Source organism: Streptomyces sp. NPDC045470, assembly GCF_040646595.1.
GTDB lineage: Bacteria > Actinomycetota > Actinomycetes > Streptomycetales > Streptomycetaceae > Streptomyces.
Genome location: NZ_JBEZAN010000002.1, coordinates 686,870 through 743,416, shown reverse-complemented (window position 1 = coordinate 743,416; position 56,547 = coordinate 686,870). Strand labels below are relative to the sequence as shown.

Here is a 56,547-nt window from a genome sequence, read left to right as displayed (position 1 = left end):
CCCGGCCCGGATGTCGGAAGCCGAGGAACGGCGCTGGGTCACGGTGATGCTGGACAAGCTCGCCGCGCAGGAGAGCCGGCGCAAACTCGGCGACAGCGAGCTGGCCGAGCGCGCGGAGCGCCTGTCGGAGCAGTTCCTGGGCGGCCGCGCCCGGCCCGCCACGGTGCGCTGGGTGACCAACCAGAACACCCGCTGGGGCTCCTGCACCCCCGCCGAGGGCAGTATCCGCCTCTCGCACCGGCTCCAGGGAATGCCGGAGTACGTCGTCGACTACGTCCTCCTGCACGAGCTGGCGCATCTTCTCGTCCCCGGTCATGGGCAGCGTTTCTGGCAGCTCCTGGAGTCATACCCGCGTACGGAGCGGGCGCGCGGCTATCTCGAAGGGGTGGTCGCGGCGGAGCGGCTGCCGCATCTGCCCGCGGCCCGTACGGAATAGGGCCGGTTCCGCCCGGTTCGCTCCGTGGCCGGCATCGCCCGCTGTCGGCGGCAGCGGTTAGCCTGGCGCGACGTCATCAGAGCGCGAAGCGGGAGCGGGGGACGGTCGTTACGTATGGCCAGGGAATTCCAGCGGGGCCACAAGGCCAGGATCAGTGACCTGACGGCCGGGACGGATCTGTACGTAGGGGTGCGGATCGCGGGTGCCGGCCTGACCTTCGACATCAGCTGCTTCGGCCTCGACGCGGACGAGCGGCTCTCCGACGACCGGTATTTCGTCTTCTTCAACCAGCCGGCCTCCCCCGAGGGGGCGGTTCAGTTGCTGGGCGCCCAGGCGGGCGACACCGAGTCCTTCCGGGTCACGCTCGACCGGATTCCGCAGCACATCCAGAAGCTGTCCTTCACCGCCACGCTCGACGGCGCGGGCCAGATGTCCCAGATCGGCCCCGGCTACCTGCGCATCGTCGCGGGCGGCGAGGAGGTCGCCCGCTACGCGTTCAACGGTGCCGAGTTCAGCACCGAGCGTGCGGTGATGCTCGGCGACTTCTACCTGAAGGACGTGTGGCGCTTCGCCGCGGTCGGGCAGGGCTTCGACGGCGGCCTGGAGGCGCTGTTGAAGAACTTCGGCGGCGAGGTCGCGGAGGAGGAGCCCGCGCCCGAGCCCGAGCCGGCGCCGCAGGGCGGCGTGCCGGGCTTCGCGCCGCCCGCCGCTTCCGAGCCTGCGCCGGGTTTCGCGCCGCCCGCCGTCTCCGAGCCCGCGCCGGGCTCCGCCGCCCCGGCAGCACCAGGGCAGCCCGCGCCGCCGCAGGTCCCGGCCCAGGCGCAACCGCCGCAGGCCCCGCCGCCCCAGCAGCCGGCGCCGCAGGTGCACACCGCTCCGACGATCGCGGCTCCGATGGCGCCGCCCGGCGCACCGCCCGGTCAGTTCCCCGGGCAGCAGCCCCCGTACGGCCAGCCCCCGCACCAGCAGGCCCCGCCGCCGTACGGCCAGCCGGGCCAGGCAGCCCCCCAAGCCCCGCCGCAAGCCCCGCCCCAGGCCCCGTACGGCCAGCCGGGCGATCCGTTCCCCGGGCAGCAGGCCCCGGCCCCGTACGGAGCCCCCCAGGGCCCGCCCGCCCCGTACGGCCGGCCGCAGATCCAGAGTGGCGGCCCCGGCCTCGGCGTCGTCCTGGAGAAGTACCGCGAAGCGCCCACGGGGCAGCGGTGGACCCCGCAGAACGAGAAGCTGATCCGCGCCGACCTCGGCATCGACGGACAGCCGGTGCTCGCCCGCCAGGGCAGCATGGTCCTCTACCAGGGCAAGGTCGACTTCACCTACAAGGGCGCCGGTATCCGGGGCCGCATCGTGGGCAACGCCACCGGCCAGGAGATGCAGCTGATGCGCTGCACGGGCCAGGGCCAGGTCTTCTTCGCGGACAACAGCGCCCATGTGCACCCCATCGAGCTCCAGGGCGACGCGATCTGCGTGTCGGCCGAGAGCGTGCTCGCCTTCGACGAGTCGCTCCAGTACGAGACCCGCCGCATCGAAGGGCACGGCATCCCGGGCGGCGCGCTGTTCACCATGCAGTTCCAGGGCAGCGGCACGGTCGTCGTCAAGACCCAGGGCACCCCGGTGGTCCTCCCGGTCACCCCGACGACCTTCGCGGACGCCAACGCCGTCGTCGCCTGGTCGGCCGCCTCACAGGTGATCATTTCCAGCCAGGTGAGCCTGCGCCGCAGCGCGTACCCGGGACATTCCGGCGAGACCGTGAACCTCCAGTTCCGCGGCGCGCCCGGAAACTTCATCGTCGTCCAGCCCTACGAGGTCTGAGGGAGCCCGCCATGCACGAACAGCACGTCCCGGGCCACGCCCCGACCGCACCCGTCGCCCGCATGGAGAACCACGGCAGCGCCATGGTGAAGATCGCCATGCAGAGCGGCCAGGACATCTTCGCCCGCACCGGCTCGATGGTCGCCTACGAAGGCTTCGTCCAGTACGAGCCCAACCCGCCCGCGGTCCGCCAGATGGCCTCCCAATGGCTGACCGGCGAGGGCGCGCCTTTGATGAAGTGCTCCGGCGACGGCCTGCTCTACCTCGCCGACTACGGCGCGGATGTCGTCTGCATCAACCTCGACGGTGACTCGATCTCCGTCAACGGCACCAACCTCCTGGCCTTCGACGCCCACCTCCAGTGGGGCGTGCAGCGCGTGAAGGGCATGGCGAAGTTCGCCGGACAGGGGCTTTTCAACGTCGGCATCTCGGGCACCGGCTGGATCGCGCTGACCTCCCGCGGCACCCCGATCGTGGTGGACTGCGGCCGCGGCGAGGACGAGACCTACGTCGACCCGGACGCGCTCGTCGCCTGGTCGACGAACCTGAAGATGAAGGGCAAGCGCAGCTTCAAGGCGTCCTCGATGATCGGGCGCGGCAGCGGCGAGGCGTACCAGCTCGGCTTCTCCGGCCAGGGCTTCGTCGTCGTACAGCCCAGTGAGGACAGCACCGACCGGCTCCGGGCCCGGGGCTGAGGGGGAGGACGTCAAGCCATCATGCAGAGTCCGCTTTTCGCCTACACCGAGGCGCAGACCCAGGACCGGTACACCCTGCAGAACCCGCAACTGCTGCGGGTAGCCCTGCAGGGACACGAGGACCTGCTCGCCCGTAAGGGCAGCATGGTCGCCTACCAGGGGCTGCTGGAGTTCGACGGGAACTACCGGACTCCGGGGCAGCAGCACGCCCACGCCGCCTCCGGTGAGGGACTGGACCTGATGCGCGTCTCCGGGCAGGGCACCGTCTACCTGGCCAACCTCGCGCAGTACGTGCACGTCATGGACGTCGACCACGACGGCCTGACCGTGGACAGCAGCTACGTGCTGGCGTTGGACTCCGGCCTCCACTGGGAGGTCGTCTCGGTGGACAGCCAGTACGGGATCTCGGGCACCGGCAAGTACCAGCTCAACATCTCCGGCCGCGGCAAGGTCGTGCTGATGACCTCGGGCCAGCCGCTGATGATGCAGGTCACCCCGGACAAGTACGTCAACGCCGACGCGGACGCGGTGGTCGCCTGGTCCGCCTCGCTGCGGGTGCAGATGCAGGCACAGACGCACTCCTCGGGCGTGTGGCGGCGCCGTGGGAACACCGGTGAGGGCTGGGAGCTGAGCTTCCTGGGGCAGGGGTACGCGCTCGTCCAGCCGAGCGAGCTGCTGCCGCCGCAGAACGCGGCCATCGGGTCCGGCCTGGCCGCCCAGTTCGGCATGGGGCAGCAGGGGGCCCACGGCCAGAATCAGGGGAACATCTTCACCAACTGAGACGCGCCGACCCGCGCACCGGAACGGCCGCCCGCGCCCCCGTACGTATCCGTACGAGAGCGCGCGGGCGGCCGCCACGCGTCCTACAGAAGCGCGCGGGTGCGCTCCACGAGGCGGACGACCGAGTCGTCCGCCACCGCCGCCACCTCGTCGTACGGGAACCAGCGGAGGTCCAGCGACTCGTCGCTGATCACCGCCTCGGCGCCCTCGGGCGCCAGCGCCGCGTACTGCACGTCCAGATGCCACGCGCACGGCGTCAGATGCCGGTCCAGGCGCACCGGCCCGCCCAGCAGCGTCAGCCCGGACGCGATCCCGGACTCCTCGCGGGCCTCGCGCAGCGCCGCGTCCGCGAGCGTGGCGTCCTCGGGCTCGCAGTGCCCGCCCATCTGGAGCCACATCTGGAGCTTGCGGTGCAGCGTCAGCAGCACCCGCCCGCGCGCCGGGTCGACGACCAGGGCACTGGCCGTGATGTGCCCGTCCTTGCAGGGCTTGCCCATGCCGTCGGGGTGGGCCGCCAGATGGTCCAGGTAGGAGAGCCGCAGCCGCTCCTGCTCAGGTGACGGCGCGGGCCACTCCTTGAGGACCCGCGCCGCGTCGTCGTGCAGGCTCACTTCTCGCCGTCGCCCTTGTCGCCTTCGGCCCCGGGCTTGCCGCCCTTCTCAGAGCCGCCCTGGCCACCGCCCTCGCCGGTCTCCTTGGACAGGTCCGGCTTGCCGGCGCCGCCCGCGGCCTCACCGAGCATCTTGTCCAGCTCGGAGAAGTCCAGCTGCTCGTGGTGGACGAAGCCGTCCGGATCGTCCAGGTCGGCGGCCGTCGGCAGCATGTCCGGGTGCTCCCAGAGCGCGTCCCGGCCGTCCAGACCGCGCGCGTCCGTCAGCAGGGCCCACAGCCGCGAGGCGTCCCGCAGGCGCCGCGGACGCAGCTCCAGGCCGATGAGGGTGGCGAAGGTCTGCTCGGCCGGGCCGCCGGTCGCCCGGCGCCGGCGCAGCGTCTCGCGCAGCGCGTCGGCCGACGGCAGGTGCGGGGAGGCGGCGGCGTGCACCACCGCGTCCACCCAGCCCTCGACGAGGGCCAGCGCCGTCTCCAGACGGGCCAGCGCCGCCTTCTGCTCCGGGGTGTCCTCGGGCTGGAACATGCCCTGCTGAAGGGCGTTCTGCAGCTCCTCGGGGTGCTGCGGGTCGAGCTGGCCGACCACGTCCTCCAGCTTGGTCGTGTCGACCTTGATGCCGCGGGCGTACCCCTCGACCGCGCCGAACAGGTGCGAGCGCAGCCACGGCACATGGGCGAAGAGCCGCTGGTGGGCGGCCTCGCGCAGGGCCAGGTAGAGCCGCACCTCCTCCTCGGGCACGCCGAGACCGGAGCCGAAGTTGGCGATGTTGCCCGGCAGCAGCGCGGCCTTGCCGGCCGGCCCCAGGGGCAGCCCGACGTCCGTGGAGCCGACGACCTCACCGGCCAGGACACCCAGCGCCTGCCCGATCTGCGTGCCGAACATGGCACCGCCCATGGAGCGCATCATGCCGAGCAGCGGGCCCGCCATGGCCTGCATCTCCTCGGGCAGGACGTCGCCCATGGCCGCGCCGACGCGCTCCGCGACCGGGTCCACCAGGTCCTTCCACACCGGCAGGGTCTCCTCGACCCACTCGGCGCGGCTCCACGACAACACCGTGCTCGCGCCCGACGGCAGCGACGTCACGCCGTCCAGCCACAGGTCGGCGAGGCGCACGGCCTCTTCGAGGGCCGCCCGCTCACCAGGGGAGACGCTGGCGTCCTTGCTGCCGTCCTCGGCGCCCTGCGCGACGGTCTGCCGCGCGATGTCCTTGGCCATGTCCCAGTTCACCGGACCGCCCTCGTACGAGAGCATCTGGCCCAGCTTCTGGAAGGCGGCGCCAAGATCGCCAGGGTTCATCTCGCCACCAGGACCGCCCATGCCGCCGAAGAGCGCCGCGAACGGGTTGTCCGCGCCGCCGCTCCCGCCGCCGAATCCGAACGGGTTCGCGGGGCCCTGGCTACCTCCCTGGCCGCCCTTCTTCTTGCCGTTGTCGCCGTCCTCCGGCTCCTCCGGCGGAAGGCCGAATCCAAATGGGGTGTCACTCACGGGTTTCCTCGGCTCGTAGGGCCGCCGGCCCGGGGCCGGCGGCGGCTGCCCGACATTCTCTTCCAGCCTAGACACCCGCCCCGCTTCGGGGCTCGGTGCTTCGCCGTCCCGGCGCCTGCGGCAGGATGGACGCCACCTGGTACGTACGCGTCAGTACGCCTACGCACTGAAGACAACCGCTGGAGACGCCCGGTGAGTTCCCCAGATCCGACCGTTCGCGCAGCGCGAAACGCCGCTGCCGAGACCGAGCACGCAGGAAAACAGGCGGACGGCGCGCCCGCCCGGCCGCTGCGCCGCCCCGTCGTCGCGGTCACCGGCGCCGCCTCCGGCGTGGGTGCCCTGCTGACCCAGGCGCTGACCGAGTCCGACGAGGTCAAGCGGGTCGTGGCCATCGACGAGCGGCGCGGCGAGACCACCGGGGCGCACTGGCACGTCCTGGACGTCCGGGACCCGGCCATCGCCGACAAGCTGCGCGGCGCCGATGTCGTCGTGCACCTCGCCGTCGATCTCGACCTGGAGACCGACGCGGCCGCCCGTACGGCGTACAACGTGCGGGGTACGCAGACGGTCCTCACGGCCGCGGCGGCCGCCGGTGTGCACCGGGTCGTGCTCTGCACCTCCGCCATGGTCTACGGCGCGCTCCCGGACAACGACGTGCCGCTGGCCGAGGACGCCGAGCTGCGGGCCACCGCCGACGCCACCGGGGTCGGCGACCTCCTGGAGATCGAGCGCCTGGCACACCGCGCGCCCCGCGCGCACCCCGGCCTGAACGTCACCGTCCTGCGCCCCACCGTCCTGGTGGGCGGCACGGACACCGCGCTGACCCGCTACTTCGAGTCGCCGCGGCTGCTGGTCGTCGCCGGTTCCCGCCCCGCCTGGCAGTTCTGCCACGTGGAGGACCTGGTCAGCGCCCTGCGGTACGCCGCGCTGGAGAAGGTCGAGGGCGAGCTGGCGGTGGGTTGCGACGGCTGGCTGGAGCAGGAGGAGGTCGAGGAACTGTCCGGCATCCGGCGCATGGAGCTGCCGTCCTCGGTGGCGCTCGGCGCCGCCGCCCGGCTGCACCGCATCGGCCTCACGCCGTCGCCCGCCGGGGACCTGGCCTACACGATGCACCCGTGGGTGGTCAGCGGCAGTCGCCTGCACGAGGCGGGCTGGCGCCCACGGTGGACGAACGAAGAGGTGCTGGGCGAGCTGCTGGAGGAGGTCGCGGGCCGGCACACGGTCGCGGGTCGCCGCCTGGGCCGCAAGGACGCCACCGCGGCCGGAGCGGCCGGCGCGACGGTCGCCCTCCTGGGCACCGCGGCACTGGTCCGCCGCGCCCGTAAGGCCCGTCGGCGCATCTGAGGGGCTGGGCGCGCTTCGTCACGGGCGTGGGGGAGGGACCTTCGTACGCCTGCGACGGCCGCGGAGAGGCCGCTGCACGGCTGACCGGGCGCTGGGCGCCTCCCCGGTGCGGAGCGCCACACCGGTCCGTGACGGCCGCGGGGAAGCCCCGTACGGCCGTGGGAGGCCCTCCACGGCAGTGGGGGAGCCCCGCGCCGTCCGTATCGATGTCGGCTCCCGGCCCCGTGTCGCCCCCCCATACGGCCCCGGCCCCGCGCCTGTAGGAGCCTCCAACCCGCCTCTTCGCAGGACCGGCGGAAAGCCCATACCCCGCCCCGCCGCCCCGTACGGCACGATGGAGCCATGCCAGGCACGTATGACCACCCGGGCGAGCAGGGTGCGGCGGACGCGATCCGCCTCCTCGCGGTCCGTGACACCCCGCTGTCCTTGGACGAGGTCTTCGCGGCCGTCGGCGATCCCGCCGCCGGCGGCACGGCCCTGTTCGTCGGTACGGTCCGTTCGCACGACGGCGGCGCCGACGTCGACGCCCTCGGTTACTCGGCGCACCCGAGCGCCGAGGCCGAACTGCGCCGCGTCGCCGAGAAGGTGGCCGCCGACTTCCCCGTACGCGCGATGGCCGCGGTGCACCGCGTGGGCGAGCTGGCCGTCGGCGACCTGGCGGTCGTCGTGGCGGTCTCCTGCCCGCACCGTGCGGAGGCGTTCGCGGCCTGCCGACGGCTGATCGACGACCTCAAGCACGAGGTGCCGATCTGGAAGAACCAGCGTTTTTCGGACGGTACCCAGGAGTGGGTCGGCGCCTGCTGACGGCCGGTTTCCGGCGGTGGCGTCCGTTCCGGGCGGCGTCGGTGAAGCCTTTGCGCGCGCTCCAGTTGCGTAACCCGCCCCCTGGCGTAAGCGTTGACCTGGCAGATGGTTAATCTGCTTATTCGTCGTTGCGGTTGTTACAAGGGGTCGGGAGGCCGCTATGGGAGCGCTCCTCTGGTTGCTGATTCCGGTTCTCGCCGTCATCGCCGCCGTCGTGTGGAGCAGTTGGGCATCGCGCAACCGCAGGACCGGGGACGTCGCGGAACTGGCGGGCTACGCGCGGTTCCGGGAGGCGATGGAGAAGCCCGAGAAGGCACATTCCGGTACTGACGCGGCATGAGCGTGACGGGCTGAGCCGTGGGCGTGGCCGGGGCCGTGGCCGCCGTACGCGGACGCAAGCGGCCGCCATGGCTCCGGTTCCCCGCCGGCCTCGCGCCGCCCCGCCCACGACGGCTCCGGTCGGCCGCGTCCCGCGCCCCGCTCCGCCCGCCCCCGGACGGACGGCCCCGGGGACCGGGTGTCGGAGGCGTCCCGTACTGTCGTTCCATGCCACGCCGCACCGCGACGCTGCTCGCTTCTCTCGTGATGCTGATTGCGCTGATCTGCGCCGGGATGGTGATTCCCGTTCCGTATTCCGAGATGTACCCGGGGCCCACGACCAACACCCTGGGCGAGGACGAGGGCGAGCCGGTGCTGCAGATATCCGGCCACAAGACGTATCCGACCTCCGGCCATCTGGACATGGTCACCGTCCGGGTCACCGGCGCCGAATACCGCATGAACCTCTTCGCCGCGGTCGTCGGCTGGCTCAAGCACGACAGTCTCGTGGTGCCCCACAAGACGCTCTACCCGGAGGGCCAGACGGCGGAGCAGTCCGACCAGCAGAACGCCGAGGAGTTCACCCAGTCCCTGGAGAGCGCCAAGGTCGCCGCGTTCAAGCAGCTGGACATCCCGGTGGGCTCCCAGACGGTCGTGGCATCCGTCGTCAAGGACGCCCCCGCCGACGGCAAGCTGCACGCCGGTGACGTGATCAAGGCCGTGGACGGTACGCCGGTCAAGGCCAACACGGACGTCGCCAAGCTGGTCACCGAGCACAAGCCGGGTGAGCAGGCCGTCTTCACGGTCATCCCGGCCAAGGAGGCGGCCGCGGCCCAGAAGAAGGGCAAGCGGCCCGAAGGCCCCACCAAGGACGTCGCCGTCACGACCGCGAAGGCGAAGGACGGCCGGGCCGTCGTGGGCATCCAGGCCGGTATCGACTACACGTTCCCGTTCAACGTCGACATCAAGCTGCCCGACGTCAGCGGCCCCAGCGCCGGGCTGATGTTCGCCCTGGGGATCATCGACAAGCTCACGCCCGAGGACATGACCGGCGGGAAGTTCGTGGCCGGTACGGGCACGATCGACGCCGAGGGCAAGGTCGGCCCGATCGGCGGCATCGCGATGAAGGTGGTCGGCGCGCGCAACAAGGGCGCCGAGTACTTCCTCACGCCCAAGGACAACTGCGCGTCCGTCGTCGACGACCACCCGGACGGCCTGCGTCTGGTCAAGGTGGACACCATCCAGGACGCGCTGAAGTCCCTGGAGAAGATCCGCAAGGGGGACACGGCAGGCCTGCCGAGCTGCCCCGCGAACAAGTAGGCGGCCCGCGCGGCCCCCGGGGCCCGGCAGCCGCTGCCGCGCCCGCAGGGGTCCGTGGAGGCCCCGTAGGAGGCCCGTCGGCGCCGCGCCACGGCGGCCCGGGCCGGAGCACCCGCACCGGCCCCGGACGGGCCGCGACGTCAGCTCTCGAAGGTGGCGGACAGCGCGTCCGCCAGCCCCGGCACGAGCTGCGAGCCGGTCAGCACCTCGGACGTGGCGTCCTTCTCCCGCAGCCGCAGCGCCGACTCCCGCGTGCCGTCGCGCAGCACCGCCACCGTCATCCGCACCTCCTGGCGGTCCGGGTGGCCGGCGACCCACTTCGCGAGCTGGGCCTCGTCCATACCCTCCGGCACGGAGTCCTCCGCGGACGGCGGCAGCATCAGCCGCTCCACGGTCATCGCGCAGCCGGCCACCGCGTCCGGCCAGCCGATGGTGGCCAGGAACTCGTCCAGCGGGGCGCCGGCCGGGATCTCGTCCTGCTCGACCGGGGTCAGCGAGGCGGTGGTGGAGTCGTCGATACCGAGCTGTTCGGCGAGCGAGGGTTCCTGCTCCCGAAGCTGGGCGGTGTCCACGAGGGCGAAGAGACGGGCGGGCTGGTCCCAGCCGAGCCCGGCGGCGTACTCGTCGATTTCGAGTACGGCACGGGTCAGCGGGCTGGCGGCAAGGGGGGTGCCGTCGACGGGAAGGTTGTTCATGCTCAATATCGTGCCCTGCCGACCCCGGAAAACGGGAACCGAGTAAAGCCTTAGTAAGTTGCAACAGTGGGTCCTACTATCGCCGGGCCTGCTCAACACGACAGCGAACTTCGAGGTGCGCACCTTGGCTTTCCAGATGCCGGACCGCGGCGGAGGCCCGACAGGGCCACGGATCAGAGTCGGCCGACCGTCCCGGCGGATCCGGACCCTGCTCATGACACTGGGCGTGCTGGCCGTGCTGGCCATGCTCTTCGTCATGTTCTCCGGGTTCTGGACCGACTGGCTCTGGTACCGGTCGGTCAACTTCACCTCGGTCTTCACCACCACGCTGTGGACGAAGATCGGACTGTTTGCCGCCTTCGGCGTCCTGATGGCCGCCGCGGTCGGTGTCAACATCTGGCTGGCGCACCGGCTGCGGCCGCCGCTGAGCGCGATGTCCATGGAGCAGCAGAGCCTGGACCGTTACCGGATGGGCATCGCCCCGTACAAGAAGTGGGCGCTGCTGGCGGTCACCGCGGTGGTGGGCCTGATCGCCGGTGCCTCGGCCTCCGGCCAGTGGCGCACGTGGCTCCAGTGGGTGAACGGCGTCCCGTTCGGCCAGAAGGACCCCCAGTTCGGCAAGGACGTCGCGTTCTACGCCTTCGACCTGCCCTGGTACCGCTTCCTGCTCAGCTTCGGCTTCGCCTGCGCGGTGCTGTGCCTGATCGCCGCGGCGCTCACGCACTACCTGTACGGCGGGCTGCGCGTCACGAGCCCCGGCTCGCGCGCGACGGCCGCCGCCACCGGCCACCTCTCCGTGGTGCTGGGCATCTTCGTGTCGCTCAAGGCCATCGCGTACTGGCTCGACCGGTACGGCCTGGCGGTGAAGTCCAGCGGGCTGAAGTCCGCCGACGGCTGGACCGGCCTGCGCTATGTGGACGCCAACGCCTATCTGCCCGCCAAGACGATCCTGTTCTTCATCGCGGCGATCTGCGCGGTGCTCTTCTTCGCGACGCTGTGGCGCCGTACCTGGCAGCTGCCGGTCATCGGTTTCGGCCTGATGGTGCTCTCCGCGGTCCTCATCGGCGGCCTGTATCCGGCCATCGTGCAGAAGTTCCAGGTCCAGCCGAACGAGCAGGCCAAGGAAGCGCCGTACATCAAGCAGAACATCAAGGCGACCCGCGACGCGTACGACATCAACGGTGTCGACGTGCAGGGCTACAACGGCAACTACAAGCCGAAGGACGACACGGACCGGCAGAAGCTGCGGGACGCCGCCGACACCACGGCGAGCGTGCGGCTGCTCGACCCGAACGTGGTCTCCCCGTCCTTCCAGCAGCGCCAGCAGGTCCGCAGCTACTACCAGTTCCCGTCGACGCTCGACGTCGACCGGTACAAGGACAAGGACGGCAAGGACCAGGACACCGTCATCGGTCTGCGTGAGCTGAACCTCAACGGTGTCTCCGAGCGGAACTGGATCAACGACCACTTCAAGTACACCCACGGGTTCGGCGCGGTGGCGGCCAAGGGCACCACGTTCGCCGAGGGCGGCGAGCCGGCCTACACCGAGAGCGAACTGCCCTCGAAGGGCCAGTTCGGGCCGTACGAGCAGCGGGTGTACTACGGCGAGAAGACCACCCAGTACTCGATCGTGGGCGGGCCGCAGAAGGAGCTGGACTACTCCTCCGACAAGAGCGGGGAGAAGAGTTACAGCTACACGGGCAAGAGCGGGGTGAACCTCGCCAACCCGGTCAACCGAGCCGCCTACGCGGTCGCGTTCGGCGAGCCGCAGATCCTCTACTCGGGCGCCATCGGCGAGGGGTCGCGGATTCTGTACAACCGCACGCCCAAGGAGCGCGTGGAGGCGGTCGCCCCCTGGCTGACCATCGACGGCGACGCCTACCCGGCGGTCATCGACGGCCGGATCAAGTGGATCGTCGACGCCTACACGACGAGCAACGGCTACCCGTACGCCTCGCGCACCACGCTCGGCGACACCACCGCCGACTCGCTCACCGACGGTCAGCGGGCGGTCGTCGCCCAGCAGAATCAGGTCAACTACATCCGCAACTCGGTCAAGGCCACGGTCGACGCCTACGACGGCTCGGTCAAGCTCTACGAGTGGGACACCAAGGACCCGGTCCTGAAGACCTGGATGAAGTCGTTCCCCGGGACGGTCGAGAAGAAGAGTTCCATCAGCAAGTCCCTGATGGAGCACATGCGCTACCCGCAGGACCTGTTCAAGGTGCAGCGCCAGCTTCTGACGACGTACCACGTCACCGACCCGAACACCTTCTACACGGGCAGCGAGCGCTGGCAGGTCCCGAACGACCCGACGAACAAGTCGGGCAACTCGGTGCCGCCGTACTACCAGAGCCTGAAGATGCCGGACCAGAAGGCCCAGACCTTCGCGCTCACCACGACGTTCACCCCCATCAAGCGGGACAACCTGGGGGCGTTCATGGCGGTCGACGCCAATGCCACCAGTGGTGACTACGGCAAGATCAGAGTGCTGAAACTGCCGTCCCAGACACCGGTGCCGGGACCGCAGCAGGTCCAGTCGAAGTTCAACTCCGATCCCAAAATCGCCAACGAGCTGAACATCCTGAAGAAACTCGGTGACTCCGAGATCGAGTACGGCAACCTGCTGACGGTCCCGATGAACGGCGGCCTGTTGTACGTGGAGCCGGTCTACCTGCGCGGCGCGGGCACCAACTACCCGCTGCTGAAGAAGGTGCTGGTCAGCTACGGCGAGAACGACCCCGTGCTGGGCAACAACCTGGCCGAGGCGCTCGATGTCGTGTTCGGCAAGAAGCCGCCGGGCTCCGGCACGGAGCAGCCGCCGTCCGACGGCGGTGACACGGGGCAGCAGCCGCCCGCCGACCAGACGGTGCAACAGGCCCTCGACGACGCCGTGAAGGCGTACGAGGAGGGCGAGAAGGCCCGCAAGGAAGGCGACTGGGCCGGCTACGGCGAGGCGCAGAAGAAGCTGAAGGCGGCCCTGGACCGGGCGGCCGAGGCGGAGAAGAAGTCCGCACAGAAGGGTGACGCCGGCAAGAACGGCGGTACCGGCGGAGGCTGATTCCGCGGCCCGGCCCCGGGCGCCGCCCCGTGGGCCGGGCACCCCCCTCCGCCGTGGTACCTTGGTTACACAACGGCGCGGGGTGGAGCAGCTCGGTAGCTCGCTGGGCTCATAACCCAGAGGTCGCAGGTTCAAATCCTGTCCCCGCTACTGAAGAACGAAGGCCCGGATCCTTGGGATCCGGGCCTTCGTCATGTGTGGCGCGACACGCCCGGACGGGCGCGCCTTTTCCCGCTGTGAACGGAAGTGGAGGAGAACGGAGTTTGGCATGTCTCTGTATCGGGAAGTCGACAAAACGCTGTAGTGACCTCACTGGCTGCGGTATACCAGGTGTACGCGGGTTGCGGGTGGTGCGACGATGGCCCTCATGGGGGACAAGGCAAGGTTGTTGGAGACAGGCCGGTTTGTGCACGCGCCCGACGACGGGCGCGAATCCGGGACACCGGACGGACGGGACACCGTGCTTCCGGACCAGCGTGATGCCGACATGCCGCTGGACGTGATCGAGGCCGACGCCGCCGCAGAGGCGTCCGAAGCCGTGACCGAAGCCCACCACCGCCGGGCCGCCGAAGCCGGCGACACCGCGGCCATGAGCGTGCTGGGCGCGATGCTGCTGCGCCGCGGCGACCTGGACGGCGCCGAACCGCACCTGCGCTCCGCCACCGCGGCGGGCGACCGCGCGGCCGCCAACAACCTGGGCGTCCTGCTGCACCAGCGCGGGTACGCGGACGAGGCGGCGGGCTGGTGGCGGGTCGCCGCCGTCGCCGGATCCGCCGCGGCCGCCCACGCGCTCGGCCGCTTCTACCGGGAGCGCGGCGACGAGCCCGCCGCCGAGTACTGGCTGCGCCAGGCCGCCGAGTCGGGGCACTGCCTCGGCGCGTACGCCCTCGCCGACCTTCTGGAGCACCGCGGCGACGTGGGCGCAGAGCGCTGGTTCCGGGCCGCCGCCGAGCGGGGGCACCGCGAAGCCGCGTACCGTCTCGCCCGCCTGCTGGACGACCGCGCCAACGCCTTGGGCGGCGACGGCATCCCGGACGCCGAGGCCGAGCAGTGGTACCGCCAGGCCGCCGCACGCGGGCACCGTCGCGCCGCACTGCACCTGGGCACGCTCCTGGAGGAGCGCGGGGACACCCAGGAGGCCGGCCGCTGGTACCTGACCGCCGCCAAGGGCGGTGAGGCGCGGGCCGCCTGCGCCCTCGGCTTCCTGCTGCGTGACGCGGGTGACGAGGAGAGCGCCGCCGAGTGGTGGCGCCGCGCCGCCCAGGACGGCGACGGCAACGCCGCCAACGCGCTGGGCGCGCTGCACGCCGACCGCGGCGAGACGCAGACCGCCGAACGCTGGTACCGCGCCGCACTGGACGCGGGCGATGTGAACGGCGCGTACAACATCGGCCTGCTCTGCGCCGAACAGGGCCGGGAGGGCCGTGGCGAGCAGTGGTACCGCCGTGCCGCCTACGCCGGACACCGCGAGGCCGCCAACGCGCTCGCCATCATGCTGCTCCAGCGCGGCGACTCGGCAGGCGCCGAGCCGTGGTTCTCCAAGGCCGCCGAGGCGGGCAGCGTGGACGCCGCCTTCAACCTCGGCATCCTGTACGCGGAGCGCGGCGCGGAGCGGATGGCGCACGAGTGGTACGAGCGCGCCGCGGCGGCCGGCCACACCGAGGCGGCCCTCCAGGTCGCCATCGTCCAACTGCGCGACGGCGACACGGAGGACGCCGAGCGGAGCCTGCGCCGTGCGGCGGAGGGCGGCAGCGCCGAGGCCGCGTTCCGCCTCGCCGACCTGCTGGACCGCCGCGACGGCGGCGCCGTCGAACGGCGGCAGGACGACGAGTGCACCCGGTGGTACGAGCACGCCGCGCGGCAGGGGCACCGGCGCGCCCAGGTTCGGGTTGGCATGTTCGCGGCGGCGCGGGGCGATGTGGTCGAGGCCGCGCGCTGGTACCGCGCCGCGGCCGAGGCGGGCAGCCGCAACGGCGCCTTCAACCTCGGCCTGCTGCTGGCCCGGGAGGGCAGCCTGCCCGAGGCCGCCCTGTGGTGGACCCGCGCCGCCGAGGACGGACACGGGCGCGCCGCCCTGCGTCTGGCCCTGCTCGCCGCCCGGCGCGGCGCACTCGCCGAGGGGCACCGATGGTGCCGGCGGGCCGTGGAACTGGGACCGCCGGAGGTCGCGGAGCGCGCGGCACGGCTGCGCGAGGCGCTCCAGGAGGAGCTGACGGCGTGACGCGCGTCGTACGGGGTGGCGCGGACCCGCCCCGTACGGCCCCGCGGGCGCCGCTGGCCCCAAGGCGACGGAACGTGATTTGCGCTGGTCGGCGCGGTGCGGTTACAGTAGACACACAACGGCGCGGGGTGGAGCAGCTCGGTAGCTCGCTGGGCTCATAACCCAGAGGTCGCAGGTTCAAATCCTGTCCCCGCTACTGAAAAGACGAAGGCCCGGATTCCCAGGAATCCGGGCCTTCGTCGTATGGGTGTCCGGAGCGTCATTCGCCGGTGCGTTCGCCCTTCGGGCCCCGGCCGCGCTCGGTGCGCGGGCCTCGGCTGCGTCGGCCCTCCTCGTTCTGGAGGATCGCGTTGGCTTCCTCGTCGGCCTGCTGATCGTTGTTACCGCTGTTCTCGGCGTCCTTGCGGAGCCGGGCGCGGCGCTTGTCGTAGTCCTTGCTGCCGGGCTCGGGCACGGTGACCACCTCCTGGGCCCTGGGTGCCCCGGCAGGCCGGGCGAAAACGCCCGTACCGGGGTGTGCCGGAGGCGTCGGGGGAGGGGCTGGCATGCCGAAGAGCCCGCGTCGGCCGGTGCGGGCTCTTTTCGTGGGCGGGTCGGCGGCGGTGGCACGGCCGACGCCCGGGTCAGCCGTGGGAGTGGCAGTTCGGGCAGATGCCCCGGTACGTCACCGACACCTCGGAGACCTGGAAGCCGAAGCGTTCCGGCACCGGCAGGGCCGCGAGCGGGTCGCTGTCCAGGTGTACGTCCCTTATGGTCCCGCACCGCGAGCACACCAGGTGCTGGTGGTCGTGGTGGGCGTTGGGGTCGTACCGCTTGGCGCGCCCGTCCGTGCTGACCTCCAGCACCTCGCCGAGCGAGACCAGCTCACCGAGCGTGTTGTACACGGTCGCGCGGGAGATCTCCGGCAGCCGCTCGGTCGCCCGCGCGTGCACTTCGTCGGCGGTGTAGTGGACGTGGTCCCCGTCGAGGACCTCGGCGACGACGCGTCGCTGCGCGGTCAGCCGCCAGCCGCGTCCCCGGAGTCGTTCCAGCAGGTCACTCATGCCAATCACCTATCAGTCAGATAAGGCAAGGGTAGCAGTGGCTCGTCCATCACCGGATCCGGTACGGGTTTCGGGTTCTTCTTGACTTAGACATTGTCCAATGTAGGATCGGTTTCGGCGCAAGCCAAGGGCAGGTTCATGACTCAGGAGGCGCACGTGTCGGTACAGAGCAGCACCGGACCGCTGACCACGGAGGCCGGGGCACCGGTCGCGGACAACCAGAACAGCGAGACGGCCGGCATCGGCGGCCCCGGACTCATCCAGGACCAGCTCCTGATGGAGAAGCTCGCGCACTTCAACCGCGAGCGCATCCCGGAGCGCGTGGTGCACGCCCGCGGCGCCGGCGCCTACGGCACGTTCACGCTGACCGCGGACGTCTCGCGGTACACCCGCGCCAAGTTCCTCTCCGAGGTCGGCAAGCAGACCGAGACGTTCCTGCGGTTCTCCACGGTCGCCGGCAACCTCGGCTCCGCCGACGCGGTGCGCGACCCGCGCGGCTTCGCGCTGAAGTTCTACACCGAAGAGGGCAACTACGACCTCGTCGGCAACAACACGCCGGTGTTCTTCATCAAGGACGCCATCAAGTTCCCCGACTTCATCCACACCCAGAAGCGCGACCCGTACACCGGCTCGCAGGAGGCGGACAACGTCTGGGACTTCTGGGGCCTGTCGCCCGAGTCCACCCACCAGGTGACCTGGCTCTTCGGTGACCGCGGCATCCCGGCGTCCTACCGCCACATGGACGGCTTCGGCTCGCACACCTACCAGTGGAACAACGAGGCCGGCGAGGTCTTCTGGGTCAAGTACCACTTCAAGACCGACCAGGGCATCAAGTGCCTGACCCAGCCGGAGGCCGACAAGCTCGCCGGTGAGGACCCGGACAGCCACCAGCGCGACCTGCGCGAGGCCATCGAGCGGGGCGAGTTCCCGAGCTGGACCGTCCAGGTGCAGATCATGCCGGCCGCCGACGCGGCGACGTACCGCTTCAACCCGTTCGACCTGACCAAGGTCTGGCCGCACGCGGACTACCCGCCGATCGAGATCGGCAAGCTGGAGCTCAACCGCAACCCGGAGAACGTCTTCGCCGAGGTCGAGCAGTCGATCTTCTCCCCGCACCACTTCGTGCCGGGCATCGGCCCGTCCCCCGACAAGATGCTCCAGGGCCGGCTGTTCGCGTACGGCGACGCGCACCGCTACCGCGTCGGCATCAACGCCGACCACCTGCCGGTCAACCGCCCGCACGCCACCGAGGCCCGCTCGCACGGCCGCGACGGCGCGCTCTACGACGGCCGGCACGGCGGCGCGAAGAACTACGAGCCGAACAGCTTCGGCGGCCCGGTGGAGACCGGCCGGGCGATGTGGCAGCCGATCGCGGTGAGCGGCACGACCGGTGAGTCGGAGGCTCCCTCGCACGCCGAGGACAACGACTTCGTGCAGGCCGGCAACCTGTACCGCCTGATGACGGAGGAGGAGAAGGAGCGTCTGGTCGGCAACCTGGCCGGCTTCATCTCCAAGGTCTCGCGCGACGACATAGCCCAGCGCGCGATCGAGAACTTCCGCAAGGCGGACCCCGACTACGGCAAGCGGCTGGAGGCCGCGGTCCAGGCCCTGCGCGGCTGACCCTTCCCTTGCCGTAACACCGAAGAGGCCGGACGCCAATGGGCTCCGGCCTCTTCGCGTGCGCGCGGGGAGTGTGCGGCCGCGTTCCGGCCGCACGGCCGAAGTACGCCCGCGCCGTGACACCGGCACAAGCCGTGACATCGGCACAAGCCGTGACACCGGGCGCAAGCCGTCACGCCGGCGCAAGGGCCGGTCACGCCGACGCGAGGCCGCTCATGTCGGCACGAGGCTGCTCACGCCGGTTCGAGGCCCTTCATGCCGGTACGGGGCTGACCCGCTCCTCGCGCGGCTCCGGGACCGAGGCCCGGCACCGGATGATGTCGCGGACCGACACGATCCCCACCGGCTCCAGGTCGTCGAGCACGATGAGATGCCGGAAGCCGCCGTGCACCATGGCGGCGGCGGCCTCGTCGAGCGTCCACTCCGGAGCGGCGAAGACCACGTCCGAGGTCGTGTGGGCCTGCGCGGTCTCCCGGTCCGGGTCCTCTCCCGCGCCCAGGGAGTTGAGGATGTCGCGCTCGGTGAGGATGCCGAGCCCGCTGGTGTCGGTGTCCAGGACGACGGCCGCGCCGATGCGCCGCGCCGCCATCAGACGGGCTGCCTGGCGCAGGGTGTGGGCGGGCCCGATGGTGAGGACCACCGTGCTCATGGCGTTGCGCACGTACATGGGCATGGAATGGAGCCACCTCCCTTGTCGCTTGTGGAGTGCACCTTGCGAATCGATTCACAAGTTCACAAGCTTCGGTGTTCTCATGTTCACATGCGCCTGGGGGTGCAACAAGGGGCGCGGAACGGACGGTTTCCGTTCTCACGCCCCCGGGTGCCGGTTCGTATACGAGTTCAGGACGGACGGGGCCTCAGCGGCGCTCGTCGCCGATGTAGCTGAGCAGCTCCTCGTGCAGCAGGCCGTTGGAGGCCGCGGCGTTTCCGCTGTGCGGCCCCGGCACACCGTCCAGGCCGGTGAACCGGCCGCCCGCCTCCTGCACGACGACGGCGCAGGCCGCCATGTCCCACAGCGACAGCTCCGGCTCCGCGCAGATGTCGACCGAGCCCTCGGCGACCATCATGTACGGCCAGAAGTCGCCGTAGCCACGGGTGCGCCAGCAGTCCCGGGACAGTTCGAGGAACCCCGGCAGGCGGCCCTGCTCCTCCCAGCCGGTGAGGGAGGAGTACCCGAACGAAGCGTCCTGGAGGCGGCTCACCCGCGAAGCCTGGAGCCGGGTGGCGGAGGTCAGGCTGCGGCCGGTGTACGCGCCGAGGCCCTCCGCGGCCCACCAGCGGCGGTTGAGGGCGGGCGCGGAGACGACGCCGACCACCGGGCGGTCGCCGCCCTCGCCGCGCTCCATCAGGGCGATGAGCGTGGCCCAGACCGGCACCCCGCGCACATAGTTCTTGGTGCCGTCGATGGGATCGATGATCCAGCGGCGCGGGCCCGAGCCCTCGCTGCCGAACTCCTCGCCCAGGACGGCGTCGCGCGGACGGGCGCGCTGCAGATGACCACGGATCAGTTCCTCGGCCGCCTTGTCGGCCTCGCTCACCGGAGTCATGTCCGGTTTGGTCTCGACCTTGAGGTCGAGTGCCTTGAACCGCTCCATGGTCGCGGCGTCGGCGGCGTCCGCCAGGACGTGGCCGAGGCGGAGGTCATCGTGATAGTCGGGCATGTGCGAACAGTATCGACTGGTCTCCGGCGTGAGCCACATGACGCCGGTTGCCCGGCGCGTACGGACCCTTGACAGCCCCTGGCGGCGAGTCAATTCTGTGCGGCACACCGGCCATCTGGGCCGGCGGCCTGGGAGGCGACGATGCCTACAGCGCGTGAGTCCCTGCTGGACGCCGCCTACGCGGCGCTCGCGGCCAGGCCGTGGGCGGGCGTCCGGATGGTCGATGTCGCGGCCGAGGCCGGGGTGTCCCGGCAGACCCTCTACAACGAGTTCGGCAGCAAGGAGGGCCTGGCCAGGGCCTTGGTGCGGCGGGAGACGGAGGGCTACATCGCCGGGGTCACCCGGGCCCTGGCGCAACCGGGCGCCGGGCCGGGAGGGGCGGGCGGCGACGTGGAGGCCCGGGTGGTGGCCGCGGCCGCGTGGACCGTACGGGCCGCACGGACCAACCCGCTCGTACGGGCGGCGCTCACGGGCTGCTGGAGCGAGCGCCTGCCGGCACCGGCGGGCGGAATACCGGGACGGCGCGGACCGTACCCCGGCGGCGCGAGCAGCCAGCCGGGGGCGCGCGCGGACGGGCTCCCGCCGGGGCCGACCGACCTGGTGAGCCGGTTCAGCGACTGCGCGATGGCGGCGCTGGAGGCCGACTGGCCCAAGGAGAACCTCCCCGAGCTGGGCACCGCCTGCGCCACCGCGGCCCGCCTCACCCTGTCGTACGTCGTCGCCCCCGCCGAACCGGAGGACCTCACCCGCCAGCTCCACAGGGCCTTCGCCCACGCCGCCCACCGCACCTGACCACCGATCACGGCCGGAGCCTGAGAAGCACGACTAGTGTGCCGACCCCGAGAGCTGAAGCCCGATCACGCCGACGATGACGAAGGCGATGGAGACCAGCTTGAGGGTGGAGACCAGGTCGCCGAGGAAGACCATGCCGTAGATCGCGGTGCCGGCGGCGCCGATGCCGGTCCACACCGCGTAGGCCGGGCCCACGTCCAGCTTCTTCAGCGAGAGGGTGAGCAGGCCGAAGCTGCCGAGGGCGAAGCAGGCGAAGGCGATGGTGGGCCAGAGCCGGGTGAAGCCGTGGGAGAGCTTGAGGCAGACCGCGAATCCCGTCTCCAGGAGCCCTGCCACCACGACGAGCAGCCACGCCATGTCCATTGCCTCCGTACGGTCCGTGACCGCTTCGCCAGCCTTGGTGTGATTATGCATTTACCTCGACGGCGGGGAGGCAAACTTGAGCGATCAGTCCCCCTCGCGTCGCTCCCGGGTGGCCAGCAGACGGCGTAGCGAGTACAGCCGCGCCGGGTCCGCGTGGCCGTCGGCCACCCACTGGTCCAGGGCGCAGTCCGGCTCGTCGTGGCTGCACGCGCGCGGGCAGTCGGCGGTGCCGGGGACCAGGTCGGGGAAGGCGAGAATGACCCGGGCCGGGTCCACGTGGTGCAGGCCGAAGGAGCGGACGCCGGGGGTGTCGATGACCCAGCCCGAGTCGTCGGGCAGCGGCAGCGCGAGGGCGGAGGTCGTGGTGTGCCGGCCGCGGCCGGTGACCGCGTTGACGTGGCCGGTGGCCCGTGTGCGGTCCGGCACCAGCGCGTTGACGAGCGTGGTCTTGCCGACGCCGGAGTGCCCGACGAACGCGGTCATGTGCCCGCGCAGCCGTTCGCGCACCCGGTCCGCGGCGGTGCCGTCGGTGAGTTCGTCCCGGTTGGTGACGAGGTACGGGACGCCGATCGTGCCGTACGACTCCAGGAGGGCGTCGGGGGAGGCCAGGTCGGACTTGGTCAGGACCAGCAGCGGGTCCAGGCCCGCGTCGTACGCGGCGACCAGACAGCGGTCGATCAGCCGCGGCCGCGGCTCCGGGTCGGCGAGCGCGGTGACGATCGCGAGCTGGTCGGCGTTGGCCACGACCACCCGCTCGAACGGGTCGTCGTCGTCCGCCGTGCGCCGCAGGGTGGAGCTGCGCGGCTCGACCCGGACGATCCGCGCCAGGGTGTCCTTCGCGCCGGTCAGGTCGCCGACGACCGCGACCCGGTCGCCGACGACGGCGGACTTGCGGCCCAGTTCGCGTGCCTTCATCGCGGTGACCGTGCGGTCCTCGATGAGGCAGGTGAGCCGGCCCCGGTCGACGGTCAGGACCAGGCCCTCGCTGGCGTCCTCGTGCTTGGGCCGGATGTTCGTACGGGGGCGGTTGCCCTTGCGGTTGGGGCGGACGCGGATGTCGTCCTCGTCGGGGTTCTTGCCGTAGCGACGCATGGTCGAAAGAGCCTCAGCCTCTCCGCGCGGGGGCCGTGGCCTCGCCGAGCATGCCGGTCCACAGGGCGGGGAAGTCGGGGAGTGTCTTGGCGGTCGTCGCCACGTTCTCGACCTGCACGCCCGGGACGGCCAGCCCGATGACCGCCGCGGCGGTGGCCAGCCGATGGTCCTCGTACGTGTGGAAGATGCCGCCGTGCAGCGGACGCGGCCGGATGTGCAGGCCGTCCTCGGTCTCCGTGACGTCGCCGCCCAGCTCGTTGATCTCCTTGGTGAGCGCCGCCAGCCGGTCGGTCTCGTGCAGGCGCAGGTGGGCGACGCCGCGCAGGGTGGAGGGGGAGTCGGCGAGGGCGGCCACCGCGGCGATGCCGGGGGTCAGCTCGCCGACCTCGCTCAGGTCCACGTCGATGCCCTGGACGCGGCCGGTGCCGGAGAAGGTCAGACCGCGCTCGGTCAGCTCGCAGGAACCGCCCATGGCGGTGAAGATCTCCCGCAGCGCGTCACCGGGCTGGGTGGTGCGCTCGGGCCAGTCGGGAATGGTGACCCGGCCGCCGGTGACCAGCGCCGCCGCCAGGAACGGCTGGGCGTTGGACAGGTCCGGCTCGACGATCAGGTCCCGGCCCAGCAGGGCGCCGGGGGTGACCCGCCAGACGTTCGCCTCGCCGCCGGACTCGGGGGTGTCCACCTGGGCGCCGACGCTGCGCAGCATGTCGACGGTCATCCGGATGTGCGGCATCGAGGGCAGCGCCGAGCCGACGTGCCGTACCTCGACGCCCTGGTTGAAGCGCGGCGCCGACAGCAGCAGCGCGCTGACGAACTGGGACGAGGAGGAGGCGTCGATCTCCACGGCGCCGCCCTCCAGGGCACCGCCGCCGAACACCGTCATGGGCAGCGCGCCGCGGCCGTCGTCGTCGATCCGGGCACCGAGCGAGCGCAGCGCGTTGATCACGCCGTCGAGCGGGCGCTCGTAGGAGCGCGGGTCGCCGTCGAAGCGGATGGCGCCGTCGGCCAGGGCCGCGACCGGGGGCAGGAAGCGCATGACCGTGCCGGCGTTGCCGACGTCGACGGTGGCCGGGCCGTGCAGGCCGGCCGGGATCACCCGCCACGCCTCGCCGCCGCCGCCGTCCGCGCCGGCCGTCGAGGCGGCGCTGGAGGGGGCGGTCTCCTCGATGCCGACGCCCATCGTGCGCAGCGCCTCGGCCATCAGCAGGGTGTCCCGGGAGCGCAGCGGCCGGCGCAGCCAGCCGGGTTCGGAGGACAGGGCGGCAAGGACGAGGCCACGGTTGGTGACCGATTTGGAGCCGGGCACGGTGACGGTGGCGTCGACCGCTCCGGCAGCGACGGGGGCGGGCCAGAGGGCGGGATGCACGGGGCTCTCGGTCATGTCCCTCACTTTAATGGCTGGACCGGAGTGCAGATCTTGATCAAAAGTGGCGCAACCTGCAGGAAACACGGCACTGATAGTGCAGGCCGGGTCACTGTCCGGCGCCGCGCTCCCGGGGACGCGCTCCGGGGCGCATCCCGAGGGCACCGGCGCCCCGCCCGTACCGTACGGGCGCGAGGGCGCGGCCCGCGCCCGGAAGGCGGGCACCGGCGCTCGGCGCGCGCCCGGGGCGGGCTCGGGCGCGCGCGGCTCGTACCGGCTCAGAGATTCAGCAGCCACCGGCCGCCGCCGGCCAGCGAGCACAGCGTCACGAGGTGGAAGAGCCCCAGCCAGACGGCCGCCGGTACCCGGGTGAGCCGGGCCAACTGGTCGGGGTCGGAGTCCCCGGCCCGGCCGCGGCGCCGCTTGCCCTGGAGCTCGAAGGGCGGCCGCACGCCGCCCAGCAGCAGGAACCACACCACCGCGTACGCGAACGCCGCCTGCACGTCGGGAGTGGTCAGCCAGGAGACGAGGAAGAAGGCGGCCCCGGAGAGCACGACGGTCAGCACGCCGTACGCGTTGCGGATCATCAGCAGCATCGCGGCGAGCAGCGCGACCGCGCCCCACAGCAGCGCCGTGATGTGCCCGGAGGCCAGCAGCCAGGCGCCGAGGAGCCCCAGCAGGGACGGCGTGACGTACCCGGCGGCCGCGGTGAGGATCATGCCGAGGCCGGTCGGCCTGCCACGCGAGACCGTCAGCCCCGAGGTGTCCGAGTGCAGCCGGATGCCGGACAGCCGGCGGCCGCTGAGCAGGGCGACGAGCCCGTGACCGCCCTCGTGGGCGATGGTGATGGCGTTACGGGACAGCCGCCAGGCGCGGTACGGGACGATGGCGCCGAGGGCGAGCACCGCGGTGACGAGGACGAGCCAGGGCGGCGGGTCGGGCTGGATGCCGAAAACCCTGTCCCATACGTCGGTGATATGACCGGTGTCCATCTCTCCCCTTGGTGTGGCGTGGCACTGTGGCATACATGTGCGGACGGTATGCAGCGAGTCGCGGCCCCGAGGATCTGGCGGGGCTCTTCGAGGTCGAGAAGTGGGAGCCGGAAGAGACCCTGGCGCCCGACTGGAACATCGCCCCGACGAAGAACGTCCACGCGGTGCTCGAACGTCCCCTTAAAGACGCGGAAGACCGTCGTCCGGTTCGCCAGTTGCGCAGACTGACCTGGGGACTGGTCCCGTCCTGGGCGAAATCGCCCGATGTCGGGGTCAAGATGATCAACGCGCGGGCGGAAACGGTGCACGAGAAGCCCTCGTTCCGGCGGCCGTTCGCGGCCCGCCGCTGCCTGCTGCCCGGCGACGGCTACTACGAGTGGGTCACCGCCGCGGCCGAACGGCAACTGGAGGAGCAGGGCAAGAAGAAGCGGCCCCGCAAGCAGCCGTACTTCGTCACACCGGCGGACGGCCAGGTGATGGCGCTGGCCGGGCTCTACGAGTTCTGGCGCGACCGCACCCTGCCCGACGACCACCCGCAGGCATGGTGGGTGACCTGCACGGTCGTCACCACCGAGGCCGAGACCACCCCGCTGGCGAACGCGGACGGCGGCGAGGGCCCGCAGACGCTCGCCGACATCCATCCCCGCATGCCGCTGGTCATGACGCCCGACAAGTGGGACGCCTGGCTCGACCCGGCCCGTACGGACGTGGCCGACCTGCTGCCGCTGCTCGCGCCGCCCCCCGCCGGGCTGATGCGCGCGTACCCGGTCCCCACTGAAGTGAGCAACGTCCGCAACAACGGGCCGGAGCTGGTCAAGGAGCTGGCGGCGCCGGAGGTGGGCACGCTGTTCTGAGGCCGGACAGCCGGACAGCCGGACAGCCGGACAGCCGGACAGCCGGACAGCCGGACAGCCGGGCTGTCGTGTTCCTGGGCTGCCGTGCCGCTGGGCGGGCGCGCGCCCAGCGCCGCACGCCCGCGGGTCCGCCGCGCGCCCCCGTACGGCTCCGGGTGGGCAGGGCGGCAGGATGAACCCGTGAGCGAAACAGTTGAGACCCCTGTGGGTGAGGCGCGCGTCACCTGGCACCGGGCGGCGGACGCGCGGGCCGTCCTCGCCGTCGGCCACGGCGCCGGCGGCGGCATCGAAGCACGCGACCTGCGCGCGCTCGCGGCGGAGCTGCCCGCGCGCGGCTACACCGTGGCGCTGGTCGAGCAGCCGTGGCGGGTGGCCGGCAAGAAGCTGGCGCCGTCCCCCAAGACGCTGGACACCGCCTGGACCGCACTCTGGCCCGCCCTGGAGAAGCCCGGCCTGCCGGTCGTGGCCGGCGGGCGCAGCGCCGGGGCGCGCGTGGCGTGCCGCACGGCGCGCGGTCTGGGCGCGCACGGCGTACTGGCGTTGAGCTTTCCGCTGCACCCGCCGGGCAAGCCGGAGAAGTCGCGCGCGGACGAGCTGACCGGGGCCGGGCTGCCGACGCTGGTGGTGCAGGGCGGCCGGGACCCGTTCGGGCGGCCGGCGGAGTTCCCGGAGGGCACCCGCGTCGTCGAGGTGCCGTACGGGGACCACGGTTTCGCCGTGCCGAAGAAGGCGGACCTCGACGAGCCGGCGGCGATGGCCGTGATCACGGACGCGGCGGGGGAGTGGCTGGACGGACTGTTCGCCTGACGGGCGGGGACCGGCGGCGGCCGACGCCCCCTCGCGCGCGACCCCCGCGCTCCTGCCGGTCCCCCTTCAGTGCTCCTCCCTGTCCCGGCCGCGCGGCCGGGCACGTACGTGCATCCGCTCCCCCTGCCGCCCGAAGAGGCTGAGCACCTCCACCGGTTCGCCGCCCGCCGGACCGAACCAGTGCGGCAGCCGGGTGTCGAACTCCGCCGCCTCGCCGGACCGCAGCACCACGTCCCGGTCCGCGAGCAGCAGCCGCAGCCGCCCGGAGAGCACGTACAGCCACTCGTAGCCCTCATGGGTGCGCAGGTCGGGCTCGCCCGCCACCGGATCGATGATCATCTTGTACGCCTGGAGTCCGCCGGGCTGCCGGGTCAGCGGCACGAACGTCATGTGCGCCCTGCGCTGCGGCACCGCGCGCACCCGCGGATCGCCCACCTCGGGCGCGCCGACCAGCTCGTCCAGCGGCACCTGATGCGCCTGGGCGAGCGGCAGCAGCAGTTCGAGCGTGGCTTTGCGGCCGCCCGATTCGAGGCGGGAGAGGGTGCTCACCGAGATGCCCGTCGTCTCCGAGAGGGCGGTGAGCGTGACCCCTCTGTCCTGCCGCAGCCGCCGCAGCCGCGGCCCCACGTTCGTCAGCACCCGTTCGTACGTCTTGTCGTCCATCTCTTCATTGCTGAAGCGGCAAGCGGTTTTGTCAAGGTCGTCCGGTCCGTCCGGTCCGGCCCCGGGGGCTCCGTGGCCCTGCTCACGGGACGGCTCCGCAGGGCGGGAATGACGTGCGGGGTGCGGCTGTTGTGCCGGTTGTAGGAACGCTGAGGGAATCTTCGAGGAAGTGGAGTCCGCCGCATGGGAATCGCTTGCCCAGCCCGCCCGCAGGCCGCTGACCTGCAGTGGTCAACGCTGAGGGGCGCCCAGGCCGCCATGGCTGGAGCGGCGGCGATACCGGATCGTCGTCTATTCTCCGAATCGAGCGGGTCCGCGTCCGGATCCGTCACGGTGTTGGAGGAGGTGGGTCCGGTCAGCGGTACCGACGCAGGGACCGACGGCACGGCAGAGGAGCACGCTGGCCAGGGGAAGCGGGAGACGGACGCCGAGCGCAACGCGCGCTTCGAGCGGGACGCGCTCACCTTCCTGGACCAGATGTATTCGGCCGCGCTGCGCATGACGCGCAACCCGGCCGATGCGGAGGACCTGGTTCAGGAGACGTATGCGAAGGCGTACGCGTCCTTCCACCAGTTCCGTGAGGGAACGAACCTCAAGGCGTGGCTGTACCGCATCCTCACGAACACCTTCATCAACTCCTACCGCAAGAAGCAGCGCGAACCTCAGCGCAGTGCCGCCGAGGAGATCGAGGACTGGCAGCTTGCGCGCGCCGAGTCGCACATGTCCACGGGGCTGCGGTCCGCGGAGTCCCAGGCGCTGGACCACCTGCCCGACTCCGACGTGAAGGCCGCGCTCCAGGCCATCCCGGAGGAGTTCCGTATCGCGGTCTATCTCGCGGACGTCGAGGGCTTTGCGTACAAGGAGATCGCCGACATCATGGGTACACCCATCGGCACGGTGATGTCCCGTCTGCACCGCGGCCGGCGCCAACTGCGCGGCATGCTGGAGGATTACGCCCGTGAGCGTGGGCTGGTCCCCGCCGGGGCAGGCGCTGCGTCCGCGCAGTCGTCGCAGTCGCACGATCGGAAAGGCTCGGGATCATGAGCTGCGGAGAGCCGCACGAGAAGGACTGCTCAGAGGTCCTCGACCACCTGTACGAGTACCTCGACCGGGAGATGCCGGCCGGTGAGTGCGAGAAGTTCCAGGAGCACTTCGACGAATGCTCGCCCTGCCTGGAGAAGTACGGGCTGGAGCAGGCCGTCAAGAAGCTCGTCAAGCGTTGCTGCGGCCACGACGACGTCCCGGTCGACCTGCGGTCGAAGGTGATGGGCCGGATCGACCTGATCCGCGCGGGCGAGGCCGTGCCCGAGCAGAGCGTGCTCGAACAGGCCAAGCAGGAGCAGGCGGCGGCCCGCGCCGCCGCGGCCGCCAAGGCCCCCGAGCAGGCGTCCGGGCCCGGTCCGGACACCACGCTCGACGCGCGTGGTGAGACCGCGCGGGCCGAATAGCGCGGCGTATCACCCCAAGGGGTGAGGGGCGGGACGCTTCGTCCCGCCCGATCCACTGATCCGCCCGGTCACCGCCGGGCCGTCGCGGCTCCGCCGCCCACCGGCTGCGCCCGGGGATCAACTTCCCTGTACCGGACCGTCGTTCCCGTACGGCAGACCGCCGTCCCGTATGCCCTGGCGCACGCCTCGGCGGCCTCCCCGGCAGAGCCGCCCGGGCCGGGAGGGCCCCGCTCCCGGACTCCCGCACGGCTCCGCACCGCTCCTTGCCGCTCCGTTCCGGGACGGATCCATGTACGAGCTTGTACGGATCTGTCGGCAGATCCACTTACAGACCTGCTTGCAGACCTGCTTACCGATCCGCCTACAGGCATCTGCGGATCTCTCTGCTCCAGCTACAGATCCACGTACAGATCCCCGCAAAGGCCCGCGCAAGGTCATGGAACCGATGGGTAATGAGCGGCCCCGGAGATGGGCATGGTTGGATGCGAAGGAACCCCCACGAACGGGGATTCAGGGGGTCGGCGAAAGGCAAGGAGCCGGTGAGGGGGACGGCGGCGGGCCGCGGGCGGCGCGGCAACCGGGCTGAGCCCGGCGGCAATCTGTGGCAGGTTGTCGAGTAGGCCCTCGAACGGCCCCGGCCTCCGTCCGGGGCGGCATTCAGGAAGCAACCAGCAGGCGGGAATCGTGAAGATCTTCGGCAAGGTACGGCACCGGCCCTCCGCCTCGTGGCGGCAGGCGACCGACCGCGCTTTCACGCTGATCGGTGACGGCCGTTACGAGGACGCGGGCGCGCTGCTGACGCGGGCGGCCGACATGGAGCCGTGGCTGTCGGAGTCCTGGTTCAACCTCGCGCTGCTGCACAAGTTCCGGCACGACTGGGAGCAGGCGCGCGCCGCCGGACTGCGCGCGGTCGCCCTGCTGGACCGCGAGGCCGGCGCCCCCGACTGGTGGAACGTGGGTATCGCCGCCACCGCCCTGCAGGACTGGCCGCTGGCCCGGCGGGCCTGGCAGGCCTACGGCCTGAAGGTCCCCGGCGAGGGGGCGCCGTCCGCCGAGCCGGTCGGCATGGAGCTGGGCAGCGCCGCGGTGCGCCTCTCGCCCGAGGGCGAGGCCGAGGTGGTCTGGGGCCGCCGGCTGGACCCGGCCCGGATCGAGGTGCTCTCCATCCCGCTGCCGTCCTCCGGGCGGCGCTGGGGCGAGGTGGTGCTGCACGACGGCGTGCCGAACGGCGAGCGGACGACCGCGGCCGGCCCGTCCTTCCCGGTGTTCGACGAGATCGAGCTGTGGGCGCCCTCCCCGGTCCCCACCTGGGTGGTGCTCCTGGAGGCCGCCACGGAGGCCGACCGGGACGCCCTGGAGCGGCTGGCCGCCGACGCGGGCTTCGCCGCCGAGGACTGGTCGTCGTCCGTACGCCTGCTGTGCCGTACGTGCTCGGAGAGCCGGATGCCCAGCGACGAGGGCGAGGGCGAGCACCTGGACCCGCACGACCACAGCGAACCGGGCCACCCGGGGCCGCTGGGCCACCGTACGGCGGGCTCCGGCTCACTGTGGGTGCCGGAGCGCGAGTGCGGCATCGCGGCCCCCGCCGGGCTGGTGCGCGGCCTGCTGGACGGCTGGGTCGCGGACAGCCCGGACACGCGTGAGTGGCGGGACCTCGAAGAGGTCTGCTGACAACCTGAGGCCGCGCGGACCGGGGCGGGGCACCGCCCGTACCGGCGCCCGGCGTCCAGCACGCGCCCGGCGCCCGGCATCCCGTGCGCGCCCGGCGCCCGGCTTTCCACGCGCTCCCGGCGCGCCTCCCGGCCGGAACCGGACGCGGTCTCCGAGAGCCCGCAGGACGCCCCGCGTAGGCTGGAGGGCGAATATTTCGGGTTTCCAGGTTTCTAGGAAGGCGTACGGCGGAGATGGCGCAACAGCCTGTTTTTGACCACAACGAGGAGCGGGCGGCGGAGGGCTTCGTCGACGACGTCACCGACGCGGCGGAGCGGGAGGAGGCGCACCGCGGGCGCGGCACGTCCCGCCCGATCACCGTTGTCGGCAACCCGGTGCTGCACAAGGAGTGCAAGGACGTCACCGAGTTCGACGACAAGCTGGCCCAGCTCGTCGACGACATGTTCGCCAGCCAGCGCACGGCCGAGGGCGTGGGCCTGGCCGCCAACCAGATCGGCGTGGACCTGAAGGTCTTCGTCTACGACTGCCTGGACGACGAGGGCGTACGGCACGTCGGCGTGGTCTGCAACCCGGTCCTGGACGACCTGCCGGTCGAGCGGCGGGTGCTGGACGACTCGAACGAGGGCTGCCTGTCGGTGCCCGGCGCGTACGCGGAGCTGGCCCGTCCGGACTACGCCGTCGTCCGCGGCCAGGACACCGAGGGCAACCCGATCGTGGTCCAGGGCACCGGTTACTTCGCGCGCTGCCTCCAGCACGAGACCGACCACCTGTACGGCTACCTGTACATCGACCGGCTCTCCAAGCGCGACCGCAAGGACGCGCTGAAGCAGATGGCCGAGCGCGAGCCGCGCTACCCCGTCGTCGCCAACGACTGAGCCGCGGCCCGGCCCGGCCCCGCTCACTTCGCCGTGCCGGTGGCGAACGCGCCCCAGATCCGGGGCGGTATCCCGTTGCCGAACAGCCGGGCGTCGCCGCCCACGCCCTCCATGGGCAGCAGCCGCGGCGCGCCCGGCTTGGCACGGAAGACGGTGACGGCGGTGGTCAGCCCGCCGCGGGACCCGCCGTCGTTGCCGATGAACCATGCCGAGCGCATGCGGTCGTCGGGGCCGGTGCCGCCCGCGGCGACGCCTTGCGGCAGCTTGGCGACGGTCTCCTGGGGCAGCGACTTCCAGGCGAAGGACCGCAGCGCGAAGGTGACGCCGCGCGCCGCCTCCGGGGCCAGCACGCGGCGCGGCTCCGGCGGCTCCAGGCCCGGCAGCGGCTTGCCGTCGTGCACGACCTTGGTCACCGAGTACGGCTCGGCCCGGTTGCCGTCGTTGCTGAACAGCGCGTACGCGCCAGCCAGCCGGATGGCGCTGGGCGTGGAGGTGCCCAGCGGGAACGTGGGCTCCAGCCGGGCCAGGCTGGTCTTGTGCAGGCCCGCTTCGAGGGCCAGATCCCGGATCTTCTCCAGCCCGAGGCGCTTGCCCGCGCTGACGAACGGCGGGTGGGCGGAGGTCACCAGACCCTCGTACAGCGCGGACGGCAGGGCGACGGCCGACGACGGGCCGCCGGCGCCGGGAACCGCCTCCGCGGCCTCGGCGCTGCCCTCGCGCAGGGCGGTGGCCAGCACGAACGGCTTGAAGGCCGAGCCCGCCGGCACGCCCGCGGTGTCGGCGTTGTTCGCGAAGTGCTTCGTCGCGTCCGGGCCGCCGTAGAGCGCGACGACCGCGCCGTCCCGGGGCCGTACGGAGGCGGCACCGCATTCCACGTACGCGTCGGCGGCACGCTTCTTCGGGTCGATGCCGCGGCGCCGTTCGTCCTCCACGGCTTTCGCCAGCCGCGCCACCTTGTCCTTCTCGAAGGTGGTGTGGACGCGGTAGCCGCCGCGGGCCAGATCGCGGTCGGTCAGGTCCGTACGGCTCCTGAGGTATTTCTTCGCGGCGTCGACGAGATAACCGGTCTGGCCTTTCTGACTGGTCGGTGTGACCGGTTCGCGCGGCTCCGGGAACGTCGTGTAGCGGGCGCGCTCCTCCCGGCTCATCAGACCGGTCTCCACTTCGCGGTCCAGAATCCACTTCCAACGCTCCACCGCCCGCTCGTGGTTGGCGTCGCTCAGCGCCGGATCGTACTGCTCGGCGCCCTTGAGCAGCGCGGCCAGCGCCGCGCCCTGGCTGGGGTCGAGGCTCTTGGCGGGAATGCCGTAGTAGGCGTTCGCGGCGGCCTGGATGCCGAACGAATTCCGCCCGAAATAGCTGGTGTTGAGGTAGCCCTGCAGGATCTCCGACTTGGACTTGCGGTGGTCCAGCTTCAGCGCGATGAAGAATTCCTTCACCTTGCGCTTGAGGGTCTGGTCCTGCGAGAGGTACGTGTTCTTCACGAACTGCTGGGTGATGGTGGAACCGCCCTGGGCATCCTGGCCCTTGGCCATGTTCACCGCGGCGCGGGCGATACCGGAGAGCGAGACGCCGGAATCGGAGTAGAAACTCGCGTTCTCGGCGGCGATGACGGCGTGTTCGACAGGGTCGGGCACCTGGGCGAGGGTGACGTTCTGCCGGTTGACGGCGCCCTCGCTGACCATCTGGCTGCCGTCCGCCCAGTAGTAGACGGTGGCTTCCTGGCGCGAGGCGGCGTTCTCGTCCGGGATGTCGACCTGTGCGTAGACGATGAGGAAGAGCCCGGCGAGACCGGCCGCGCCGACGGCGGCGGCGCCGAGCTGCTGTCTCCAGGACGGCAGCCAGCGGCGCCGGCCGCCGCGGCCCTGGCGGGGATAGTCGATGAACCGTTTCCTCGGTTGCTCGCTGCCCTTCATGCAAGGGGAGAGCTGGCGGGCCGGGGCAGGGTTGCCGTCGCCCGCACGTTGTCATCGACTCATCAAATCCGATCCGGATTCGTCGGACATAAAGAATACGGGCGGTGCCGGTCCGCCGTCGTGGACCGGCACCGCCCGGTTGCTCGACCCGCCGGGTCAGAACCGGATCAGAACTCGTCGTCGAAGGAGACCGAACCCTCGACTGCGACCTGGTAGGCCGAGGCGCGCCGCTCGAAGAAGTTGGTCAGCTCCTGGACGTTCTGCAGCTCCATGAAGGAGAACGGGTTCTCCGAGCCGTACACCGGCGCGAAGCCGAGGCGCTGCAGACGCTGGTCGGCGACGCACTGGAGGTACTCGCGCATCGACTCGGTGTTCATGCCCGGCAGCCCCTCGCCGCACAGGTCACGGCCGAACTGGAGCTCGGCCTCGACGGCCTCCTTGAGCATGTCGGTGACCTGGCCCTCCAGCTCGTCGTCGAAGAGGTCGGGCTCCTCCTCGCGCACTGTGTCCACGACCGAGAACGCGAACTCCATGTGCATGGTCTCGTCGCGGAAGACCCAGTTGGTGCCGGTCGCCAGGCCGTGCAGCAGACCGCGCGAGCGGAACCAGTACACGTACGCGAAGGCGCCGTAGAAGAAGAGGCCCTCGATGCAGGCCGCGAAGCAGATCAGGTTCAGCAGGAAGCGGCGGCGGTCGGCCTTCGACTCCAGCCGGTCGATGGACTCGACCGAGTCCATCCACTTGAAGCAGAACTCGGCCTTCTCGCGGATGGAGGGGATGTTCTCCACGGCGGCGAACGCGGCCGCGCGGTCCTCCGGATCGGGCAGGTAGGTGTCCAGCAGCGTCAGATAGAACTGGACGTGCACGGCCTCCTCGAAGAGCTGCCGGCTCAGGTAGAGCCGCGCCTCGGGGGAGTTGATGTGCTTGTAGAGCGTCAGGACCAGGTTGTTCGCCACGATCGAGTCACCGGTCGCGAAGAACGCGACGAGCCGGCCGATCATGTGCTGCTCGCCGGGCGACAGCTTGGCGAGGTCGGCCACGTCGGAGTGGAGGTCGACCTCCTCCACGGTCCAGGTGTTCTTGATCGCGTCCCGGTAGCGGTCGTAGAAGTCCGGGTAGCGCATCGGGCGCAGGGTCAGCTCGAAGCCCGGGTCGAGCAGGTTCTTGCTGCCGGTGGTGGCGGTGTGCGAGGCGGCAGCGGACGTCGTCTCGTTCTTTTCGGGTGCGGTCGTCATGATTACTGGCATGCCTCGCAGGACTCGGGGTTTTCCAGGGAGCAGGCGACGGCCTCGGGGTCGGCCGCCTGGGCGGGGACGGGAGCGGTCTGCGCGCCCCCGCCCGTACCGCGCGCGGACTGGGCGATACGGGTCGCCGGCCGCGAGCGGAGGTAGTAGGTGGTCTTGATGCCGCGCTTCCAGGCGTACGCGTACATCGAGCTGAGCTTGCCGATGGTCGGGGACGCCATGAACAGGTTCAGCGACTGGCTCTGGTCGAGGTAGGGCGTACGGTCCGCCGCCATGTCGATCAGCGCGCGCTGCGGGATCTCCCATGCCGTGCGGTACAGCGCGCGGGTCTCGGCGGGAATCCAGTCCAGCTCCTGCACCGAGCCGTTGGCCTCGCGCAGTGCGTCACGGGTGCGGGCGTCCCACAGGCCCAGCGCCTTCAGCTCCTCGATCAGGTACGCGTTGACCTGGAGGAACTCGCCCGACAGCGTCTCGCGCTTGAACAGGTTCGAGACCTGCGGCTCGATGCACTCGTACACGCCCGCGATGGAGGCGATGGTGGCGGTCGGCGCGATGGCCAGCAGCAGCGAGTTGCGCATACCGGTCTTCGCGATACGGGCGCGCAGCGCCGCCCACCGGTCCGCCCAGCGCGGCTCGGCGTTCGGGTAGTGGTCCGGGTGCAGGACGCCCCGGGCCGTACGCGTCGCGGACCAGGCCGGGTGCGGGCCGTGCCGCTCGGCGAGGCCGGCGGACGCCTCGTACGCCGCGAGCATGATCCGCTCGGAGATACGGGTGGACAGCTCGCGCGCCTCGGGCGAGTCGAAGCCCAGCCGCAGCCGGAAGAAGACGTCCTGGAGGCCCATCAGGCCCAGGCCCACCGGGCGCCAGCGGGAGTTGGAGGTGCCGGCCTGCTCGGTCGGGTAGAAGTTGATGTCCACCACGCGGTCGAGGAAGGTCACCGCGGTGCGGACCGTGGCGTCCAGCCGCTCCCAGTCCATCTCGCCGTTGTCACCCAGGTGGGCGGCGAGGTTGACCGAGCCGAGGTTGCAGACGGCGGTCTCGCCGTCGTCGGTGACCTCCAGGATCTCGGTGCACAGGTTCGAGGAGTGCACGACCTTGCCGGGCTCGGCGGTCTGGTTCGCGGTGCGGTTGGCGGCGTCCTTGAAGGTCATCCAGCCGTTGCCGGTCTGCGCGAGGGTGCGCATCATCCGCGAGTACAGGACCCGGGCCGGGACCTGCTTGACGGCGCGGCCCTCGGCCTCCGCCTTGCGGTACGCGGCGTCGAACTCGTCGCCGTACAGATCCACCAGCTCGGGCGCGTCGCTGGGGGAGAACAGCGACCAGTCGGCGTCCGCCTCGACGCGGCGCATGAACTCGTCGGGGATCCAGTGCGCGATGTTCAGGTTGTGGGTGCGCCGGGCCTCCTCGCCCGTGTTGTCGCGCAGCTCCAGGAACTCCTCCAGGTCCGCGTGCCAGGTCTCCAGGTAGACGCAGGCGGCGCCCTTGCGCCGGCCGCCCTGGTTCACGGCCGCGACCGAGGCGTCCAGGGTGCGCAGGAACGGCACGATGCCGTTGGAGTGGCCGTTGGTGCCGCGGATCAGCGAGCCGCGGGCGCGGACCCGGGAGTACGACAGGCCGATGCCGCCGGCGTGCTTCGACAGCCGGGCCACCTGGTGGTAGCGGTCGTAGATCGAGTCCAGCTCGTCCAGCGGGGAGTCCAGCAGGTAGCAGGAGGACATCTGCGGGTGCCGGGTACCGGAGTTGAACAGGGTGGGCGAGGAGGGCAGGTACGACAGCGTGCTGGTCAGCCGGTACAGCTCGGCGACGTCGGCGAGTGCCCGCTCGCTGTGGTCCTCGGCCAGGCCGCAGGCCACCCGCAGCAGGAAGTGCTGCGGGGTCTCGATCACCTGGCGGGAGATCGGGTGGCGCAGCAGGTAGCGGGAGTGCAGGGTACGCAGGCCGAAGTAGCCGAACCGGTCGTCGGCGCCGTCCGTCAGCGCGCGCTCCACCAGCTCGTCCAGGCGGTCCGCGTGGGTCCGTACGAACTCCGCCGTGCTGTCGGCGATCAGGCCCTCGCGGTGGCCGACGGCGACGGAGGCGGAGAAGGCGACCGCCCCCTCCGCGGCCGCCTCCTCCGCGATGGCGCGGGTCAGCAGGCGGGCGGCCAGCTTGGAGTACTGCGGCTCGTCGCCGATCAGGCCGGCCGCGGCCTCCATGGCCAGCGAGCGCAGCTCGGCCTCGTCGGAACCGGGGTGGCGGCCGCGCAGCGCGGCGGCGGCGATCTTGCCCGGGTCGGTGGCGGGCAGGTCGACGGTGAGGTCGGTCAGCGTGTGCAGCAGGGCGGCGCCGGGGCCGTCCGTGGCCTGGCCGCCGTGGCCCTGCCGGGGCTGCGTGTCCTTCGCGGGCTGCACGACCTGCTCGGCTGCTGCGGGCTCCGTTGGCGCGATGGTCACGTGCTGCTCTCCCTCACTCGGCGGGGGCCTGGGGAGGGCACGGGGCGCGTACGGGCGTGCGGCACCCCCGGTACGGCAAGGGGCGCGCGGGCACACCGCGCAGCGTCCACCGGTCCAACCCGCGAGACCCGGACGTATCGACGTCCGCGCCGGTCCTGGCGCGGGCGTACTGTGGGCAGGTCTTCGGACTCACGGGTGCGGATTGACGCACTTCGTACACCGTTGCGGGACAGTTCCGGATTCGCACCGGATTCCCCTGCGACGACAGCGAGCACGAGCATACATCTTGTGCTGCCTCGTGCACCCACCCCCATATCTTGTGTCGCGTTGGCGCGGGGATGTCCGGAGCCGTGGTATTCGACGGCCGTTCCGGGGCGGTTTCCCGGGGTTTTCCGGGGCCTCCGAGAGGGTGCCACGCGGTGGCTCCGGGGCTGTTCCCGGGGGCCGGGGCCGTTCGCCGGGCCATCCGCCCGGCCGTTCGCCGGGCCGTCCGCCGCGGCCTGGACGGGGGCTGATGCAGGGGGCGTATTGGTGGCGCGGAATGCCCCTGACGCGTTGACCGGGGCTCCTGGAGCGTATTGGCTCCTTGTCTGCTCCGTCGGTCGGCGGGGCGGGTGGGGGCCTTGTGCGAGGGGGAACATGCGAGGAACCGGTGCGGCGCGCGGCGCCGTGCGCGTCGTGGGGCTGATGGCGGGGGCGTGCGTCGTGGCAGGGGTGCTGACGGCGTCACCGGCAGCCGCCGCGGGGCGGGCGGCTCCGGCCACCGAGCGGGTCGGTGTTGCCATGGACGGGACGCAGGGAAACGGTTTTTCGGGCGATCCGGAGCTCAGCGCGAACGGGCGGTTCGTGGCATTCACCTCGGAAGCCACCGATCTGGGGCCCACGGACACCAACGGCCAGCAGGACGTCTACGTCAAGGATTTACGGACGGGAAAGGTCGACCTGGTCAGCGTCGCCGGTGACGGCACGCCCGGTGACGCCCTCTCCGGATCGCCCGGGATCAGCGCCGACGGACGGTATGTGGCCTTCTACTCCGGCGCGGCGAACCTGGTCCCCGGCGACACCAACGGCGAGGGCGACGTCTTCGTCCACGACCGCCGCACCGTGCGCACCGTGAGTCCCACCGCGGGCGCCGGGAGGTCCCCGTACGGATACGGGGTGCAGAACTTCGCCCTCAGCGGCGACGGCCACCGCCTCGCCTTCGGCTCCTACCGCCCGGACCTGGTGCCCGGCGACACCAACGAGCGCCTGGACATCTTCGTCCACGATGTGCAGAAGGGAACGACGCGACGGGTCAGCGTGGCGAGCGACGGCACCCAGGCGAACGCCCCGTCCGCCTTCCCGTCGATCAGCGCCGGCGGCCGCCGGATCGCGTTCACCTCGAAGGCGACCAACCTCACCCCCGCCGGCCCCGGCTTCCGCCGCCCGCCGCCGCAGGACCCCCTGTACGTCCACGACATCGCCACCGGGCGCACCCGTGCGGCGAGCCTGAGCACCACGGGCGCCGTGGTCGGCGTGTCGCCGTCCCCCCGGCTCAGCCCCGACGGCCGGTACGCGGTCTTCTCCGCCCTGGCCGCGGACGTGGTGCCGGACGACACCAACGGCACGTACGACCTCTTCGCCCGCGACCTGGAGCGCGGCACCACCCGGCTGCTGTCCCGCGCGTACGACGGCGCCCAGGGCAATGGCTGGTCCTCCGCCGGGCGGCTCAGCGCCGACAACCGGCGGATCTTCTTCACCTCCGCGGCCACCAACCTGGTGCCCGGCGACACCAACGGCCAGGTGGACGGCTTCGTCCGCGACCTGCGCACCGGGCACGTCGAGCGGATCAACGTCGGTGCGGACGGCGGCCAGTCGGCGTCCTGGACGAACACCGCGGCACCCGACGCCACCGGACGGCTGGCGGCCTTCGACTCGCGCGACGAGGGGCTGGTGCCCGGGGACACGAACGGGACGGGCGACGTGTTCGTCCGGCGGCTGGAGCACTGACGCACTGACGCATGTACCGACCGACGCACCGACGCCGGGGCGCCCGGCCGGAACGGGCGTACGGCGCAGCGGCGCATCGGCACCACCCGGACACCGGCGCACCGACCAGGAGGGGAACCGAACATGAGGACCACCCGCACCACCGCCCGGAGACTCGCCGCCGTGACGGGCGTGTGCGCGCTCGCCGCGCTGCTGCCCGCGACCACGGCCGGCGCCCGTACCGCGCCGCCGTCCGACACGGAGCGGGCCAGCGTCACCGCCGAGGGGGCGCAGGCCAACGGCGGCTCGTCCGGCTCGGCGATCAGTGCCGACGGCCGGTACGTCGCCTTCGACTCCGACGCGAGCGACCTGGTGCCCGGTGACACCAACGGGCAGTCGGACGTGTTCGTGAAGGACCTGCGGACGGGCACCGTCCAGCGCGTCAACGTGGCGAGCGACGGCACCCAGGCCGGCTCCTGGTCGTCCACCCCCTCCCTCAGCGCCGACGGGCGATACGTCGCCTTCGCCTCCGACGCGGCCGACCTCGTGCCGGGCGACACCAACGCCGACACCGACATCTTCGTCCACGACCGCAGGACCGGACGGACCGAGAGCGTCACCCTCGACGGGCGGCCCCCGCAGGGCAAGCAGGGTGCCCAGGCGCCGGTGATCAGCGCCAACGGCCGGTACGTGGCGTTCGCCTCCAGCCGCGAGGACCTGGTGCCCGGCGACACCAACGGCGCCCAGGACATCTTCGTACGCGACCGCAGGACCGGCAGCGTGACGCGGGTCAGCGTCTCCGTCACCGGCGGCGAGCAGGCCACCGGCCCCTCCGCCAACCCGGTGATCAGCTACGACGGCCGCAAGGTCGGCTTCATCTCCAAGGCGGCCAATCTCCCCCCGAAGTCCACCCGGGCCGCTCGCCCGGAGGCCGACCCGCGCCGACCGCACAGCTACCCGTTCTTCCTGCACGACCTGGACACCGGCCGCACGAGCGTGGCGAGCCTCAGCTCGGCCGGCGAGACGGTGGGCGCCTGGAACGCCTCGCTCAGCCCCGACGGCCGCCACGCGGTCTTCTCCAGCCAGTACGGTGAGGTGGTGCCCGGCCATCCGACGGGCCGCCCGGACCTGTTCGTCCGCGACCTCGTCAAAGGCACGACGGAGCAGATGAGCCTCACCCACGACGGCAAGCAGCCGCTGTCCGGGTCCTCCGGCCTGGGCGTGCTGTCCGCCGACAACCGCCGCCTGTACTTCCAGTCCTCCTCCCCGGACCTGGTGCCGGGGGACACCAACGACGCGCAGGACGTCTTCGTCCGCGACATGCGCACCGGCACCGTCGAACGGGCCAGCGTCGCCGCCGACGGCACCCAGGCCCTGGCCTGGTCCTCCAACGCCTCCACCGACGCCAGGGGCCGCCTCGTCGCCTTCGACTCCGACGCGGCCAACCTGGTCCCGGGTGACACGAACGGGGTCTCCGACGTGTTCGTGCGGCGGGTGGGGCCGTAACCTCCCAGCCCGGCCCCGGCGGCCCCCGCCCCGGCCGTCGCTTCTAGGACGCCTCGCCCAGTTCACAGGTGAACGCCCACAGCTCGATGCCCGGCACCGGCTCCCAGTCCCGCTCGGGTATGCGGGTGAACCCGATGCGCTCGTACATACGGTGGGCGTTCTTGATCTGCGGCATGGCGGAGAGCACCATGCGGGACAGGCCGAGGGAGCGGGCGCGGTCCATACAGGCGCGCACCAGCGCTTCGCCGGTGCCGCGCCCGCGGCCGGCGGGGGCGACGGCCAGCATCCGGAACTCGCCCTCGTCGGGACCGGCTATCTCGGCGTACGGGCTGCCGGGAGCGGCGAAGGTCACCGCCCCCAGTACCGCGCCGTCGGCGTCGACCGCCGTCAGCACCTCGGCGTGTCCGGCCCGGTGCGCGACATCGCGCAGCTTGCCCGCATACGGGTCGTCGGCCCCGAACGCCAGCAGCCCGTCCGCCGCATAGGCCGCCACGAGGAGTTCACCGATCGCGTCGAACTCCGCCGGCCGTGCGGCCCTGATCGTGATGTCCATGAGGCAAGTGTGCACCGGGGGTGTGACAACGCCTCCCCCGGCACACCTGCGCCCCGCTTCAGTGCCCCGCCGGAACCCCCGCCGTGGCCGGCGGCAGCTCGACCTGGACGCCCTTGTCGCCCACGTCCGCCGTGTAGTCCTCCGGCGACGTCTCGTCGATGCCGTCCGGGGCCTCGGTGGCGCGCAATACCACCGTGAGGACCACGGTGACCAGGACGTTCAGGACGAACGCGGTCAGTCCGATGTAACCGATCTCGCCGATGCCGGGGATCTCCGCGCTGGAGCCGCCGAAGTGCTTCTGCGTGGGGCTGGCCACCCCGTACGCCGCGAGCGTGCCGTAGACCATGCCGACCGCCCAGCCGGCCAGCAGCGCCCAGCGGTGGAACCAGCGGGTGAACAGGCCGCCGACCAGGGCGGGCATGGTCTGGAGGATCCAGATGCCGCCCAGTAGCTGGAAGTTGATCGCGACGGTCTTGTCCATCGTCAGGACGAAGACCAGCGCGCCGACCTTGACCAGCAGCGACACCAGCTTGGCAACCTTGTGCTCCTGTGCGGGCGTGGCACCGGGCCTGAGGAAGTCCTTGTAGATGTTGCGGGTGAAGAGGTTCGCCGCGGCGATGGACATGATCGCGGCGGGGACGAGGGCGCCGATCCCGATCGCGGCGAACGCCACGCCCGTGAACCAGTCGGGGAACATGTCCTCGAAAAGCTGCGGGATCGCCAGCTGCCCGTTCTGCACCTTGATCCCGGCCGCCACCGCCATGAAGCCGAGCAGCGCGAGCAGCCCCAGCATCAGGGAGTACAGCGGCAGGATGGTGGTGTTGCGGCGGATCACGTTGCGGCTGCGGGAGGACAGCGTCGCGGTGATCGAGTGCGGGTACATGAACAGCGCGAGCGCCGAGCCGAGTGCCAGCGTCGCGTACGCCCACTGCGCGTTCGGCCCGCTGGCCAGCTCCCCGCGCGGCTTGCCGGTAGCCGGGTTCTTCTGTGCGAAGGCGTCCTGGGCCACCGCGAAGATGTGGTCGAAGCCGCCCAGCTTGATCGGGATGTAGATGATCGCGACGACGATGACCAGGTAGATCAGCCCGTCCTTGACGAACGCGATCAGCGCGGGCGCCCGCAGCCCGGACGAGTAGGTGTACGCCGCGAGCACACCGAAAGCGATCAGCAGCGGAAGGTCCTTGACGAACCAGTGGGTGTTCGCGCCGCCGCCGACGCCCATCACGTCCAGCACCGCCTGGATGCCGACGAGTTGCAGCGCGATGTACGGCATCGTGGCGAGGATGCCGGTGAGCGCCACGGCCAGCGACAGCCCCTTCGAGCCGAACCGGCCGCGGACGAAGTCGGAGGTGGTGACGTACCCGTGCTTGTGCGAGACCGACCACAGGCGGGGCAGGAAGGTGAAGATCAGCGGGTAGACGAGGATCGTGTACGGGACCGCGAAGAACCCGGCCGCGCCCGCCGCGTAGATCGCCGCGGGTACGGCGACGAAGGTGTACGCGGTGTACAGGTCGCCGCCGAGCAGGAACCACGTCACCCAGGTGCCGAAGCTGCGGCCGCCCAGGCCCCATTCGTCGAGGTTGTCGGACTGCGCGGCCCTGCGCCAGCGCGCCGCCAGGAAGCCCATGACCGTGACGGCCACGAAGAAGAAGATGAAGACGGCGAGCGCGACGCCGTTCACGCCGTCCTTCACCGCGTCGCACCCCCCTTGCGCAGCCGCTGTTCACGCTGGACCAGCTTGTAGGCGATCATCGTGAGCGCGGTCGAGATCAGCACCCACAGCATCTGGTACCAGTAGAAGAACGGGATGCCGATGAGCGTCGGCTCCACCTTGGCGTACGAGCCCACCCACAGCATCGCCACGAAGGGCGCGACCAGGCACAGCCCGGCGATCACGCGGCTGGGCGTGACGACCGGGGCGGCTCTGTCCGCTGGTGTTCCGGCTGATTCGGACGGCTCTGGCATGGCCGTGGCTCCGTTCCCTGGCGGTCCCTTGGTGATCACGCGTGCAATGGGCAGGAAATCTAAGCCAGGGAAGTTGTACGCGTCACTACCTGTCCGCATATCGGTACGGCAACGACGTACGCCGCCTCCGCCGCGGCGGGCCCCGCCGCCTCAGCAGCAGCGGAAGCCGGAGCGGGGGTCGTCCTCGCGCGCGTCGGCCCGTCGCCGCTCGAACTCACGGCGGCCGGGCACCGGCGCGTCGGGTGTGTGGTGCCGGACATGCGCGACGTACCGCTCGTACGCGCTCTCGCCGGTCAATTCCCGTACGTACCAGCGGATCCAGCGCAGCCCGCGCCGGGCCGCCGCCACGGCCGGTGCCGCGCTCACGGCCCGCTCCGTTCCGCGGCAGCCAGCTCCGCCTTCTCCTCCTTGGAGGCCACCAGCCCGGCGGGCGCGACGATCGCCGACCTCACGTACGGGGCCTCGCTGAGCCGGGACGCCTCGGGACGGCGCAGGTGGCGCACGCAGACCCGGGCGGCATCCGCGATCACCGCCACGATCAGCAGGGCGAGCACCGCCGACAGCACGCCGTCCACCGTCGAGTTGGTGACCACCGTGTGCATGTCGTCCATGCTCTTGGCGGGCGGCAGCACCTTCCCGGCGTCGATGGCGTCCTGATAGGCCGAACGCTGGGTGAAGAAACCGACCTTGGGGTCACCGGAGAAGACCTTCTGCCAGCTCGCGGTGAGTGTCACGGTGGCGTCCCAGGCGAGCGGCACGCCTGTGATCCAGGCCCACTTGAGGCGGCCGGACTTCACCAGCAGGGTCGTGCAGACGGTCAACGCGACCGCCGCCAGAAGCTGGTTGGCGATGCCGAAGACCGGGAAGAGCTGGTTGATGCCGCCGAGCGGCTCGTGCACGCCGACCCACAGGAAGTAACCCCACAGCGCCACCACGGCCGCGCTGCACAACACCAGGCCCGGCTTCCAACTCACCCTGCGGAACGGCTTGTAGATGTTCCCCAGCATGTCCTGGAGCATGAACCGGCCGACCCGGGTTCCCGCGTCCAGCGCCGTGAGGATGAACAGCGCCTCGAACATGATGGCGAAGTGGTACCAGAACGCCTTCATCCCGGCGCCGCCGAAGACCTGCGAGAAGATGTCCGCGACCCCGACGGCGAGGGTGGGCGCGCCGCCCGTACGGGACAGCAGGGTGTGCTCCTCCACGGCCTTGGCCGCGGCCGCCAACTGGTCGGGGGAGATGCTGTATCCGAACTGGGCGACGGCCTGGGAGGCCGACTGCACGGTGTCGCCGATCACCCCGGCCGGCGCGTTCATCGCGAAGTACAGTCCCGGGTCGATGATCGACGCCGCCACCAGGGCCATCACCGCGACGAACGACTCCATGAGCATCGAGCCGTAACCGATCATGCGGATCTGGGTCTCCTTCTGCACCATCTTGGGCGTGGTGCCGGAGGAGATCAGCGCGTGGAAGCCGGAGAGCGCGCCGCAGGCGATGGTGATGAAGACGAACGGGAAGAGCGACCCGGCGAAGACCGGGCCGTCCCCGCGCCCGGCGAAGTCCGTGACCGCGTCCATCTTCAGACGGGGCACCGTGACCAGCACCCCGACCGCCAGCAGCCCGATCGTGCCGATCTTCATGAAGGTGGAGAGGTAGTCGCGCGGCGCGAGCAGCGTCCACACGGGCAGGACGGAGGCGATGAACCCGTACACCACGAGCCAGACGACCAGCGTCCCCGGCTCCAGCGTGAAGGTGTCGGCCCAGGAGGAGTCAGCGACCCAGCGGCCCGCGACCAGGGCGAGCAGCAGCAGCGCGACGCCGATCAGGGAGACCTCGGTGACCCGGCCGGGGCGCAGGACCCGCAGGTAGAAACCCATCAGCAGGGCGATGGGGATCGTCATGCCGATGGAGAAGGTGCCCCAGGGGGACTCCGCCAGCGCGTTGACGATGATCAGTGCCAGCACGCCCAGCAGGATGATCATGATGGCGAAGGCGGCGAGCAGCGCGGCGGCCCCGCCGACCACGCCGATCTCCTCGCGCGCCATCTGCCCCAGTGACCGGCCGTCGCGCCGGGTGGAGAAGAACAGCACCACCATGTCCTGCACGGCGCCCGCGAAGACCACGCCGACGATGATCCAGATGGTGCCGGGCAGATACCCCATCTGGGCGGCGAGCACCGGCCCGACCAGCGGCCCGGCGCCCGCGATGGCCGCGAAATGGTGCCCGAGCAGCACCCGCCGGTCGGTGGGGTGGAAGTCCACGCCGTCGTTCAGCCGCTCGGCGGGCGTGGCGCGGGTCCGGTCGAACTTCAGTACGCGGGTCGCGATGAACCGCGCGTAGAAGCGGTAGCCGATGGCGTACGAGCCGAGGGCGGCGGCCACCATCCAGGCGGCCGAGACCTCCTCGCCGCGGGACAGCGCGAGCAGCGTCCAGCCGGCGGCACCGACCAGCGCCACGGCCGTCCACAGTGCGATCTTCCGGGGGTTGGCGGCACTTCGAGGTCTGCCTGCTGGGCGCACCTGTACGTCCTCCCGTCGACGCGACGACGGAAGGACCGTAGAGGCAACGGGGCGGATCGCGCCATACCCCCGCGGGCGTGGCGGGGCGCCGACGCGGTCCGCCCCGGGCGGGACGCCCGTACGGTCCGCCCCGCAGCCGGGCGGTCAGTCGGCCGGCCGCCGCAGCCGGGCCACGAACTTGTAGCGGTCGCCGCGGTAGACCGAGCGCACCCACTCCACCGGCGCGCCCTCGGCGTCGAGGGAGTGCCGGGAGAGCATCAGCATCGGCAGGCCCACGTCCGTACCGAGCAGTCCGGCCTCGCGCGGTGTGGCCAGCGAGGTCTCGATGGTCTCCTCGGCCTCGGCCGGCCGGACGTCGTAGACCTCGGACAGCGCCGTGTAGAGCGAGGTGTACTTGACCAGGTTACGGCGCAGCGCGGGGAAGCGCTTCGCCGAGAGGTGGGTGGTCTCGATGGCCATCGGCTCGCCGCTGGCCAGCCGCAGCCGTTCGATGCGCAGCACCCGGCCGCCGGCCGTTATGTCCAGCAGCCCGGCCAGGCGGTCGTCGGCCGTGACATAGCCGATGTCGAGCAACTGCGAGGCCGGCTCCAGGCCCTGGGCCCGCATGTCCTCGGTGTACGAGGTCAGTTGCAGGGCCTGCGACACCTTGGGTTTGGCCACGAACGTGCCCTTGCCCTGGATACGTTCCAGCCGGCCTTCGACGACCAGTTCCTGGAGGGCCTGGCGTACCGTGGTGCGGGAGGTGTCGAACTCCGCCGCCAGGGTCCGCTCCGGCGGGACCGGCGTGCCCGGGGGCAGCGTCTCGGTGATCTCCAGCAAGTGGCGCTTGAGGCGGTAGTACTTGGGCACACGGGCGGTGCGTGCGCCGCCGCCGTTGTCCGCACTGCCCCCGTCGGTCTCCATGACCCGCCTCTCCGACTCCTGTCGCGCTGCCGTCACCGGCTCCTCCGTACGTAGCGGCTCATCGTGGCACGGGTGGGGTCCCGGTGCTCCCTTGCTGGTCCGTGCCCGCTCGCGGGGCCTGACGCCAACGTAGCGTCTGCCCTGCGGACGGACGCCGCCGTAGCGGCGACAGGCCCCAGATGTCGGTCCGGTAACGGACCTGACAGCGACTCTTATACACCCTTGACACCCCAAAAGGTCTAGGCCAAGCTGCGGGCACTGGTCTAAACCATTAAAGACCACTCACGGTTTTCAGGGGAGAGCGCAATGAAGCGTGGACTCATAGCGGCGACGGCAGTCGCGGGAATGTTGGTGAGTGTCGCTGCCTGTGGGTCCAGCGACAGCAAGACGGCGGGCGCCTCGGACTTCAAGGGCAAGAAGCTCATCGTCTGGGTCATGGACGGCTCCAACCCGACGCAGTGGACCAAGCAGGTCTCCGAGGACTTCAAGAAGAAGACCGGCGCCACGGTCGAGTTCCGCGTCCAGCAGTGGAACGGCATCCAGCAGAAGCTGACCACCGCCCTCTCCGAGAGCAGCCCGCCCGACGTCGTCGAGATCGGCAACACCCAGACCGCCGCGTACGCCAAGGCCGGCGCCCTCGCGGACCTGGGCGACCTGAAGAAGGAGATCGGTGCCGACTGGACCGACTCCTTCAACAAGGCCGCCATGGCCGACGGCAAGCAGTACGCCCTCCCCTGGTACGCGGGCAACCGCGTGGTGATGTACAACAAGAAGATCTGGGCGCAGGCGGGCATCAAGGAACTGCCCAAGACCCGCGCCGAACTCTTCAAGGCGTTCGACACCATCAAGCAGAAGACCGACGCCGAGCCGCTCTACCTCCCCGGCCAGAACTGGTACTTCTTCGACGGCCTCACCATCGGGACCGGCGCCGACCTGGTCAAGAAGGAAGGCGGCAAGTGGATCTCCAACCTCGGTGACCCCAAGGTCTCCAAGGCCATGGACATCTACAAGCAGTACCAGGCGTTCAGCACCGCCCCGAAGAACAAGGACGAGGCCACCCCGCAGCAGGCCGAGATCTTCTCCAAGGGCAAGACCGGCGCCATCATCGCCATGGGCTACGAGGGCCCCACCGCCGTCAAGGCCAACCCGGCCGTCAAGGACGACATCGGCTTCTTCCCCATCCCGGGCGAGACCGCCGACAAGCCCGAGGGCGTCTTCCTCGGCGGCTCCAACTTCGCCGTCGCGGGCGGCGGCCAGAACCAGGAACTGGCCAAGGAGTTCCTGAAGGTCGCACTGTCCAAGAAGAACGACGGACAGATGGTCAAGGAGGTCGGCTGGAGCCCGAAGTCCCCCGACCTCGCCTCCGCCGCCAAGGGCAACCCGGCCGCCGAGGCCGCCGCGCCCGGCGCCGCCAAGTCCAGCGGCACCACCCCGCTGATCCCCGAGTGGGCCCAGGTCGAGAACACCCCGAACCCGATCAAGGCCTACATGACCGCGGTGCTCAACGGCAAGGCCCCCGCGGACGCCGCCAAGGACGTCGAAGGCGAGATCAACAAGCGGCTGGCCCAGAAGCAGTGACCGACGGCGTGCCCCGAGGTCCGGTCCGTACGGACCCGCGCGGCGCGCCTCGGCACCAGTAACGCGGTCCCCGCGGCGGCGCCAGCCGCGGGGGCCGCCACACCGTACGGGTTCCGTACGGGAGCCGGCCGTCCCGGTCCCCGTACGGAACCGACCAGCGTGAGCACGACCAGGTGATGGGGAGCGGGACATGTCAGTGCAGATCGAGGACGCGGTTCGAGACTCCGCGCCGCGGATCGGCAAGGGCGGCGCCCCGCCGCCCCGGCGCGGCCGGAAGCCGGGCCGGGCCGCCAGAAGCGCCCCCTACCTGCTGCTGATCCCGGCCCTGGCCGCCACCGCGGTCTTCCTGGGCTGGCCCATGGTGCGGAACCTGATCATCTCGTTCCAGAACCTGAACATGAAGCAGCTGATCCAGCACCTCACCGAGTGGCGCGGCTTCGACAACTACGCGGAGGTCCTGGGCGGCGAGCAGTTCTGGCGGGTCACCCTCCGCACCATCGTCTTCACCGCCGTCAACGTCACCCTGATCATGGTGCTGGGCGTCCTGATCGGCCTCCTGCTGGCCCGGCTCGGCAAGAAGATGCGCCTGACGCTGTCCGTCGCGCTCGTGCTGACCTGGGCGATGCCCGCCATCGCCGCCACCACCGTCTTCCAGTGGCTGTTCGACGCCCGCTACGGCGTCGTCAACTGGGTGCTGGACGCGCTGGGCTGGCACTCCATGGCCCGCTTCGACTGGGTCGGCAGCCAGTTGTCCACCTTCTTCGTCATCACCGTACTGATCGTCTGGCAGTCGCTGCCGTTCGTGGCCCTGAACCTCTACGCCGCGACCACGACCATCCCCAAGGAGCTGTACGAGGCCGCCCGGATGGACGGCGCCGGCACCTGGAAGGTCTTCACCAGCGTCACCTTCCCCTTCCTCAAGCCGTTCTTCCTGGCGACGACGTTCCTTGAGGTCATCTGGGTCTTCAAGGCGTTCCCGCAGATCTTCGCGATCAACGAGGGCGGCCCCGACCGGCTCACCGAGACCCTGCCGATCTACGCCTTCACCGAAGGCGTCGGCAACCTCCACTTCGGCATGGGCGCGGCCATCTCGCTGCTGACCATCGTCGTCCTGCTCGCCATGACCGCGTACTACCTGCGACTGACCCTGAAGCAAGAGGAGGACGAGCTGTGAACCGCTCACTGCTCGGCCGCATCTGGCCCAACGCGACGGCGATCGTGCTCGCCCTCGGATTCGTCTTCCCCGTGTACTGGATGTTCACCACGGCCTTCAAGCCGAACAGTGACATCATCACCGAGGACCCGGTGTGGTTCCCGTTCCACGGCACCTTCGAGCACTTCACGACCGCCGTGAACGCGCCGAACTTCTGGACCCTGGTGGGCAACTCCGTCACCGTCACCGTGCTGGCGGTCGGACTCTCGCTGCTGATCGCCCTGTGCGGCTCCTTCGCCATCGCCCGGATGCGCTTCAAGGGCCGCAAGGGCATCATCCTGACCTTCATGGTCGCCCAGATGGCGCCCTGGGAGGTCCTGGTCATCTCGGTCTACATGATCGTGCGCGACGCCGACATGCTGAACAGCCTGGTGCCGCTGACCTTCTTCTACATGCTCATGGTGCTGCCCTTCACCCTCCTGACGCTGCGCGGCTACGTCGCCGCCGTGCCCAAGGAGCTGGAGGAGTCCGCGATGGTCGACGGCTGCACCCGCCGGCAGGCGTTCGTGAAGATCATCTTCCCGCTGCTGGCACCCGGCCTGATGGCCACCTCGCTGTTCGGCTTCATCACCGCCTGGAACGAATTCCCGCTGGTGCTGGTTCTCAACAAGGAGCCGGACAAGGGCACGCTGCCGCTGTGGCTCTCGCAGTTCCAGAGCCAGTTCGGCGACGACTGGGGCGCCACGATGGCCGCCGCCTCCATCTTCGCCGTACCGATCCTGGTCCTGTTCCTGTTCCTGCAGCGCAAGGCGGTCAGCGGACTGACCGCCGGCGCAGTGAAGGGATGACGCGCGCCATGACGACACTCGTACACCCGGCCGACACCCTCACCCGCGACGCGCTCACCGTCCTCCAGCCCGGCTTCACCGGCACTTCGGCGCCCGACTGGCTGCTGCGCCGGCTCGGCGAGGGCCTCGCCTCCGTGGGCCTGTTCGGACGCAATGTCGCCTCGCCCGAACAGCTCGCCGCGCTCACCGCCCAGCTACGGGCCGAGCGCGACGACGTCCTCGTCGCCATCGACGAGGAGGGCGGCGACGTCACCCGCCTCGAAGTACGCGGCGGCTCCTCGTTTCCCGGCAACCTCGCCCTGGGCGCGGTCGACGACACCCGGCTCACCCACGACGTGGCCCGCGAACTCGGCCGCCGCCTCGCCGAGTGCGGTGTCAACCTGAACTGGGCGCCGTCCGCCGACGTCAACTCCAACCCGTCCAACCCGGTCATCGGCGTCCGCTCCTTCGGCGCCGACCCCCTCCTGGTGGCCCGGCACACCGCCGCGTACGTCGAAGGACTCCAGTCCGCCGGCGTCGCCGCCTGTGCCAAGCACTTCCCCGGCCACGGCGACACCGCCGTCGACTCCCACCACGACGTGCCGCACATCGCCGCCGAACTGCGCACCCTCCAGGAACGCGAACTGGTGCCCTTCCGGGCCGCCATCGCCGCCGGCACCAAGGCCGTCATGAGCGCGCACATCCTGCTCCCGGCCCTGGACGGCACGCTGCCCGCCACCCTGAGCCGCAACGTGCTCACCGGCCTGCTGCGCGCTCCCGCCTCCGAGGGCGGCCTCGGCTTCGACGGCCTGATCGTCACCGACGGCATGGAGATGCAGGCCATCTCCGCCACTTACGGCATCGAACGGGGCAGCGTCCTGGCCATCGGCGCCGGAGCGGACGCCATCTGTGTCGGCGGGGGACTGGCCGACGAAGCCACCGTGCTGCGGCTGCGCGACGCCTTGGTGCGGGCGGTACGCGACGGAGAGCTGTCGGAGAAGCGGCTCGCCGACGCGGCAGCACGGGTCCGCGCCCTGGCGCGGTGGACCCGGAGTGCGGGCGCGACACAGGGGGCCCTCCCTGGGGAGCGAGGGGTCGCGCCCGCACCCGAGGCCGGCCTCGTCGCGGCCCGCCGGGCGCTGCGCGTCACCCGCAACGGCCCGTACGAACCGCTCACCGCGCCCGCCTACGTCGCCGCCTTCACACCCGTCGCCAACATCGCCGTCGGCGACGAGACCCCCTGGGGCGTCGCCGCCGAACTGACCCGCCTGGTTCCGGGTACGGAGACCGGTACGTATGGGAGCGGGGGCGGGCGTGCCGCCGGGTCCGGAGGCACTGGTGGGGCCGGGGCTGGCGGCACGTCCGGGAGCGACAGCGGGACCGGAGGTGCCGACGGGACCAGAGGTGTCAGCGAGACCAGGGATATCGGTGGGGCCGGGAGTACTGGCGCGTCCGGAAGTGATGGCGCGTCCGGGGTGTCCGCGCAGATCGCGGAGGTGCTGCGGGCGGCGGGGGAGCGGCGGATCGTCGCCGTCGTCCGTGACGTCCACCGGCACGCCTGGATGGCGGCGGCCCTGGACGCCCTGCTCGACGCCCGCCCGGACACGGTGGTCGTCGAGATGGGCCTGCCACAGGCGCCACCGCGCGGCGCCCTGCACATCGCCACCCATGGCGCGGCCCGCGTCTGCGGCCGCGCCGCCGCGGAGGTCATCGCGGGTGGCTGAACCCCCGCCGGGCCGCGGAAGGGGAGCCGCGGCCCGGCGGGAACGTCGTACCGGCGTACGACGCGACTCGGCCGGGGCGCCCCAGTGAGGGGAACCCCGGCCGAGTCGCGTGCGGCCCGTGGGCCTCAGCCCTCGGTCCGCTTACAGGCCCTGAGCCCGCGCACAGGCCCTGAGGCGGCTCACAGGCCCTGCCACTCCGGCTTGGCGGCGTACGTGGCGCGGAAGTAGTCGGCCAGCTTGAGCTTGGACGCGGCGGCTTCGTCGACCACGACCGTGGCGTGCGGGTGCAGCTGGAGCGCGGAGGCCGGCACCAGCGCCGAGACCGGGCCCTCGACGGACTGCGCGACGGCGTCCGCCTTGCCCTCGCCGGTGGCCAGCAGCACCAGGTGGCGGGCCTCCAGGATGGTGCCGATGCCCTGGGTGATGACGTGGTGCGGCACCTCCTCCAGGCTGTCGAAGAACCGGGCGTTGTCCTCCCGGGTCTGCTGCGTCAGCGTCTTGATGCGCGTGCGGGACGCGAGCGAGGAGCACGGCTCGTTGAAGCCGATGTGCCCGTCGGTACCGATGCCCAGGAGCTGGAGGTCCACGCCGCTGGCCTCGCTCAGCGCACGGTCGTACGCCTCGCAGGCCGCCTGCACGTCCTCCGCGGCGCCGTCCGGCCCCATGAAGGCGTCCTCGCCGAGCCCCAGCGGCTCCACGACCTCGCGCAGCACCACGGAGCGGTACGACTCGGGGTGCCCGGCCGGCAGCCCGACGTACTCGTCGAGCTGGCAGATGCGGGCACGCGAGACGTCCACGCCACCGTCGCGGACCGTGCCCGCCAGCGCTTCGTAGACGGGCAGCGGAGTCGATCCAGTGGCCACACCCAACAGCGCCTCGGGCTTACGGCGCACCAAGGCGGCGATGGCCTCCGCGATCAGCTCGCCGCCTGCCTTGGCGTCCGGGACGATGACAACTTCCACGCTGTGCCTGCCGATCTGGAGAATGGACTCGTGTGGTATAGACCAATCTACCAGAGCCCGCCCCATCACCCCCGGAGACATCAGGCGACCCGCAACTGAACAGCGGGCCAACCGGGGGTGCGGTGCGGGGCGACCGGGCGGGATGGCCGGGCGGCGCGGGTGCGGTGGCGGGGACGGGGGCACGCGTGGTCGACTGGCGTCGGACACCGCGGCTTCCGCACCTGATCCGGCGACCACGGCCGTTAAGGCGGCCACGGCCGCCACGGCCGTTACGACCGCTGCGGGTGCGGCGGCCATCCACGGCCGTTACGACCGCTACGGGTGCGACGGCCATCGCAGCCAAGGCGACCGCTACGGGTGCGGCGGCCATCGCAGCCAAGGCGACCGCTACGGGTGCGGCGGCCACTTCAGGGTTACGCGATACGTGACAGGTGCGCGACGGACGCGCACAGGAGTTCCGCCGGGCGCCGCGCGAACGGCACGCGGGCACGGCAGACCACAGGAGGCGGCCAGGATGCCCCGCACGGTGAACCGCACGCTGCACGACAACTCCGACGAACGCCCCGGCCGCCACATGGCCGCCGAGATGGCCGAACAGCCCGACGTCCTGCGCCGCATCCTCGCCGAGGGCGCGTCCCGCATCCGTGGCGTCGCCGAGCAGGTCGCCGCCCGCCGGCCGCGGTTCGTCCTGTTCACCGCGCGCGGTACGTCGGACAACGCGGCCCTCTACGCCAAGTACCTGTTCGAAGTGCGGCTCGGCATGCCCTGCGGTCTCACCTCCATGTCCACGACCACCGCCTACGGCGCGCGGCCCGATCTCAGGGACTGCCTGGTCGTCACGGTCAGCCAGTCCGGTGGGTCACCCGACCTCGTCGCCTCGACCCGGGCCGCCCGCGAGGGCGGCGCGATCACCCTCGCGGTGACCAACAACGCCGGCTCGGCGCTCGCCGGCGTCAGCGAGTTCCACCTCGACATCCTGGCCGGCCCGGAACGCGCCCTGCCCGCCACGAAGACCTACACGGCCGAACTCCTCGCCCTCTACCTCTTCGTCGACGGCCTGCGCGACAGTTGGGGCCACCCGGGCCCGCACGCCGCGGGCGACCTGGCCGCGAAGCCACTGCCGGACCTGGCCGAGTCCGTCCTCGCCCGCCACGCCGAGGTCAAGGCCCTCGCTGCCCGCTACCGCTTCGCGGAGCGCATGGTGCTCACCTCCCGTGGATACGGCTACCCGACGGCCAAGGAAGCCGCCCTGAAACTCATGGAGACCAGCTACATCCCCGCCCTCTCCTACTCCGGAGCGGACCTCCTGCACGGCCCGCTCGCCATGGTGGACAACATCTCCCCGGTGATCGCGATCGTCACCGACGGCAAGGGCGGCGAGGCGCTGCGGCCCGTACTGGAGCGTCTGCGCGACCGGGGCGCCGACCTGGTGGTCATCGGCAGCCCCGCCGAGGTCGACCGGGCCGCGGCGGGCTTCGCGCTGCCGACCGAAGGCGTGGCCGAGGAACTCCAGCCGGTCCTCGAAATCCTCCCCCTCCAGATGCTCGCGTACGAAGTGACCCTCGCCCGAGGTCAGGACCCCGACGCCCCTCGCTCCCTGGCCAAGGTCACCAAAACCCACTGACCCACCCCACTGCCTGCCCCCTCCCGCTGTCTCAGAGCAGCGCACCCCCCGTTGCGTCGATCCACTGGCCGGTGACCCAGCGGCTGTCGTCCGAGGCGAGGAAGGCGGCGATGTCGCTGATGTCGCGGGGCTCGCCCACTCGGCCCAGGGGGGATATCTCCGCGGACGTCCGCCAGGCCTCGGGATCGTTGCGCAGCCAGCCCGCGTTCATGTCGGTGTCGACCACACCCGGGGCGATCGCGTTGACCGTGATGCCGCGGGGGCCCAGGTCCTTGGCGAGGGTCGAGGTGAAGACGTCGAGCGCGCCCTTGGTCATCGAGTAGGTGATCAGCTCGGGCGCGGCGGCGCCACGGGTGAGGACCGTGGAGATGTTGATGACACGGCCGCCGTCACGCATCCGTTCCAGACCCAACTGGGTGACGAAGAACGGAGCCTTCGTGTTGACCGCGAAGACGCGGTCGAAGTCCTCCTCCGTGACGCCCGCCAGCGGATCGCGCCGGGCGACGATGCCGGCGTTGTTGACCAGGATGTCCACGCCGTCCGCCTGCGCGTCGAACGCGGACCACAGTGCCGCCGCGTCACCCGGCACGCCCAGTTCGGCACGGAGGGCGAAGGCCCGGCCGCCCGCCTCCTCGATCGACGTCACCGTCTCCTTCGCCGCTGCCTCGTCGCGTCCGTAATGCACCGCGACCAGCGCACCGTCCCGCCCCAGCCGCTCGGCGATCGCCCGGCCGATGCCCCTGCTGCCGCCCGTGACCAGCGCCGTCTTGCCCGTGAGCACGCCCATGGCCGCGCCCCCCTTTTCTGTATCGATGACTACAGAAAGACCGTAGCAGAGATTCCGTAGCGAGCGCTATAGAATTGGGGGATGGCGACGAAACAGCGCGCACAGCGCGGGCGGCCCCGGTCCTTCGACCGCGAGACGGCCCTGGAGCAGGCGATGCGGGCCTTCTGGGAGCACGGCTACGAAGCCGTCTCGATCGCCGACCTCACCGAGACCATGGGCATCAAGGCGCCGAGCCTGTACGCGGCGTTCGGGGACAAGCGGACGCTCTTCGAGGAGGCGGTCGAGGCGTACGTCCGGGACATCGGCGCCTTCTCCGGCCGCGCCCTCGCCGAGGAGCCGACGGCGCGCCGGGCCGTGGCGCGGATGCTGCGCGAGGCAGCGGCCTTTCACACCCTGCCGGGCTATCCGCGTGGCTGCATGATCATCACGGCCGCCACCAACTGCACGGTGCAGTCCGAAGAGGTCGTGCGCAGCCTTCAGGAGCGCCGTGCGCAGACCGTGGAACTGCTCGAAGGGCGGATCCGGGACGACATCCGGAGCGGCGAGCTGCCCGGCGCCATCGACGCGCACTCGCTCGCGACCTACGGTGCGACCGTGCTCCAGGGCATGTCACAGCAGGCGCGGGACGGTGCGGACCGTACGACCCTGGAGCGGGTCGCCGAACTCGCGATGGCCGCCTGGCCCGTCGGTCGGAGCGATGGCGGAGGGGAGGGGGCCGGAGGGGAGGGCGACTTGGCGCCGGAAGGGTAGCGGGAGGGAAGCGGGGAGCCCGGTCGGGCCGGGGACACCCGCGGGCCGCGGCGCCGGGACAGGACCCTCAACCTGTCCGGCACCGCAGCCCGGAGCTTCATCGGCCGGCCCGGCGGCAGGAGGCGTCCCACGTGCGGTAGGAACATCCGCCTGCCCAGAGGCCGGTCGACCGGAGGCCGTCGCGCAGTCAGGGCAGAGAGCGCTCGGGCCTCTTTCCGCTCTCCTGTGCGGGGAGAACGGAGGTTTCTGGAGGTTCGCGAAGTCTTCGTGCCGGTCCCGCGGGCCCGGGGGCCGTCCCTCGCGGGGTGCGGTACCGACTCATTGTGGACTAGACCAATCAGATCTGTCCATGGCCTTGCGAGGACAACACCTACACCGTACGCCGGTAGGCTCCAAGGCGTGCCCTCCATGAACGATCTCGTACGCCAGCACACTGCCCTCAGCGACTCCGACCTGGAGTGGCTGCACCTGCTGGTCTCGGAGTGGCAACTGCTCTCCGACCTGTCCTTCGCCGACCTGGTGCTGTGGGTGCCCACCCTCGACGGCACGCGGTACGTGTCCGTCGCCCAGATGCGGCCCAACACGGGGCCGACCTCCTACCAGGACGACATGGTCGGCCACCTCGTCCCGCGGGGCCGCCGCCCGATGCTCGATTCCGCCCTGGACGAGGGACGGATCGTACGGGAGGGCGACCCCGAGTGGCGCGAGGAGGTGCCGGTACGCGTCGAGTCGATCCCGGTGCGCCGCGAGGGCCGGGTGCTGGGCGTGATCGCGCGGAACACGAACCTGCTGACGGTACGGACGCCGAGCCGGCTGGAACTCACGTACCTCCAGAGCGCCTCGGACCTCGCCCAGATGATCGCCGCAGGATCCTTTCCCTTTCCCGGCCAGCAGGTCGACATGGACGCCTCGCCGCGGGCCGGGGACGGGCTGATCAGGCTGGACGCGGACGGCATCGTCCAGTACGCCAGCCCGAACGCGCTCTCCGCCTACCACCGCCTCGGCCTCGCCGCCGACCTCGTGGGTCACCACCTGGGCCAGACCACCGCCGAACTGGCGCCCGCGCGCGGTCCCGTCGACGAGGCGCTGGTCAAGCTGGCCAGCGGCTGGGCGCCCCGGGAGTTCGAGGTGGAGGGCGAGGACGGGGTGATCCAACTGCGCGCCATTCCGCTCAAGCCCAAGGGCACGCACATCGGTTCGCTGGTCCTGCTGCGCGACGTCACCGAACTCCGGCGCCGCGAACGGGAACTGATCACCAAGGACGCCACCATCCGGGAGATCCACCACCGGGTGAAGAACAACCTTCAGACCGTC

General features: G+C 71.3%; 50 protein-coding genes, 2 tRNA genes and 1 riboswitch (2 of these 53 only partly in view). Of the genes, 29 read left to right on the top strand and 23 right to left on the bottom strand.

The window, feature by feature from the left end; genetic code table 11:
• From AB0A97_RS09635 to AB0A97_RS09620, 4 genes are all read left to right on the top strand, one after another.
• Positions 1–436 carry the 3' portion of a M48 family metallopeptidase gene (locus AB0A97_RS09635; protein ID WP_361146878.1) on the top strand. Its footprint begins 164 nt before the window's first position, so 436 of the gene's 600 nt are visible here — the last part of the coding sequence; its start codon lies beyond the left edge, outside the window; its stop codon occupies positions 434–436.
• A gap of 114 nt (positions 437–550) precedes the next feature.
• Entirely contained in the window at positions 551–2,245 is a 1,695-nt protein-coding gene (locus AB0A97_RS09630) for a TerD family protein (RefSeq protein WP_361146875.1), read from the top strand.
• An 11-nt stretch (positions 2,246–2,256) separates the two neighbouring features.
• Positions 2,257–2,940, top strand: a complete 684-nt coding sequence (locus tag AB0A97_RS09625) for an AIM24 family protein (protein WP_361146872.1) — start codon at positions 2,257–2,259, stop codon at positions 2,938–2,940.
• A gap of 21 nt (positions 2,941–2,961) precedes the next feature.
• A complete protein-coding gene (locus tag AB0A97_RS09620) occupies positions 2,962–3,720 on the top strand; it encodes an AIM24 family protein (RefSeq protein WP_361146870.1) in 759 nt (252 codons plus the stop codon).
• An 83-nt stretch (positions 3,721–3,803) separates the two neighbouring features.
• Here AB0A97_RS09620 and AB0A97_RS09615 read toward each other — a convergent pair whose 3' ends face one another.
• Together AB0A97_RS09615 and AB0A97_RS09610 are read right to left on the bottom strand one after the other, a co-directional pair.
• Complete coding sequence (locus tag AB0A97_RS09615; RefSeq protein ID WP_361146867.1) at positions 3,804–4,331, bottom strand: NUDIX hydrolase; 528 nt, start codon at positions 4,329–4,331, stop codon at positions 3,804–3,806.
• Positions 4,328–5,815 carry a zinc-dependent metalloprotease gene (locus AB0A97_RS09610; RefSeq protein WP_361146861.1) on the bottom strand — a complete coding sequence of 496 codons (1,488 nt, stop codon included), beginning with the start codon at positions 5,813–5,815 and terminating at the stop codon, positions 4,328–4,330. The genes AB0A97_RS09615 and AB0A97_RS09610 overlap by 4 nt, the downstream gene beginning before the upstream one ends.
• A gap of 192 nt (positions 5,816–6,007) precedes the next feature.
• On the opposite strand from AB0A97_RS09610, the gene AB0A97_RS09605 reads away from it, so the two are divergent.
• The 4 genes from AB0A97_RS09605 (at position 6,008) to AB0A97_RS09590 (ending at position 9,601) form a co-directional block, all read left to right on the top strand.
• Complete coding sequence (locus AB0A97_RS09605; RefSeq protein WP_361146858.1) at positions 6,008–7,159, top strand: SDR family oxidoreductase; 1,152 nt, start codon at positions 6,008–6,010, stop codon at positions 7,157–7,159.
• 342 nt (positions 7,160–7,501) lie between these two features.
• On the top strand, positions 7,502–7,963 hold the full coding sequence (locus tag AB0A97_RS09600; RefSeq protein ID WP_030022102.1) for a molybdenum cofactor biosynthesis protein MoaE: 462 nt from the start codon (positions 7,502–7,504) through the stop codon (positions 7,961–7,963).
• Between the two features lie 160 nt (positions 7,964–8,123).
• Positions 8,124–8,303 (top strand): hypothetical protein, encoded by a 180-nt coding sequence (locus tag AB0A97_RS09595; RefSeq protein WP_361146855.1) that lies wholly within the window; start codon positions 8,124–8,126, stop codon positions 8,301–8,303.
• Positions 8,304–8,509: 206 nt separating this feature from the next.
• Positions 8,510–9,601 carry a PDZ domain-containing protein gene (locus AB0A97_RS09590; RefSeq protein WP_361146852.1) on the top strand — a complete coding sequence of 364 codons (1,092 nt, stop codon included), beginning with the start codon at positions 8,510–8,512 and terminating at the stop codon, positions 9,599–9,601.
• A 140-nt stretch (positions 9,602–9,741) separates the two neighbouring features.
• Here the strand turns inward: AB0A97_RS09590 and AB0A97_RS09585 are convergent, their stop codons facing one another.
• The gene (locus AB0A97_RS09585; protein ID WP_031001102.1) at positions 9,742–10,296 is read right to left on the bottom strand and encodes a PPA1309 family protein; all 555 of its coding nucleotides are present in this window, start codon (positions 10,294–10,296) and stop codon (positions 9,742–9,744) included.
• Between the two features lie 136 nt (positions 10,297–10,432).
• Here AB0A97_RS09585 and AB0A97_RS09580 point away from each other — a divergent pair, with 136 nt between their 5' ends.
• The 4 genes from AB0A97_RS09580 (at position 10,433) to AB0A97_RS09565 (ending at position 15,774) form a co-directional block, all read left to right on the top strand.
• A complete protein-coding gene (locus AB0A97_RS09580) occupies positions 10,433–13,357 on the top strand; it encodes a UPF0182 family protein (RefSeq protein ID WP_361147384.1) in 2,925 nt (974 codons plus the stop codon).
• A gap of 76 nt (positions 13,358–13,433) precedes the next feature.
• A tRNA-Met gene (locus AB0A97_RS09575) sits at positions 13,434–13,507 on the top strand.
• A 208-nt stretch (positions 13,508–13,715) separates the two neighbouring features.
• Positions 13,716–15,578 carry a tetratricopeptide repeat protein gene (locus AB0A97_RS09570; RefSeq protein ID WP_361146849.1) on the top strand — a complete coding sequence of 621 codons (1,863 nt, stop codon included), beginning with the start codon at positions 13,716–13,718 and terminating at the stop codon, positions 15,576–15,578.
• Positions 15,579–15,700: 122 nt separating this feature from the next.
• Positions 15,701–15,774: transfer RNA gene (locus AB0A97_RS09565), tRNA-Met, on the top strand.
• A 63-nt stretch (positions 15,775–15,837) separates the two neighbouring features.
• On the opposite strand, the gene AB0A97_RS09560 is transcribed toward AB0A97_RS09565, so the two are convergent.
• The gene (locus AB0A97_RS09560) at positions 15,838–16,032 is read right to left on the bottom strand and encodes a hypothetical protein (RefSeq protein ID WP_361146846.1); all 195 of its coding nucleotides are present in this window, start codon (positions 16,030–16,032) and stop codon (positions 15,838–15,840) included.
• Between the two features lie 169 nt (positions 16,033–16,201).
• Positions 16,202–16,621, bottom strand: a complete 420-nt coding sequence (locus AB0A97_RS09555; protein WP_361146843.1) for a Fur family transcriptional regulator — start codon at positions 16,619–16,621, stop codon at positions 16,202–16,204.
• Between the two features lie 138 nt (positions 16,622–16,759).
• Between AB0A97_RS09555 and AB0A97_RS09550 the strand changes: the two genes are divergently transcribed.
• On the top strand, positions 16,760–18,241 hold the full coding sequence (locus AB0A97_RS09550) for a catalase (protein WP_361146840.1): 1,482 nt from the start codon (positions 16,760–16,762) through the stop codon (positions 18,239–18,241).
• Positions 18,242–18,494: 253 nt separating this feature from the next.
• Here the strand turns inward: AB0A97_RS09550 and AB0A97_RS09545 are convergent, their stop codons facing one another.
• Both AB0A97_RS09545 and hisN read right to left on the bottom strand, forming a co-directional pair.
• Entirely contained in the window at positions 18,495–18,908 is a 414-nt protein-coding gene (locus AB0A97_RS09545) for a CBS domain-containing protein (protein ID WP_361147381.1), read from the bottom strand.
• Between the two features lie 190 nt (positions 18,909–19,098).
• Positions 19,099–19,902, bottom strand: coding sequence for a histidinol-phosphatase (gene hisN / locus AB0A97_RS09540; RefSeq protein WP_125054351.1), 804 nt, complete (start codon positions 19,900–19,902; stop codon positions 19,099–19,101).
• Positions 19,903–20,043: 141 nt separating this feature from the next.
• On the opposite strand from hisN, the gene AB0A97_RS09535 reads away from it, so the two are divergent.
• A complete protein-coding gene (locus AB0A97_RS09535; protein ID WP_361146837.1) occupies positions 20,044–20,694 on the top strand; it encodes a TetR/AcrR family transcriptional regulator in 651 nt (216 codons plus the stop codon).
• A gap of 33 nt (positions 20,695–20,727) precedes the next feature.
• Here AB0A97_RS09535 and AB0A97_RS09530 read toward each other — a convergent pair whose 3' ends face one another.
• From AB0A97_RS09530 to AB0A97_RS09515, 4 genes are all read right to left on the bottom strand, one after another.
• A complete protein-coding gene (locus AB0A97_RS09530) occupies positions 20,728–21,051 on the bottom strand; it encodes a multidrug efflux SMR transporter (protein ID WP_030022114.1) in 324 nt (107 codons plus the stop codon).
• 90 nt (positions 21,052–21,141) lie between these two features.
• A complete protein-coding gene (rsgA, locus tag AB0A97_RS09525) occupies positions 21,142–22,149 on the bottom strand; it encodes a ribosome small subunit-dependent GTPase A (RefSeq protein WP_361146834.1) in 1,008 nt (335 codons plus the stop codon).
• A gap of 13 nt (positions 22,150–22,162) precedes the next feature.
• Complete coding sequence (aroA, locus tag AB0A97_RS09520; protein ID WP_361146832.1) at positions 22,163–23,530, bottom strand: 3-phosphoshikimate 1-carboxyvinyltransferase; 1,368 nt, start codon at positions 23,528–23,530, stop codon at positions 22,163–22,165.
• Between the two features lie 260 nt (positions 23,531–23,790).
• The gene (locus tag AB0A97_RS09515) at positions 23,791–24,504 is read right to left on the bottom strand and encodes a M50 family metallopeptidase (RefSeq protein WP_361146829.1); all 714 of its coding nucleotides are present in this window, start codon (positions 24,502–24,504) and stop codon (positions 23,791–23,793) included.
• 35 nt (positions 24,505–24,539) lie between these two features.
• Between AB0A97_RS09515 and AB0A97_RS09510 the strand changes: the two genes are divergently transcribed.
• The gene (locus tag AB0A97_RS09510; RefSeq protein ID WP_361146826.1) at positions 24,540–25,358 is read left to right on the top strand and encodes an SOS response-associated peptidase; all 819 of its coding nucleotides are present in this window, start codon (positions 24,540–24,542) and stop codon (positions 25,356–25,358) included.
• Positions 25,359–25,538: 180 nt separating this feature from the next.
• Entirely contained in the window at positions 25,539–26,165 is a 627-nt protein-coding gene (locus AB0A97_RS09505; protein ID WP_361146824.1) for an alpha/beta family hydrolase, read from the top strand.
• 66 nt (positions 26,166–26,231) lie between these two features.
• On the opposite strand, the gene AB0A97_RS09500 is transcribed toward AB0A97_RS09505, so the two are convergent.
• A complete protein-coding gene (locus AB0A97_RS09500; protein WP_361146821.1) occupies positions 26,232–26,828 on the bottom strand; it encodes an XRE family transcriptional regulator in 597 nt (198 codons plus the stop codon).
• 345 nt (positions 26,829–27,173) lie between these two features.
• On the opposite strand from AB0A97_RS09500, the gene AB0A97_RS09495 reads away from it, so the two are divergent.
• The 4 genes from AB0A97_RS09495 (at position 27,174) to def (ending at position 30,822) form a co-directional block, all read left to right on the top strand.
• Positions 27,174–27,872, top strand: coding sequence for a sigma-70 family RNA polymerase sigma factor (locus AB0A97_RS09495; RefSeq protein WP_361147378.1), 699 nt, complete (start codon positions 27,174–27,176; stop codon positions 27,870–27,872).
• On the top strand, positions 27,869–28,276 hold the full coding sequence (gene rsrA / locus AB0A97_RS09490) for a mycothiol system anti-sigma-R factor (RefSeq protein WP_361146819.1): 408 nt from the start codon (positions 27,869–27,871) through the stop codon (positions 28,274–28,276). Before AB0A97_RS09495 ends, rsrA begins: the two co-directional genes overlap by 4 nt.
• Positions 28,277–28,960: 684 nt before the next feature.
• Complete coding sequence (locus AB0A97_RS09485) at positions 28,961–29,947, top strand: hypothetical protein (protein ID WP_359307506.1); 987 nt, start codon at positions 28,961–28,963, stop codon at positions 29,945–29,947.
• 233 nt (positions 29,948–30,180) lie between these two features.
• Entirely contained in the window at positions 30,181–30,822 is a 642-nt protein-coding gene (gene def / locus AB0A97_RS09480) for a peptide deformylase (protein ID WP_361146816.1), read from the top strand.
• 23 nt (positions 30,823–30,845) lie between these two features.
• Here def and AB0A97_RS09475 read toward each other — a convergent pair whose 3' ends face one another.
• The 3 genes from AB0A97_RS09475 to AB0A97_RS09465 all read right to left on the bottom strand — a co-directional run bounded on the left by AB0A97_RS09475 (position 30,846) and on the right by AB0A97_RS09465 (position 36,414).
• Positions 30,846–32,738, bottom strand: coding sequence for a transglycosylase domain-containing protein (locus AB0A97_RS09475; RefSeq protein ID WP_361146814.1), 1,893 nt, complete (start codon positions 32,736–32,738; stop codon positions 30,846–30,848).
• Between the two features lie 167 nt (positions 32,739–32,905).
• A complete protein-coding gene (locus tag AB0A97_RS09470; RefSeq protein ID WP_361146811.1) occupies positions 32,906–33,973 on the bottom strand; it encodes a ribonucleotide-diphosphate reductase subunit beta in 1,068 nt (355 codons plus the stop codon).
• 2 nt (positions 33,974–33,975) lie between these two features.
• Positions 33,976–36,414: a ribonucleoside-diphosphate reductase subunit alpha gene (locus AB0A97_RS09465; protein ID WP_361146808.1), complete on the bottom strand. Its 2,439-nt coding sequence runs from the start codon at positions 36,412–36,414 to the stop codon at positions 33,976–33,978.
• Positions 36,415–36,570: 156 nt separating this feature from the next.
• A riboswitch (cobalamin riboswitch) is annotated at positions 36,571–36,712 on the bottom strand.
• Positions 36,713–37,053: 341 nt separating this feature from the next.
• Here AB0A97_RS09465 and AB0A97_RS09460 point away from each other — a divergent pair.
• Positions 37,054–38,403 (top strand): hypothetical protein, encoded by a 1,350-nt coding sequence (locus AB0A97_RS09460; RefSeq protein WP_361146805.1) that lies wholly within the window; start codon positions 37,054–37,056, stop codon positions 38,401–38,403.
• Between the two features lie 123 nt (positions 38,404–38,526).
• Positions 38,527–39,888 carry a hypothetical protein gene (locus AB0A97_RS09455; RefSeq protein WP_361146803.1) on the top strand — a complete coding sequence of 454 codons (1,362 nt, stop codon included), beginning with the start codon at positions 38,527–38,529 and terminating at the stop codon, positions 39,886–39,888.
• Between the two features lie 43 nt (positions 39,889–39,931).
• Here the strand turns inward: AB0A97_RS09455 and AB0A97_RS09450 are convergent, their stop codons facing one another.
• The 6 genes from AB0A97_RS09450 to AB0A97_RS09425 form a co-directional block, all read right to left on the bottom strand.
• Complete coding sequence (locus AB0A97_RS09450; protein WP_361146800.1) at positions 39,932–40,441, bottom strand: GNAT family N-acetyltransferase; 510 nt, start codon at positions 40,439–40,441, stop codon at positions 39,932–39,934.
• 58 nt (positions 40,442–40,499) lie between these two features.
• Positions 40,500–42,134 carry a monocarboxylate uptake permease MctP gene (gene mctP, locus AB0A97_RS09445; RefSeq protein WP_361146798.1) on the bottom strand — a complete coding sequence of 545 codons (1,635 nt, stop codon included), beginning with the start codon at positions 42,132–42,134 and terminating at the stop codon, positions 40,500–40,502.
• Positions 42,131–42,406, bottom strand: coding sequence for a DUF3311 domain-containing protein (locus AB0A97_RS09440; protein ID WP_361146795.1), 276 nt, complete (start codon positions 42,404–42,406; stop codon positions 42,131–42,133). The genes mctP and AB0A97_RS09440 overlap by 4 nt, the downstream gene beginning before the upstream one ends.
• A 150-nt stretch (positions 42,407–42,556) precedes the next feature.
• Positions 42,557–42,754 (bottom strand): YbdD/YjiX family protein, encoded by a 198-nt coding sequence (locus AB0A97_RS09435; protein ID WP_361147376.1) that lies wholly within the window; start codon positions 42,752–42,754, stop codon positions 42,557–42,559.
• 14 nt (positions 42,755–42,768) lie between these two features.
• On the bottom strand, positions 42,769–44,925 hold the full coding sequence (locus tag AB0A97_RS09430; protein WP_361146792.1) for a carbon starvation CstA family protein: 2,157 nt from the start codon (positions 44,923–44,925) through the stop codon (positions 42,769–42,771).
• Positions 44,926–45,069: 144 nt separating this feature from the next.
• Entirely contained in the window at positions 45,070–45,828 is a 759-nt protein-coding gene (locus tag AB0A97_RS09425; protein ID WP_030022135.1) for a GntR family transcriptional regulator, read from the bottom strand.
• 345 nt (positions 45,829–46,173) lie between these two features.
• Here AB0A97_RS09425 and AB0A97_RS09420 point away from each other — a divergent pair, with 345 nt between their 5' ends.
• The 4 genes from AB0A97_RS09420 to AB0A97_RS09405 all read left to right on the top strand — a co-directional run bounded on the left by AB0A97_RS09420 (position 46,174) and on the right by AB0A97_RS09405 (position 51,110).
• Positions 46,174–47,406, top strand: a complete 1,233-nt coding sequence (locus AB0A97_RS09420) for an extracellular solute-binding protein (RefSeq protein ID WP_361147372.1) — start codon at positions 46,174–46,176, stop codon at positions 47,404–47,406.
• 190 nt (positions 47,407–47,596) lie between these two features.
• Positions 47,597–48,580 (top strand): sugar ABC transporter permease, encoded by a 984-nt coding sequence (locus tag AB0A97_RS09415; protein ID WP_361146790.1) that lies wholly within the window; start codon positions 47,597–47,599, stop codon positions 48,578–48,580.
• Positions 48,577–49,407 (top strand): carbohydrate ABC transporter permease, encoded by an 831-nt coding sequence (locus tag AB0A97_RS09410; RefSeq protein ID WP_030022138.1) that lies wholly within the window; start codon positions 48,577–48,579, stop codon positions 49,405–49,407. The genes AB0A97_RS09415 and AB0A97_RS09410 overlap by 4 nt, the downstream gene beginning before the upstream one ends.
• 8 nt (positions 49,408–49,415) lie before the next feature.
• Entirely contained in the window at positions 49,416–51,110 is a 1,695-nt protein-coding gene (locus tag AB0A97_RS09405; RefSeq protein WP_361146787.1) for a glycoside hydrolase family 3 protein, read from the top strand.
• Positions 51,111–51,289: 179 nt separating this feature from the next.
• On the opposite strand, the gene nagB is transcribed toward AB0A97_RS09405, so the two are convergent.
• Positions 51,290–52,072 carry a glucosamine-6-phosphate deaminase gene (gene nagB, locus AB0A97_RS09400; protein WP_361146784.1) on the bottom strand — a complete coding sequence of 261 codons (783 nt, stop codon included), beginning with the start codon at positions 52,070–52,072 and terminating at the stop codon, positions 51,290–51,292.
• 514 nt (positions 52,073–52,586) lie between these two features.
• Between nagB and AB0A97_RS09395 the strand changes: the two genes are divergently transcribed.
• Positions 52,587–53,696 (top strand): SIS domain-containing protein, encoded by a 1,110-nt coding sequence (locus AB0A97_RS09395; RefSeq protein ID WP_361146781.1) that lies wholly within the window; start codon positions 52,587–52,589, stop codon positions 53,694–53,696.
• A gap of 31 nt (positions 53,697–53,727) precedes the next feature.
• Here AB0A97_RS09395 and AB0A97_RS09390 read toward each other — a convergent pair whose 3' ends face one another.
• Positions 53,728–54,483, bottom strand: a complete 756-nt coding sequence (locus AB0A97_RS09390; RefSeq protein ID WP_361146778.1) for a glucose 1-dehydrogenase — start codon at positions 54,481–54,483, stop codon at positions 53,728–53,730.
• A gap of 81 nt (positions 54,484–54,564) precedes the next feature.
• On the opposite strand from AB0A97_RS09390, the gene AB0A97_RS09385 reads away from it, so the two are divergent.
• Together AB0A97_RS09385 and AB0A97_RS09380 are read left to right on the top strand one after the other, a co-directional pair.
• On the top strand, positions 54,565–55,233 hold the full coding sequence (locus AB0A97_RS09385; RefSeq protein ID WP_361146776.1) for a TetR/AcrR family transcriptional regulator: 669 nt from the start codon (positions 54,565–54,567) through the stop codon (positions 55,231–55,233).
• Positions 55,234–55,641: 408 nt separating this feature from the next.
• Positions 55,642–56,547, top strand: partial view of a PAS domain-containing sensor histidine kinase gene (locus AB0A97_RS09380; RefSeq protein ID WP_361146773.1) — the 5' portion only. The gene runs 564 nt beyond the window's last position; only the first 906 of its 1,470 coding nucleotides appear in the window; the start codon lies at positions 55,642–55,644; the stop codon falls past the right edge of the window.

Excerpts from the sequence above, each read along its gene's own strand:
- AB0A97_RS09630 (WP_361146875.1), top strand. The coding sequence starts at position 551 with ATGGCCAGGGAATTCCAGCGGGGCCACAAGGCCAGGATCAGTGACCTG.
- AB0A97_RS09625 (WP_361146872.1), top strand. The coding sequence starts at position 2,257 with ATGCACGAACAGCACGTCCCGGGCCACGCCCCGACCGCACCCGTCGCC.
- AB0A97_RS09620 (WP_361146870.1), top strand. The coding sequence starts at position 2,962 with ATGCAGAGTCCGCTTTTCGCCTACACCGAGGCGCAGACCCAGGACCGG.
- AB0A97_RS09600 (WP_030022102.1), top strand. The coding sequence starts at position 7,502 with ATGCCAGGCACGTATGACCACCCGGGCGAGCAGGGTGCGGCGGACGCG.
- AB0A97_RS09595 (WP_361146855.1), top strand. The coding sequence starts at position 8,124 with ATGGGAGCGCTCCTCTGGTTGCTGATTCCGGTTCTCGCCGTCATCGCC.
- AB0A97_RS09590 (WP_361146852.1), top strand. The coding sequence starts at position 8,510 with ATGCCACGCCGCACCGCGACGCTGCTCGCTTCTCTCGTGATGCTGATT.
- AB0A97_RS09585 (WP_031001102.1), bottom strand. The coding sequence starts at position 10,296 with ATGAACAACCTTCCCGTCGACGGCACCCCCCTTGCCGCCAGCCCGCTG.
- AB0A97_RS09580 (WP_361147384.1), top strand. The coding sequence starts at position 10,433 with ATGCCGGACCGCGGCGGAGGCCCGACAGGGCCACGGATCAGAGTCGGC.
- AB0A97_RS09570 (WP_361146849.1), top strand. The coding sequence starts at position 13,716 with ATGGCCCTCATGGGGGACAAGGCAAGGTTGTTGGAGACAGGCCGGTTT.
- AB0A97_RS09555 (WP_361146843.1), bottom strand. The coding sequence starts at position 16,621 with ATGAGTGACCTGCTGGAACGACTCCGGGGACGCGGCTGGCGGCTGACC.
- AB0A97_RS09550 (WP_361146840.1), top strand. The coding sequence starts at position 16,760 with ATGACTCAGGAGGCGCACGTGTCGGTACAGAGCAGCACCGGACCGCTG.
- AB0A97_RS09545 (WP_361147381.1), bottom strand. The coding sequence starts at position 18,908 with ATGTACGTGCGCAACGCCATGAGCACGGTGGTCCTCACCATCGGGCCC.
- hisN (WP_125054351.1), bottom strand. The coding sequence starts at position 19,902 with ATGCCCGACTATCACGATGACCTCCGCCTCGGCCACGTCCTGGCGGAC.
- AB0A97_RS09535 (WP_361146837.1), top strand. The coding sequence starts at position 20,044 with ATGCCTACAGCGCGTGAGTCCCTGCTGGACGCCGCCTACGCGGCGCTC.
- AB0A97_RS09530 (WP_030022114.1), bottom strand. The coding sequence starts at position 21,051 with ATGGCGTGGCTGCTCGTCGTGGTGGCAGGGCTCCTGGAGACGGGATTC.
- rsgA (WP_361146834.1), bottom strand. The coding sequence starts at position 22,149 with ATGCGTCGCTACGGCAAGAACCCCGACGAGGACGACATCCGCGTCCGC.
- aroA (WP_361146832.1), bottom strand. The coding sequence starts at position 23,530 with ATGACCGAGAGCCCCGTGCATCCCGCCCTCTGGCCCGCCCCCGTCGCT.
- AB0A97_RS09515 (WP_361146829.1), bottom strand. The coding sequence starts at position 24,504 with ATGGACACCGGTCATATCACCGACGTATGGGACAGGGTTTTCGGCATC.
- AB0A97_RS09510 (WP_361146826.1), top strand. The coding sequence starts at position 24,540 with ATGTGCGGACGGTATGCAGCGAGTCGCGGCCCCGAGGATCTGGCGGGG.
- AB0A97_RS09500 (WP_361146821.1), bottom strand. The coding sequence starts at position 26,828 with ATGGACGACAAGACGTACGAACGGGTGCTGACGAACGTGGGGCCGCGG.
- rsrA (WP_361146819.1), top strand. The coding sequence starts at position 27,869 with ATGAGCTGCGGAGAGCCGCACGAGAAGGACTGCTCAGAGGTCCTCGAC.
- def (WP_361146816.1), top strand. The coding sequence starts at position 30,181 with ATGGCGCAACAGCCTGTTTTTGACCACAACGAGGAGCGGGCGGCGGAG.
- AB0A97_RS09475 (WP_361146814.1), bottom strand. The coding sequence starts at position 32,738 with ATGAAGGGCAGCGAGCAACCGAGGAAACGGTTCATCGACTATCCCCGC.
- AB0A97_RS09470 (WP_361146811.1), bottom strand. The coding sequence starts at position 33,973 with ATGACGACCGCACCCGAAAAGAACGAGACGACGTCCGCTGCCGCCTCG.
- AB0A97_RS09460 (WP_361146805.1), top strand. The coding sequence starts at position 37,054 with ATGCGAGGAACCGGTGCGGCGCGCGGCGCCGTGCGCGTCGTGGGGCTG.
- AB0A97_RS09455 (WP_361146803.1), top strand. The coding sequence starts at position 38,527 with ATGAGGACCACCCGCACCACCGCCCGGAGACTCGCCGCCGTGACGGGC.
- AB0A97_RS09450 (WP_361146800.1), bottom strand. The coding sequence starts at position 40,441 with ATGGACATCACGATCAGGGCCGCACGGCCGGCGGAGTTCGACGCGATC.
- AB0A97_RS09440 (WP_361146795.1), bottom strand. The coding sequence starts at position 42,406 with ATGCCAGAGCCGTCCGAATCAGCCGGAACACCAGCGGACAGAGCCGCC.
- AB0A97_RS09425 (WP_030022135.1), bottom strand. The coding sequence starts at position 45,828 with ATGGAGACCGACGGGGGCAGTGCGGACAACGGCGGCGGCGCACGCACC.
- AB0A97_RS09420 (WP_361147372.1), top strand. The coding sequence starts at position 46,174 with ATGTTGGTGAGTGTCGCTGCCTGTGGGTCCAGCGACAGCAAGACGGCG.
- AB0A97_RS09415 (WP_361146790.1), top strand. The coding sequence starts at position 47,597 with ATGTCAGTGCAGATCGAGGACGCGGTTCGAGACTCCGCGCCGCGGATC.
- AB0A97_RS09405 (WP_361146787.1), top strand. The coding sequence starts at position 49,416 with ATGACGACACTCGTACACCCGGCCGACACCCTCACCCGCGACGCGCTC.
- AB0A97_RS09395 (WP_361146781.1), top strand. The coding sequence starts at position 52,587 with ATGCCCCGCACGGTGAACCGCACGCTGCACGACAACTCCGACGAACGC.
- AB0A97_RS09390 (WP_361146778.1), bottom strand. The coding sequence starts at position 54,483 with ATGGGCGTGCTCACGGGCAAGACGGCGCTGGTCACGGGCGGCAGCAGG.
- AB0A97_RS09385 (WP_361146776.1), top strand. The coding sequence starts at position 54,565 with ATGGCGACGAAACAGCGCGCACAGCGCGGGCGGCCCCGGTCCTTCGAC.